Here is a 57,671-nt window from a genome sequence, read left to right on the forward strand (position 1 = left end):
AATTTCTAATGTATTCATCATTTCACCCCTATTTCGGTTTCTCTGCTGTTTATTATAAACAAAAAGAATGAACCTGCTCAGTGCAGAAGTTCATTCTTTTCACATGAGAATATTCACTTTTTTCATATGAGATGATTCATCCTCGTCCCATTTTCTTATATCGGTAACAGCATCGTTACTGAAAAACCACTTGTCCCATCTACAATAATTTTTCCGTTTACAGACGCTGTTCGCTCCTCCATCCCCATAATACCAAGACCTTTCTTAACGAGAGTCGCACCTTTTCCGTTATCCTTCACTTGCACCTTTACCATCTTATTAAGCACATGAATATCGATTGAAATGACTGTCGCATCAGCATATTTCATCGCATTTGTTAATGCCTCCGTAACATTTTCACCGATAATCTTCCACTGAATCGGCGAAATCATATCTAAATTCCCTTTATATACGAAAGGAATATTTATATCATGCTTACCGGCAAATTCCTCTATGAATAATTTCATACGATGTATACCAATTTGCTCTGTTGGTGGCTTCATATTTTTTAACGTAATGCGAATGCTTTCAATTCCTTCTTTTGAAATATGAATTGCATTTTGCAATAACTCCGCAGATTTTTCTTTATCTATGTCCATTAATCTCTTCGCTGCTTCCATTTGAATGAGTGCACCTGTCATCGAGTGACCAATTTTATCATGAATTTCTTGTGATAGCCGATTTCTTTCTTCTAACTTAAATGTGTATTCTGACTGCCTTATGTACTCTTTATTTTCATTTAGACTTTTCGTCAATCGCTGCATATCTTTTCGCATCTTATCATTTTGTGATTCAAGCTTTAATACACGTGATATATACCGTTCTGCCATAGTTAATAAGATGAAAGAAAATGCAACAATTAATCCATATGTCATTCGAATACTTTCATCTGTAAAGGTAATAGGAATCATCATAATGATAAAGAGCTGCCATTTCTTCTCTATATAACGAAATGTAATTTCATATAAGTTCAATGGTAAAAACAAAATAAAAAACGGATGAATTTTCCATGTAAATAACATAACTACACCAATTGACACAGAAGTTAATATGCTTTTGTACGTATCTTTTTTACATATAGAAATTAGCACGTTTACAGAAAGATATACAAGTAAAGTAAGTATAATCCATGGTAAGTTCGCAACATTTAAATAAATGTAACTAAACACAATATATATAAAGACAATTAATTTACTTACAATTAACCAAAATTCCATATCTTTAATCTACTTTCCCTGTTAAGTAATAAATCGCAATTTGTGTGCGATGCTCTAGTCCAGTTTTCCCTAAAATAGATGTAATATAATTTGCAATTGTTCCTTCTGATATGAAAAGTTGCTTCGAAATTTCTTTGTTCGAAAACCCTTTTGCAATTAATGCGATAATACTAAGCTCTCTTTCAGTAAAAAGACTCTTGTCTATTTTAGACTCTTCTCCTTTACTTTCCACTAAATTACACTTAATTTTATCAAGAACAACATCTTGCATAACAGTTTGGCCGTTATATACTCCTTTTATTGCATCACGAATACGCTCTGGGTCATTATTTTTTAATAAATAACCTTTCGCTCCGTTTTTTACTGCGTCCAAAATATATTCATCATCATCGAACGTCGTTAAAATAAGTGGTTTCGTTTTCGTCTCTTCACAAATGAACTTCGTTGCCTCTACCCCATTCATATTCGGCATACGAACATCTAAAAGAGCGATATCAACGTCGTTCTTTTTGCAATATTCCACCGCTTCTTTCCCATCATTTACTGTATCTACCACTTCGAACTCTTCATATGTATTTAAAATAATTTTCATGCCTTCTCTAATAAAAGAATTATCATCTGCTATTAATATTTTAATTTTCATGTTTGTTAGTATGGATCTTTCCTACTAACATTCACATCCTTTCTCCTCGTAACATTTCCTACTTGCTCATTATATACTTCTCTCTACCATTTTTTCACACCTTTTTCATATAGCCTCCCTGCCAAAAATATATTATTCTTTTTTTACAACATGTGTAGGGTGACCGGTCATTTCTTACGTCTATATAATAGAATGCGTCAAAAAGGAGGGAGAGACCCATTGAGGAAAAACAATTAATTGAAAAAGCACAGCAAGGAAGCGAACATGCTTTTCGTATCCTTGTGCAAACATATCGTCATTATATTTTCCAAGTTATCTTTTCTATTGTAAGACATGAAGAAGATGCGAAAGATGTTACACAAGAAGTATTCGTAAAAATTCACACCTCTCTCCCAAATTATCAATTTCGCGGATTAAAAACGTGGATGGCGCGTATTGCCACCAATCACGCTATTGATTATAAGAGAAAGAAAGCTAGAGAAAACGAAGAACTCTCCTTATGTAAAGAAACTGAGGGAAATATAAAATCCTCTCATAATATTGAGGATTTACTATTGACGAAAGAGCAAAAATTACTTATTGCTCAAAAGCTGAGAGAACTTCCGGAAAATTACCGTGACGTCGTTCTCGCACATTACTTAGAAGAAAAAAGCTATCAAGAAATTGCCTTACAGAAAAACATTGAAGTAAAAACAGTCGAAATGAAACTGTATCGGGCAAGAAAATGGATTAAAAAACATTGGAAGGAGGAAGAGTTTCTATGATGCATTATTCAAAAGAAGATTGGAGCAATTATACATTAGATACTATAGCAAACAATGAACGTGAATCTATGGAAGAACACCTTTATGAATGTGATCATTGTTTAGCACTTTATATGGAAAGTATTGATGAGCAACATGAAAACCTTCCAATGATAAATGATGATTCATTTACAAACGAAGTTATGACGCAAATAAATTTTGAAACGCTACAACCTAATGAAACTATAAAAACAAACTCACTAAAGCGCACGATTATTCATTACATAATTGCGACTGCGGCTACCATTATTTTCATGGCAAGCGGTTTATTCCAATATATTTTCACAGCGACATCAAATTTTGAGAAATCTTCCAAAGAAAATGAAACTTCTATTTCACAACAAATTGTAAACAAAGCAGCGCATACATCAAAACAGGACGGAGGTTCAAATCATGAATAAAAATCCCTTTTTAGCACTTGTATTAGGGCTAATTCCCGGGCTTGGACATTTATATTTAAAAAAGCTAGGACGGTTTATTTTATATAGTGGAGGAGCTTTATTACTATTTTCTTTTGCAGTTTTTTGCGTAGTAGAATTAATAGCGCGCGAACTTGCCTTCCTTTCTCTATTTTTACTAGCTGTGTTATGGGTGGTCAACTTATTAGATTTAGTTATCACAATTGTAAATCAATCGAAAAAACAAGCAACCGGAGAATTTACAGAGTCCTCTAAAGAGAGCGAACGTTTTTATATCATTCTCCTATCGATCATCCCAGGACTTGGTCATTTCCAATTAGGGCTTATGCAACGTGGACTTACATTTTTAGTAGCTTGTACAGGGATTGGAAGTATGATTATATTCGTTTCACTCTTAACATCTCAAGGGAGTTTCCTTATCTTCCTTGTTACGTTACCTGTTTTATGGATTTATAATTTCTTCGATGTTGTTCAACAACTCCAGAAAAAAGAACGTGGTGAGCAGCTAGATGATCGTACTATTTTCGAAGAGTTTGAAGAGCACCGTGAACAAGGAAAGAAAAATAAAACATTCGCTTCTATTTTAGCAATGTTTCCTGGAGCAGGACATATGTATTTAGGCTTACAACGTCGTGGTCTTCAGCTTATGGCAGCCTTTTTACTTTCAATATACTTACTTGACTTATTAAGGCTTTCTGCATTTTTATTTTTAGTACCAATCATTTGGTTTTATAGCTTTTTTGATGCGTTACAACAAACTGCAAAATACGGAAAAGAACGCGTACATGACGAACCTATTATTGATTATTTCATAAATCATCAAAGATGGATCGGTATCGGATTAATTACACTCGGTGGTTATTATTTATTAGATCAAACAGTCCTTCCTATTTTGAATGATTATGTTGCAACTATATTTAATATTCACCTTAGCGAACTATATTATCGCTATTTCCAAACCTCTATCGTTGCACTCCTCTTAATTGGTGGCGGCTTTAAATTGTTACTTGGAAATAAAGAAAACAAAGGTGGGACAAACGAATGAGAACATGGCGTGTTGGAACATTCTCAATGGGGCTTTCTATTATTGCATTAGGTTGCTTCTTACTATTTTCAGTTATAAAAGGCACTCAAGCATTAGATTCTTTAACAGCATGGTGGCCTGTTTTACTTATTATACTTGGCGTGGAAATTTTACTATACCTTCTATTTTCTAAGAAGGAACAATCATTTATTAAATATGATATTTTCAGTATTTTCTTTATCGGCGTTTTAGGAAGCGTTGGAATTGCTTTTTACTGTTTACTATCAACTGGATTGCTAGAAGAAGTTCGTTACGCCATTAATACAACTAGACAAACAAACACGATTCCAGAAAGTAAACTTAACATTCCTGAATCTATCAATAAAATTGTAGTCGATGCAGGTACAGATAACCATCCTCTAACGATAGACGGAAGAAACTCAAATGAAGTTAGCCTTCTTGGAACATACGAAATGACGACAAAAGGAAATGAAAAACCAAATTTAAAGCAAGAAGATTTTCTTTCAGTTCAAACGACTGGAGAAACAATGTATATAACATTAAAGGCGTTACCGTTTCATCAAAGAATGTTTGGTCACGAACCACGCGTAAAGCCGACGCTTGTACTACCACAAACGAAACATGTAGAAATTCGTGCTTCTAATCGAGATCTTTCTCTTTATCCAGGTCAATTACAAAACAATTGGTTTGTACAAGAAAGCTCAGGTGTATCTGTTCATTTAATGAAAGAAAGTGACGTATCTCTAACAGCAGTAACAAATCAAAAAGAAGCATACGGAAACACACCTTGGGAACAAGTAGAAGATTTAACGAAAAAAGAAAATAATTCTTCAGAAGAAAATCCAGAATTAGACAAGCAGGAACATTGGTATAAAAATTCGATTAAAACTGGAAATGGGACGTACAAGTTAAACATTGAGAAAGCTTACAATTTAAACATGAGTGTTATCGAAAAATAAAAAACCTTCCACAATTGTGGAAGGTTTTTCTTATATAATCGCTTTAATTCCCTCTAACACTAATCCAATCATAAATCCGCAAACAGCCCCGTTCACACGGATCCATTGCAAATCTTTGCCGACATTATTTTCAATCATTTCGATTAACGTTTTATCATCTAACTTATCAAGGTTTTCTTGCACAAGCTTTCCGATTTTCGAATGATTCTTTTCAACGAGTGTAACAACTTGCTTTTGTAACCACTCCTCTATTTTTTGAACAGTTTGTTCATCTTCTTTTATTTTATTCATTTGTGTTTGTAAAAATGGAATAACATACTTATCCGTAAATTCTTCATTTTTCACAAAAGTAATTGCCCTTTGTTGTACTTGCTCCAGCATCTCTTTAATTTTGTCAGTAGCATCCCAATTGGCAATCCATTTTTCTTTCCAATTTTCTAATTCCTGTAGTAAAGCTTCATTTTCTTTTACATTTATAATTTCTTGACGAATTTTTGTTAAAATAAGTTGTCTTGTGCTATTATCAGCATCTTGTAAGCTGTTAATATTGCTAATGATAAACTTCTGCAAAATGCCACCAATTTTATCTTCATCTACAATGTTCATAAATGATTTCAAAGTAAACTGCAAGAATCCATCTACTTTTATATTTTCCATCGCCTTCATTCCTAAGCTTCCAAGCTGATAACGAGCTTCATCTTGCGCTGTCCAATCTTTCACCTTTATTAATATGTAATCCAGTGTCTTCTCATCATATTCTTGCACAACTAATTGATTAACAAGCACTTGTAAGATGTTACTTGTATTAATTGTATGCAAATACGTTTTTAATTCTTTTTCAATAATAACAGCTAACTTTTCCGTATCTATTGTAACAATCGCTTTCTCCGCAATCGTTACAATCCCTTTTTTCACAGCATCAGACTGCATTTCTCTCTCAGCAATTTGCAGCACCATTTGCGCTAGCTGCATTTCTTTTACTTTATTCGTAATACTTTCTTTCGTTAGCCATTCATTTTCTAACGTATTGATGAGTCCTTTCGTTACTCGTTTACGGTTTTTAGGTAACAAAGCTGTATGCGGAATTGGAATTCCCATCGGGTGACGGAATAAGGCTGTAACTGCGAACCAATCTGCAAGTCCGCCAACTAATCCAGCCTCAAATCCTCCTTGAATAATCTCTCCAGCTATCGTTCCTTGAAAAGGGATTGAAGCTGCAAAGCCTACTCCCATAACCCCAAGTGAAATACCCGCTATATATTTAGTCTGTAATGACATCGTATACACATCCTCTTATTATGTAAAATAAAGCTTTTTGTTGTATTTATTCAATATTAGTTATCCTTTATATATACTATAAAGAACTATTATGAAAATAACAAAGATTTTTATGTACATGAAAAAATGAGGCTACAATTAGCCTCATTTTTCTTATCGGTGCTTATTCCGAACCTTTCTTATAATATCCATTCATTACATCTTTCGGAACCATACTACCGCCAGTTCCCCATACAATATGAGTACCAGTCTTCATCTTCTCTGTTAACTGTTGCTTTTGTAAATACTCATCTTCTTTACATAACTTCACTGGCCCTATCATACCCGCTAGTGCAGACGGCTCTAAATAAATATTTTCCGTATCCGCAAGTTCTTTTAACAACTTATATAACTCTTCATCACTTACTGTATAATTTCCACTCAAAAATGGTTCCATCGTTTTCCCAACAAATCCTGATGGTCTTCCTACCGCAAGTCCGTCCGCATCTGTTTCATTATCAATCCCGATATCTTGGACAGCTATTTTATCATGAAGTCCTGTCATTAATCCGAGTAGCATACATGGTGAATGTGTCGGCTCTGCAAAGAAGCAATGTACGTTGTCTTTAAACAAGAGCTTTAAACCAAATGCTACTCCGCCAGGTCCGCCCCCTACTCCGCAAGGAAGGTAAACGAATAAAGGATGTTCTTCATCTACTATAATCTTTAACTCTTCTAATTGCTTTTGTAAACGTGATGCTGCGACGGCATATCCTAAAAATAAATCATGGGAGTTTTCATCATCGACAAAATAACAGCTAGGATCAGCATCCGCTTGCCTTCTTCCTTCCTCTACTGCTTTACTATAATCAGCCTCATATTCAATAACGTTTACACCTTTACTTCTTAATAAATCTTTTTTCCATTGTTTCGCGTCTGCTGACATATGAACAGTCACATTAAAGCCTAGTTTCGCACTCATAATCCCGATGCTTAGACCTAAGTTACCTGTCGAACCTACTGCAATAGAATATGTTGCAAAAAACTCTCTACATGTATCACTATCTAAAATGGAGTAATCATCTTCTTCTGTTAATATTCCATGTTGCAATGCTAATTGCTCAGCATGTTTCAACACTTCATAAATGCCACCTCTAGCTTTTATTGAACCTGATATTGGAAGGTGACTATCACATTTTAATAATAGTTCTCCTAGTACAGGCTTCTCATATCTTTTCTCTAAAGATTGTTTCATAGTAGGTATTTTCACTAAAGGTGATTCAATAATGCCGTTTTTTTCTTTCGTTTCAGGAAAAACTTTCGCAATATATGGTGCAAAACGCTTTAATCTCTCTTCCGCATCTTTTACATTTTCTTCATTAAGTGGTGAAGCTTTTATTGCTGTTTCATACTTTTCTATATTCGGGTTTATCCAAAACACTTCTTCTGTTGCAATAAGTTTATTAACTAATGGATACTCTGCTTTTAATTCCCCTATTTCCTTCATTCCGTTTCCTCCTCATATCCTTGTAGCTCACTATACAATAAATTATAATTAAATTAATTTTAATATAGTTTAACATAAAATACAGTTTTGGTTAATTTTAATTTAATTTATTTAAATATAATTTAACAATTATAAAGGAGAATGTTTTATGGAAAATATAGATATTGGTAAAAAGATTGAAAAGCAAAGAAAAGAAAAAGGTTTAACTAGTAAAGAACTAGCAAAGATGGCTGAAATTACACCATCTATGTTAAGTCAAATTGAACGTGGTTCTGCTAATCCTTCTATTCAAACGTTAAAGGTACTCGCAAAAGCACTTGATGTTCCAACATTTAGCTTTTTACTTGAAGAAACAAATACAGATGATTTAATCGTACGCTCACATAAACGTAAGAAAATGATTATCGATAATTTATCATATGAAATGCTTTCACCTGATTTCACAGGAAATTTAGCAACGGCAATTATGACTATCCCACCGGATACTGCCTCATCAGAAAATGTTCTAGAACATAAAGGAGAAGAATTGGCCTTCGTATTGGATGGAACCATTACATTGCACCTAAATGAAGAAGAATACATATTAGAAACTGGTGATAGTGTAAAAATACCTGCTTATTTAAAGCATAAATGGGTAAATCAATTTGAAAAAAATGCGATTGTCTTATTTTCTGTTACTCCGCCAATTTTTTAATATATATAATAAAAATAGCCACGTACGGATACATTCCGTATATGGCTATTTTTTTGGTATCAACAAAATCCCTAAACTAATAACAACAAAACTCATTATTTGCTGTATGGATAGGCCAAATAAAACTGCATTTTGTTCACTAATTAGCGAAATTATAACGTGTGCAATTCCCTCAAAGATAAAAAAAGTACTTATATTCTTTCCATTTCCTAATCTTTCATTTTTTAGCCATAACCAACTAATTATACAAAGAGCGAGTATGATCTCATATATGAAAATAGGATGGTATAAAAATTTAGATTCATATATTTTCATTCCCCAAGGTAGTGTCGTTTGTGCACCTACTTCTCGGTGGAATAGAAAATAAAAGATAATACTCATACACAACCCAAAAGGCAATGCATCAAATAAAATACGAAGTGAAAATTGATCCTTTTTACTTTTCCAAACAATGTATACACTCGCTAGTATGCATCCTACCATAATATGCTGCATACTACCTACAGCTACTAACGCTTGCACCGGCGACCTAAAAGCCCATACAGGATTTAAAATGGCCGGTGCAAATTTCCATACAAATACGATGATAAGGAATGCATTTGTTACTGCATCCATAAGTTTTTCATATGACACACTTTGGTGCATCATCTTTCGTTTCATCAACATAAATCCAATTAAACTTCCAATTATAAGAGATACGGGTTGTAACCTCATGATCCACTCCATCACTACGTAATCCCCTCTTAATTCTCAATTAATTTCTTAAATTTCTCTTCTAATTGATCTGGAGGTAATACACCTCGTACATGTTCTACTATAATGCCATCTTTATTAACAAAAAATGTCGTTGGTAAAGAGAATACTTTATAATCTAATCCAGCTACTCCATCCATATCTAATAAAACAGGAAACTCAAATCCATGGCGATCCGCAAATGCGCTTGCTTCTTGTACCGGGTCACTTACAGTTGCATTTACTGCAAAGATTTCAATATCCTTTTTATATTTGTCATAAAAATGAACTAAGTCAGGCGCTTCCATTTCACACGGTCCACACCATGACGCCCAGAAATTAATCACGTATGGTTTTCCCTTTGCATCATTTAACGAATACAACTTTCCATCTAACCCTTTCAATGTTATATTCGGTGCTTTAAATCCTACTTGTGGTAATATTTCTTTCTCTTGTAATTCTGCTTGTTTCGCTTTTCTTTCTTTTTCTTCTTTCTTTGAATTATAAAAGTTGACTCCCGCCCAAACGAGCGCTCCTACTAGTATAATAGCAATTAGCTTCTTCACTTTTCTTCCTCCAATCGCACTACATAAAGTAGTGTTAATTCTTAAAAAAAGAGGCTATATGCACTCTCCCACAATAAGTACAATCGATAGACAGAATAAACATAATGTTACATATACCGAATTCGTATGTAACGGCATATTAAGCTTAACAACTTTTTCATTTAACACTTGCTCAATTCGTAAATTGATTGCTGTTTTTGCAAATGAGGCTGTAACACATTGATTTTCCACTGTCTTTATTTTCATTAATTTTAATAACGCACTACCTAACTCGAATGAAGATTTCATTTTTTGCATCGCATATTTATCTGCTGCTAACTCTTGATACGCCTCATATCGTTGTAGTAGCCCTTTTAATATCGGGATGTATATCATGCCCTCTGCTAACAACGTAAAGCAAAATAATTTTAGCGGATCTCGATTGTTTTGATGATATTCTTCATGGAATACAATCGCATCAATCTCTTCCTCTGAAAACGTTTGAAGCATCCCTTCTGACAGGACAACTTTCGGACGAAATATCCCAATTGTAAATGCTGCTACTTTCGTAGTCGGCAATATATATATTTGTTTTCCTTTTCTAATGAAAGGGAACAGTACTTTTTGCAATTTTTTACTATAGAAAAATTGCCGCCAAAGTCTTTTGCACACGATCAGTACAGTAAGTAATAACAATCCAGCTATTATAATACGAATGAGCGATAATTCTTTCATATGCTTTTCTAACTGAAACAAGCAAAATTTCGAAAGAAAGAACGCCTTATTTTGAAAAAGAAATGGATATGTAACGTAATACACTAACATGCTGAAAAAGAGAGTACTTACAATTACTGCTAACAATACGATTTTACGCGTTTGCCATTTCATTTTATCGATCCTCTTTTTTTAATTGGCTCAATTTGTCTTCTAATTTTTTGATTAAAGTCGGATCAGCCTGCTCTAACTCATCTAGCATATGATTTACAACTAAATCTCCAAATTCCCCCATTAATTCCTGTGTCATTTTCTTCGTTTGATTGGATAAGAATTCTTCTTTTGTTTGTACTGCACGATATATGCCACTTCTTTTCACAGTCTGTTTTTCTAAGTGGAACTTCTCTACTAACCTGTTCATAACTGTCATAACAGTATTAAAATTCACCGGTGATTCTTCACTTAATTTCTGCTGCACTTCTTTAATGGTAATACCTTCAGTAGACCAAACAATCTCCATAATTTTCGCTTCAAGCGGTCCAAAGAAGTGATTTAAGCCTTGCTCATTTAACTTATAGTTTTGAGTAAACATAGTGAAGCTCCTTTCACACTACGAATTGTAGTATAAATTAAATGAAAGGTCAAACTTGAATAATACAACCGAATATCCACTAATTATGAATATGGATTCCATTCCACTCATTGTAAACCTAACTTCTCTCCAAATGTATCAAAGAGATAATACTCTAATATTTGCGCACTAAACTTTTCATTGCGCCCAAGTGCAAATAATTCCTTATCTCTCGCTACGATAGTATCTAACGGAATAACCACATTATCCACTATTTTTGTAATTTCAATTATATTACTTTCTACGTTTACTTCTGTTTTAAATTCAATATTTTCTAATACTATATGTGAACGTCTTCCTGATGCAAAAAAAGTAAAGTTAGGATTTTTAAAAATGCCAATCTCACTCTCTAACGGATATAAATATCGAAAAATGATATCTCTGTGTCCATCTTTTATTATTTTTTCATCTCTTTCATCATCCAAATATTCTTTTACCTTCGCTGCAAACTCAAATCGGAAATCCACTCTTTCACGCTCCCTCACTTCATTTCATATTAAATAAATATATTTAAATAATTTTACCATATTGTAATACAAGTTCCCATAAAAAGTAAAAAACATTTTATGAAATCATTACTATTTCCTCGGATTATATATACATACTCTATATTTAATGATTTTTCGTAATATTCATCTAGATGACTTCTATATTTTGTAACGATATGTATCTCATATTATTTATCAACCTATCGTTTCTAATTCCTTACTATGTAAAAAATACTGCACCTCTTACTATTCTTATATAATTTTTCTTTCCTCCTTCCATATCATCATTCATTTATGGAAGGAATGTAACTCTCTTCTATCGAATTTTTATATAACAAAAATGATTAGGTGGTGCTTTACTATGAAATTAGCTGTCATTGGTGGCGGTGATTTACAAGATTCCAATCACTCGCTTATTAATGAACGACTTATAGAATTAACAGATAAACAGTATCCAAAAGTATTATTTATCCCTACAGCTAGTTATGATGATGAAAGCTATATAAAACTGTTTTTAGACACGTTTGAAAAACAATTACATTGTGAAGTAGAAGTTTTACGTACTATAACTGATACACCTTCGAAATATGAAATAGACGAAATGATTCATTCAGCTGATCTTATTTATCTTGGTGGTGGAAACTATATTCACATGCTTACACAATGGAAAGAACATGAACTAAATGAAAAGTTACTATCGGCTTTGAAACACGGCACACTTATTGCAGGATATAGCGCTGGGGCTATGTGTTGGTTTACATCTAGTATCCGATCGGATTATGAGGGGTCTGGCTATATCGAGAGTAACGGATGGAGTATAGTGAACAAAAGATTTTGCCCGCATTATAACCAATTAAACAGAATGAACGCCTTTCATTCCTTTTTACAAAATCATCAAGGTAGTATAGAAGGGATTGCACTAGAAGATAATTGTGCTTTATATATTACAGAGGAATCCTTTGAAATTATCGGTGAGCCGGAAAAAGCGTGGGAGTTTTATATGAGTGATAAAAAACTCATTAGACAACATTTTGATATAACTTTAAAAAGCTATTTGTAAACCCACACTTACAAAAAAAATGTCCCTAAGTGTAATAACTTAGGGACATTTGTATGATTTAACTAACTAATCGTGTAATTCGTTTCTTCTGCCATGAAAGCTTATAATATGCATACTGTAATATTAAACTGACAATAAACGCTGCCGGGTACCCAATCCATATTCCTTCTATTCCAAGGCTTGTATGGTAAGAAAGGTAATACGCTACAGGCACCTCAACAAGCCAAATTGATACAACACCGATAACGGTTGGCCATAGTACTGTACCACTTGCTCGCATTGTCGCACTAATAATTTGCGCATGCCCGAAAATCAAATAGCTCCATAATGTAATCATAACTAAGCTATGGGCAATATCAATTGTAGTTTGACTCGTCAAAAATAGCGATAAAATGTCTCTTGAGAACAAGTAAATAAGGGATATTAATACACCACCGATGACATAATTCATAATAATTCCGGCCTTTACAACTTTCTGCAATCGATCAAACTGATTCGCACCAATTGATTGCGCCGCAAAAATGGAGACAGTAATACCAAGACTAACGGCTGGCATCTGTACATAACTTGCAACTTGGTTCACAACACCATAAGCAGCTGTTGCATCCGAGCCGTAACGATTTACAAACGCAATTACCGCGATTTCAGATAATGAAACTAATATCATATTAATACTCGCTGGAATACCAAGTCGTAGCAATAGCTTTAATAACTCCCCATCCATCCGAAGGTATTTTCTAACCGTGCCATCCAATTGTAATGGGTGATTTTTCTTCTTTAAATACACTAACATGACAATAAACGTAATAACTGTAGATATAACAGAAGCATAAGCTGCTCCATACACATCTAATTTCGGAGCTCCTAACCATCCAAAAATAAGAATTGGTAATAAGATCATATTTAGCGCTGTACTTACAATTAAAAAATAAAATGGCGTTTTAGAATCTCCTGTACCTCTCATAAATGTTGTGTATGCGAAATATAAAAATAATACTGGCATCGATATAAATAATATTCGTGCATAATGTACACTTATTTCAATAATGTTTTCTGGCGTTCCCATTAGGCGCATAATATCCATCGCAAAAATACTACCTATTATCGCCAACACAACTCCAATAATAAATGTAAACGTCAGCGTCGTACCAACGATCGCTTTTAAACGATCTTCGTTTTTAGCACCAAACGCCTGACCAATTAATATAGAACTTCCTGAACCAATACCAATTACGAATGAAACGAGTAGGAAAAATAACGGAAAGAAAGCTGATATAGCTGCTAAATCATTTACACCAAGCCATCTTCCTACTACTACCATACCAAATAATTGTCCAACTGATTGTAATACATTACTTAATAGTAACGGTACTAAAAACACCGACATTGATTTCCATATCGGTTTACTCTCACTTTCTAACTTGTGTGACTCCGCACCTTCTTTATTATTCTCTGTAGGTGGTTTCAAATTTCATTTCTCCTTTTATTCAAAATCTATTTTCAAACTCTATCTCTTTGTATAGTTGTTATAATGATGTGCTACTATTCATTTTCTTTTATGCATTATTATAACTTCACCCAATATTGGCTTCCATCAGCTGTTCTATCTAAAAAACCATACTCAATTAAATATCTTCTCAAAGTTACGAAATCTGGGTATACATTTTCTATCACTGTATTTACTTCTTTTTCAGTATACTTTTTATTACTATCAAACTTCTTCACTAAATGGCGTAATATAATCAATTTACGCTTTTGCTTTTTTGGAAATTTAGAAAGCGGTCCATCTAATCCTTCTGTAAAATGCGCTTTTAATACTTCATCATTTTCTTCTTCCGTAATATTGTAGCGATCATCTACCATTGTTGCTGTTCTATGAATTGGTACAAATTTCGTTTGTACTTTTGATTTTTCTTCTGATAATTCCATTAACGCTAAAAATACTTTTGCTTGCTTCATTTTCTCTCGTAATGTAAATCGATGATTACGAATTGTTGATGTACTTCCGCCATCCATCTCTTTTACAATCTCTTTATCATTCAGTCCCATATGGAAAAACTGCACCATTTTCTTTTGCAAATCCGTTAAACCAGTAAATTTCTTATCCATATTTAATAAATAATCAAACATAGATGTATGCTCATTCTGAATATGCAATTGGGCAAACTTCTCTGCTTCATACAAAACTTGATTATCTTGATAAATAACGCCTTTTATAAACGTTTCTCCGCAAGCTAAACAAATATATTCTTCCGCCGCTGCATCAAACACATATCCTTTCTTCAATTCCTCCACCGATGCATCCCAAAATTTCTCTGAAATATCGCTCATACTAAACACTCCTTCAAAACGTTTATTTTAAAAACAAACATTTCATAATATCGTTTGTTATCACTTCATCATCTTAACATACCGAAAATAAACATTTCAATGTTTCGTTTGCCTATTTTATAAACTTTTATAAAAACGTCTATTAAATAATCTTGTAAAAGGGTTTAAAACAACGAAAAGCGAATGTATTTAATACATGAATGAAGATAGGATGTGACGCAAAACATGATTATTCTACAAGATCCTTGGTTTACTGTTAATCAAATCGCCCGAAATACTTATGCGATTAGTGAATATGGACATTGGGAGAAAGTACATTCAATTTTAACTACAAAAAAGGTGTTTCCGTATAAGAAAACACCCTTCACTTTTTATATATTCTATTTACAGTCTCTACTAAAACCTTACTTGCTTGTACAAATGTATGCTTTCGGTTTCTATCTTCAACAAATGTATTAGCACAACTACCCATAATCATAATACAACTAATTATAACTAACACTATCTTTCTATTCTTGTAAGTCATTTCATGCCACTCCACTATTACAAAACTTCTTTTGAATTTATCCCATCAAGAAATTTTACATGAATAATAAAACGCGTGAATATGCAATTCTGCATATTCACGCGTTTTATTACGATGTTATGATTTAATTTAGTTAAAGTACATGTATACCGAGGTGACCAACTTGAAATTTAAAGCGAAAAAAAATCCATTTCACGTCATTTTCATTTCATTATTTATCATGATTTTTTTCATTTCGCTATTCTTCCAAAATAAAAATTCTATTTTTTTCACTCTCATGATGCTGCTAAATGTCGTAAATCTTTCTTCCTTCTATTTTTCTCACTACAATATAACTGCATCATCTCTTATTGTAAAACACGGTTTCATATTTCATACTGAAATTCCATTTGAAGACATTCGTCACGTTAAATACGCTGGTAAAAAACTTCATTCAAAGAAATGGACTAGACAGCAATTAGAAATCCATTACAATTTATTTGACTCAGTTACCGCTTTTGTACCACTAGAAGAAGAAAAGTTCATTTCACTCTTAAAAGAAAACTGTCCACATATGAAAGTATTGAATATGCCTGCTAACAAATAATAGATTTTGAAGCTTGCAGGAGTGCAAGTGGATAAAACATAAAAGGAATATCAAAAGACGCCAAGATTCTATACTAAGAACCTTGGCGTCTTCTATTATTCTTTCGGAGCAATCATTTTTTTCGGATCAACAATTTCATCAAATTGCTCTTCTGTTAGTAATCCAGATTGCAACGCTGCTTCTTTTAAAGTTAATCCTTCTTTATGAGCGTGCTTCGCAATTTTCGCTGCATTTTCATATCCAATATGCGGGTTTAGCGCTGTTACAAGCATTAATGAACGATTCACATTTTCATTAATCACTTCTTCATCCGCTTCAATACCAACTGCACAATTGTCATTAAACGAAACAATCGCATCTGCTAATAAGTGTGCTGATTGTAAGAAGTTGTAAGCGATAACTGGTTTAAATACATTTAGCTCAAAATTACCTTGGCTCGCAGCAAACCCGATTGTTGCATCATTCCCCATAACTTGCGCTACAACCATTGTTAATGCTTCACTTTGCGTTGGATTTACTTTACCTGGCATAATAGAGCTTCCTGGTTCATTAGCAGGAATAATAATTTCCCCAAGACCACTACGTGGGCCACTTGCAAGCCAACGTACATCGTTAGCTATTTTCATTAGATCTGCAGCTAATGCTTTTAATGCACCATGAGTATATACAACTTCATCATGACTCGTTAAGGCATGGAACTTATTTGGTGCAGAAACAAATTGTTTACCTGTAAATTGGCTAATTTCCTCTGATACCATTTCACCAAATTTAGGATGCGCATTAATACCAGTTCCAACCGCAGTACCTCCGATTGCTAACTCTTTCATATATGTATTGCTCTCAGCAATCATACGCTCTGTTTTTTCAAGCATACGGTGCCATCCGCTAATTTCTTGCCCTAATGTTAAAGGTGTTGCATCTTGTAAATGTGTACGACCAATTTTAATAATGTGTTCAAATGCAGTTACCTTTTCTGCTAACGTTTCTTTTAACTTCGTAATCGCTGGTAATACGTGATTTTCTACTGCGATTACACAAGCTACATGAAGCGCTGTTGGAAATGTATCATTTGAGCTTTGAGACATGTTCACATCATCATTCGGATGAATATGTACGTCAGATCCGATACGATAAACTTAACTAAATCTATACAATTCAATCAAATTTACACAAGTTAGTGCTTCATCGTGTTCTCGCAGCCCCAAAGGGACGAGGGGTATAACACTCCACACGAGGCAGTATCGTTACCTCCTATTATCAAGCATTTATTTTACCCATCTTGATAAATTTATCGCAGCATTTACATCCCTATCGTGATGGCTATTGCATGAAATACAACACCACTCACGTATTTTTAAACTCCACTGTCCTTCTGGTTGAACTGAATGGTCGTATTTAACTCCGCAACATGAGCAAATCTTGCTTGAAGCGAACCATTTATCAGCTTTTACATACGCAATGCCGTACTTCTCGCACTTGTATGATAAACATTGAAAGAAGAAGTGTAATTTTTGAAAGGTAAATGCTTTCGATAGTTTTTTGTTTTTTAACAGGTTTGAGATAGATAAGTCTTCCACAACAATCCTCATTGGTTTGGTTTTCACCAATTTAGCTGTTGCTTGATGGATATGGTTATTTCGGATATTCATAATTTTCCTAGATAACCGCAGGTGCTCAGCTTTCGCTTTTTCATATCCGGCAGACTGAATTTTCACACCTTTTTTAAATCTCCTAGACATATCTCTTTGCGCTGACTTTTTCCTTTTCAAAAGTTTTTTAACCTTAGCATCTTTGTTTATATTTCGTTCTTTCATACCATTAGAAGCTACAAAAAGTTCTTTTAAACCAACATCCACACCAATCGACTCATTCGTTAGTTCTTGTGATTCAAAGTCTTCTTGGAATCCTACACTCATCCACCAGTGACGACCATCAAATGTAACTCTTGGATTGGATGGTTTTTTGTTTCTTGGTAGTTGTTGGCTTGTTTTCACTTCTCCAATAGACTAAATATGAACGACTTTCTTTCCTATAATCAGTCTTTCATAATTGGCATAAAATCCTTGCATTAAATCTTTTTTGGATTTATAAGAAGTGTGAGAACCATTTTTGTACTTTTTGAACGAATTTTTTCTCGCCGTATCAAAATCTTTTGAAGCCTGTTTGGGAACTTGTGCATTGATGTCATTTAACCACTCATATCTCTTTCGCTTTTTGATCTTTGTAAATCGTTTCTGTAAAGCTAACTGTGAAACAGATTTTCCAAATAGCTTATAGTATCTATCACTCATTCTTTTACAATAGTTATAAGCAAATCTCGCAGCACCGGCATGGTTTCTAAGCACTTTTTCTTGTTCAGGCGTTGGAATCAGTCTGACTTTCTTCGCCAATATCATCAGAATGTAACTCCTTTAATGAAAGATTTGTTCTTCTGAATCGTAGCGTGTTCCACCAGCATTCTCCTGAGACTACCAGGATACAAACCTGTTAATTCCGATACTTGACTAACTCGTGAAAATTTCATTATTACTCTCACCTCATTGAACAAAACAGAGAACGTACGTTCGATATTTTCAATGAAGTTTGATAGATTTAATAAAATTTATCTTGTTCAACTAAGGGCGCAACTCCTTAGCCAGTTCTCTTATGAACTTCTCCTGTTTTCACATGAGCGCAGACTATATGTTTATCTACTTAAAGATAGAGGATTTTTCCACCACCATAGGCTTGTGATGTACTCTCGTCAGTTATACGAGATAGTCGTTGAACGTTCATCTTATCCATTTTGACTTAGATGATTCGAGGCGGAAGACCCATTGTTCTAGTGTTTAGGATTTAACCTTGCACCATCTGATTGATTTTTTCTGCTTTCGCGACATTCACGCTCGCTATTTCTAGCCACGTTGTAGTTCAATCAGCTTTAGGGATTGCCCGCAGTTAACCCTCACTACTAGCCAATCACTTGACTAGCAGGGCTTACTGATATATTTAATTAACTTTCGTTATAATTGGTTAAATAAATCGTAACAGTTAATTACCCTTCTCTTTCAAAATTTGATTCCCTCGATTTGCAATTACTTCGTTCACATTCATATTTGACTGCGTACCACTACCCGTTTGCCATACGACAAGCGGAAAATGTTCATTCCATTTCCCTGCAATTACTTCGTCAGCTGCTGCCACAATTGCTTCTGCTTTTTCTTCTGATAGCTTTCCTAATTTTTGATTGCTAAGTGCTGCACTCTTCTTTAAAATGGCAAATGCTTTTACAATTTCAAGCGGCATTTGCTCCGTTCCAATCGGGAAGTTTTCTTTACTACGTTGTGTTTGTGCTGCCCATAATTTATCAGCTGGAACTTTTATTTCTCCTATTGTATCTCTTTCAATTCTGTACTCCATGTTTTCATCCCCTTGAAAATATAATACCTACATTTCTTATAATAACAGACTTTTACTCAAATGATAAGAATTCTCACTCTTATATATAAATATTTCAGACTTTTTTAACAGCCTCTTAACATAAAATGTGCCAGAAACAATGTGAAGCATGAATAAGTGCGGTATCCATCCCATTCTAAATAGGTACGCTCTGATAAAAAAATCACCTTCTACATAACGTAGAAGGTGATTTTTGATTTATGACGCTTCTTTTCCTTTTTCAGCATCATCCACATACCAAATGAATTTGCCTGTATATCCATAAATAACTGCTAAGATTAATGAAACAAAGCTTAACCACATAAATGGAACGTATGAGAACGTTGCTACACCTAAAATACCAGCCATAAAAATACCATTATCAGACCATGGAACCATACCTGAAGTTAGCGTTCCACCTACTTCTGAGTTACGCGCTAATACACGACGGTCTATTTTTAATTTATCATAGCTATCTTCCATAATTTTCGGTGTTAAAATTAGTGATACATACATCGCACAACCAAATATATTGGCTAAGAATGCTACGATTAATGTAGACAATGTTACATTACCTGCAGAATTTAATTTCTTTTCAAATTTTGATACGATTACTTTTAAAACACCTAGTTTTTCAAGTAATCCGCCAAATCCTAAACCGAAAATGATAACGGCTACTGATCCAAGCATACCGTTAATTCCACCACGATTTAATAACTTGTCCACAAACTCAACACCAGATTGAATTGAGAATCCGTTATAAGCTGTTCCAATTGCCTCTCCAAAGTTCATCCCTTGGAAAAGAGTTGCCCAAATTGCACCAATTAAAGCTCCCATTGCAATTGTTGGCATAGATGGTCTCTTCATTGCTAATAGAACAATAACAACGACCGCTGGAACAAGCATCCATATTTTAATATCAAATTGCTTTAATAAAGCTTCTTTCAAAAACTCTACTCGGTTTAAATCTACATTATCGCCGCCATACATCCAACCAGCTACAGTAAACATAATGCTTGTAATAATATAAGCCGGAACATCTAATACAAGCATAGCTCGAACGTGAGCAATAACATCTACTTTTGCCATAGAAGCCGCAAGAACTGTACTATCAGACAGTGGTGATAATTTGTCGCCGAAATAAGCTCCTGAAAGAACTGCACCAGCAACAAGTGGAAGTGGTAAACCAAGTCCTTCACCAATCGCCATCATAGCAATACCTGCTGTTCCAACTGTTCCCCATGATGTTCCTGTCGCGATAGAAGTTATCGAACAAATAATTAATGTTGCTAATAAGAATATGCTAGGGTGAATAAATTCTAATCCATAATAGATTAATGTTGGTACAACGCCACCAGCAATCCAAGTTCCAATTAAAGCACCTACTGCAACTAAAATGAGTATTGCTTCTAACCCGTTAGAAATCCCTTTCGTAATTGCATCTTGCAATTCTTGATAACGAAATCCTAATCTTAATCCAAGCGCAATTACTAAAAACCATGAAATAAATAGCGCCAATTGAATTGGGAGATCAAAAATCGTTTGGAAGGAAAAGACAACAGCAAGAAATAGTAATAAAAGAACTACGATTTCTAGCATTGATGGTAATCTTACACTTTTCATTTTTTCTCTCCTTACAAGTCGATAACATGACGTGTGTCGTCTTACATGTATGTAATATACAATTAGCGAAGACAAAACAAAATTTTCATATTATTTCGATTTATTTTTCCAGTATAATATAACACCTTTTCTATTGTAAAAGTAGATGTTACTTTTCGCAATGGAAAATATAAAAAATGTTACATTTTTATATAAAACAATCCAAGAATAACTTTTTTAATATTTGCCACAATAAGATTTTTTACTATTATCCTCAGTTTTTAAGAATCACCATTTTTATCCACAAAAAAACACACATCATTAAAATGATGCATGCTCCATTTTTATTTATACATATTTTGTATTTCTTCTTTGTTTTTAAGTAATTCCGCAACCTTATCACTACAACCTTTTGGAAATAATATTCCAAGTCCATATGAATGCTCAAATTGAAAATGAGGGTGCTTCTCTTTTACCTCATCCCAAAACTTATACACGCCGAAATCACCGCTTTTAACTTCAATATCATGAAATAATACAATACCATTTTTCGCGACTTTAGGTAGCCACGTTCTATAGTCGTGAGAAACTGCTTCATACGTATGATAACCATCAATATGTAACAAATTTATCGTTTCATCTTGAAACTGATCCAAGGCCTCATCAAATGTAGATCGAATTAAATTCCCTATATTCGGATAACTAATATTCACAACTTTTTTTACTAAAAGAAAAATCCCTTCTCCATATGGACCTGTATGCTCATCTCCAGCCCAAGTATCTATTGCAAAACATTTAGTCGATAACCCTCCATCTTTTACCCCCTGACAAAAACTAAAAAAGGAAGCTCCTAAATGTGTACCTAACTCGACTAAAGTTTCTGGCTTTTCAAATCGTACTAAATCATATGCGAAATCTAAATGTCCACTCCACGCAGAATGTGCCCGAATCATATGACTATAATTATCAAATTCAAATGATGGTTTATGAGTAATCCAGTTCATCTCATAGCTCCTTCTATACATATTTTTAACAATCCAAATTACTCTTATCTTTATTTTTTTATCATTGTAATTATGATTTTATTTCATAAAAAGATGAAGAATTAGCTCTTTTTATTGAGATACACTATCCTATACATATGCAACTAATGGCTTATTCATTTTTTCTACTTTACTTACTTTTACAAGTGGAAATAGCATTCCTTTATATGTCATTCCATCTAATTATCCTGTTATTTTCACCAATGTTTCTTTTTGGGGTTTTTCAACGTTTTGTCCCTTAACAATCATCCCCAGACTGATGCATCCACAATTCAACAAGTTATGCAAATTAAGCAAAAAGAAGAAAGATCCTCCCCCTTCAGAATCTTTCTTCTTTGAATTTTACAATATCAATTTCAACTTTTCACTTTTTTTATTTACATAGTAATATTCAATCCATTGAACTTTATTTCTTCAAGATCATATCCGAAATAATCATTGGGATATAGGAACTTTCCCCTTGGGGCGTTTTTACATTCGTATCATAATGAATAGTAAGAACTTTTATTCCCTCTACATCTACTGTAACAGGTTCCATCGGACTATTTTTGTTGATTTTCTTTTCGACAATTGGTGTTCCTACAATTTGTTTCGTTACCTTATCTACTTTATAATCATCCCCATATACACGAACAATATAATCACCTGTATGAACACTTTTTCCTTCTCCAGCTCCTATATTAAATGTTACTGTTTTGTAATCATCCGCAATTGGATATTGGTAATTTCCAAATCTAGTTGTCTCACTTCCTAAATCGAAATCGGCACCAACTGCTTTCATAGCATCATAATGCGATTTTCCACTCACATCTTTAAATCCATAAGTAGAAGGTAATTTGTTACTCCGATTTGTTTCTATCGCTAGGAATCCAGTCAATGATACTTCATCCAATTCTTTTCCTGTTGCTAAATTAAAGGCATACAGTGCACTTTCAACGGAGAAATAAATGACACCATCTTTTTTCCCTACTGTTTCTTTTAAACTAATAGTTGATTCAAATGGAATCTTTGTTCCCGCAAATAAAGAACTTGTTTCAGATTTGATCCCTACCTTTGTTGAACTTACATACCGTGTAACAGGCTGATAGAAAGAAATTTCAGGGCGGTCTTTTATATCTTTTTTCAAATCTAAAATACCTGCAATTTTTATCTCTTTATAATCTGGCGACAATTCAATTGCTTTCACTTCCACATCCATGTCTTTTCCTTCTTTTTTCATGGATAGCCCACTATAAGATGGCGTATCAATTGCTTCAATACCTGGAATATCCATTGTTCCACTTGATGGTTTTAATTGGATTGTTTTTTTATCTTTTTCCTCATAACCACCATCTGCTTTTCTTTCGAATACCACATCCATACGAACAAGATTTTTACCACTAAAGTCCTTATCCAGTTTATATAAATGAACTTCTCCTTCATCAGTAACACGTGTTTCTATTTTCATCCTGTCTACAAATATATCACTTGTACTATCTTCGGCAATAACAGTAACTGCCATATTATCCTCATCTAAATGAGCTATTTCCCCTTCATATCGTAATGCTAATAGTGTATACCCTGTTACTTTATCTTTTGTATACCCTAAATACCGAATCGCTCCACTTTCATTTTCATATAAAAGTTGTTCTTGTTTTTGAATTTCTAATGGAGCTTTTGCATATGTAACGTTTTTTTTCACTTCTTTTCCTTTTTCACTCTGCTCTTTTACTTTCTCACTTTGTTCTTTTACTCCATCTGTTTTTTTCGTTTCTTCCTGCTTCACTTCTTTCATGACTTTCTCTTTTTCTTCACTTCCACAAGCTGCCATTCCAAAAACTGCCGCAATTGTTAGAAGCGAAATCCCTATATAACGTTTCATTCGTTTCCTCCTCTATATGCCCGAATCACATAAACGAAAACGACATTCCCCGAATTCTTTCGAGTAAATAGATTCTATCAAAATGATACAAATACAATTTCTTGAAATCATACAACTCATTTATCGCCATTTCATGATATACACAAAAATCATGCATAAATATTTAAAGCGGATACCTACATATCTTTTTTCTTAGCATGAGTTATTTTTCTCGTATTCGGAACTGCAAACGGAATGAAGTATGTTACGATGACAAGTAGAGAAACGAATAAACCTACTTTTCCACCGAGATAAGAATATTTCCAAGGCGCATATAAATTATCTGTAAGAAATAACAATAACCAGAAACACACATTTGGAATTCCAGATAATAAATAAAAAACCCCTGGGTTTCTTCCTATAATTATTCTATACATACTAATTGTGGAAAAAAGAGGAGTAAGATATAGAAAAAAGAAAATTGAAATTTCTTCCCAGATAGGAATGGTAAATCCGCTCACATCCTTTGCTCCAAACGCATTATACCAAGGCATAAAAAAAGTAAAAATAAGCGTACACATGAAAATACATCTTAACAGTAATGTCAATTTGCCACCTCCTGCACATTGTAAAATCAAGTTATGGAAACAACGGAACGTTCTTATGATTGTGAACTCGAATTGACTGCAATTGCTTCTACTCTATCTGTTTTCACATTTTACACTTCTAAAGTTAAATCCCAATAATACCCATACTCACTTCATTTTTTCATCTTTTACCCCCATATACATTTTGAAAAGCCTTTTTCATCATGCCGCTTCTAGGAATTGTATTCACAAATACCTATCTGGCATGAGATCCCCTTCCTCCCACATCTTATTAATATGCGGAAATCTTACTATAAACACACTTTTATGTGTTGCCAAATGTCAAATAATTGTTGTAGATTGTTAATGTTTCAGATCATCTTTTTATGAGCTTGATGCAACTAAATAGTGGAGAAAGAGACGAAAATCGGAAGACATTGTTTGATCCTATTCCGTCTTTTACTTATACCTCATAACAAAGTGAAAAAAGAATTCACTCTAAACCTTTATAACAATTAGAAATTTCAGTTTATAATTGTTCCATTTCGTGATATATTGCGTATTATATCCAATATATTTTTTTGAAAGGAGGACATATGCTTTATGGATCCGAATCGGATAAAAGGCATTATCATGGTCATAATCGGTGCATGCTTATGGGGTTTGTCCGGAACAGCTGCGCAACAACTTTTTCAATATGAAAATATTTCCACTGAATGGTTAGTTACAATCCGTTTACTTATATCCGGCGTTATCTTACTCTTTATTTCATCATTTGGAACGAGAAAAAAAGAAATATTCGGCATATGGAAACAAAAATCTGATGCTATTAAAATGATTTTGTTTGGCCTATTCGGTATGCTTGCTGTACAATACACGTACTTTGCTTCTATTAAAGAAGGAAATGCTGCCGTTGCAACATTGTTACAATATTTAGCCCCTATATTTATCACTGTATACTTACTGTTCAAATGGAACATTCGTCCATCAAAAATTGATTTTATTTCAATCTTCCTATCATTAGTAGGAACTTTCCTCTTACTAACAAACGGGTCTGTTTATAACTTAGCTGTATCTACACCAGCTATTATTTGGGGGATTTTATCTGGACTGTCTCTTGCATTTTATAGTTTATATTCAAAGGAGTTGTTAGAAAAATGGTCTTCATCCGTTATCGTTGGATGGGGCATGATCATTGGGGGGATTAGCGTAACGATATTGCATTTTATTTCCACAAACGAATTCATTTTATTATCAACTATGAAATATGTAAAACTAAGTACCCTCCCGCTCATTTCATTTGTCGTCATTTTCGGGACACTCATCGCATTTTATTTATACTTAGACAGCATAAGATACCTTACTCCGAAAGAAACAACATTATTCGGTTGCACAGAACCGCTTGCGGCTATTATTTCTTCTGTACTTATATTGCACGTACCGTTTCAATCTTTTCAATTATTAGGTGCTTTCTGCGTCATTATAATGGTGCTCATATTAAGCCAAAAGCCGGATGAAGGAAAATCAAAATTAAAACTTGTTCATGCGAAAAAGGAAAATATACAATGAAAGGATTGAATTCACTATGCCTGTCCCTCAAAATTATAAAAAACCAGGAAGAGTTTCGGCAAAATCACTCGTTTTAAATCAACTACAAGATTGGATTATTGAAGGTGTACTACAGCCTGATGAAAAAATTAATGATGGGGAATTGGCTGAAGCACTTGGAGTAAGTAGAACGCCAGTTAGAGAGGCGTTACAAATTCTAGAGCTTTCTGGTCTAGTGGAAATGGTACCTGGGCAAAAAACGAAAATTGCTCCGATTAAATTAGAAGACGTATCTATCATTTATGAGACGATGGCTGGTCTTCACTCAATTATTGGAAAGCAAGCACTTCAAAAAATTACAGCTGCTGATATTAAACTATTATCCGAAATAAATAATTCTTTTCAACAATCTATAGAGGAAAAAAACTCAAAACGAGCTTTACAACTAGATATACAATTCCACAATACAATTACTTTTATTGCTAAAAACCGATATATTGAACCTTTTCTAGAAAATATGCAGCTTCATGTTTTGCGCCTTGAATATTTGTTTTTCCAAAACTTTGTTCCAGCAAGTCAATCTATTGAAGAACATCACTCTATCATTCAAGCATTGCAGAAGCAGGATGAAAAACAAATGGAACAAATGATGTCCCAAAACTGGCTCCGTCCAATGAAAGAAATACAAAAATTAATTTCTACGAAATAAAGTGAAACTTTAATCAGTGGGGGTTTTGTTCATCCCCCACTGATTATTAGTTGAACCAATCGGGCTTTTACGGGCAGTTGATCCCTCACCTAACTTCTTTGCTTCCGCTGAATTTTGAGGTGGGGGTCTTACTGCCCGTTAATGCGGGATAAAAGGAGAGCTGGTTACACAAAATCGTAACCAGCTCCCCTTTTACTAATCTATATAGTTATGCCTGAATATCTGCATAATCTTCCATATCTTCGTACTCTTTTTCCAATTCCTCTAAAGACAGCTCGTATAATTGTCGGTCGCGAATTTTAAACACACCTGCTCCAATTAACTCATCAATTAAATGCCTCTTACGATTTTCAACAGCAAAACGGAGTTGACTACTCATCTTTTAAAAAACTCCTTTCTACGATCATTGAAAATGATAATCTTTATCAATTACCACTTTTGATTATAAAAGATGATTCTTAATAAGTAAAGTAATCTTATGAAATATTTACCTTACAAAGTATTTGTGGCCACATTATATATATGTATGTCGTGCGAAAAATGTTATGACACTTTTTCGTATCCTTTTTCTTTCATACTTTGCAAGTTGTCTCACTATGAGCGAATTCACCATCAATTTCTACTTGAATGGTGACATGTTCTACATGAAACTTCTCCTTTAATACATCCGTAGCTTCTTTTAATACACTTTGCGTTTCATTACCTTTAATAATCAAGTGGCAAGTTAATACTTGAAAATCCGATGTGACAGACCATATGTGTAAATCATGAAATTCCTTTACAATCGCAATACTTAACAATGTCTTTTTTACTTCTTCAACATTTATGTGCTGCGGTGCACCTTCCATTAATATATGAACCGTATCACGTGTTACACGCCATCCACTAATAATGACTAAAATAGACACAAGAATACTAGCAATTGCATCTGCAGCAGTCCACCCAAAAAATTTAATAAGTAACGCAGCAATTATCGCTCCAACTGATCCTAATAGATCACCTAATACGTGTAAGAAAGCACTTCGTAAATTCAAATTACCTTTCACATCTCCGCCCCTCATTAATATCCAAGCTGATAAAATATTAATAAGTAGACCAAGTACAGCAATAATGAGCATCCCATTACTAGCAATCTCAACCGGTTCTTTAAAGCGACGAATGGCTTCAATAAAAATGTACACTGAAATGACGATAAGAACGACACCGTTACATAATGCCGCTAACATTTCGACTCGCTTATATCCATATGTCTTTGCGGCAGTTGCCGTTTTTTCTCCAAGCTTAAACGCAAGTAAACTTAAAGCTAAAGATACCGCATCGCTTAACATATGCCCCGCGTCAGATAATAGGGCCAAACTATTTGTTACAAATCCCCCAATAACTTCAGCAATCATAAAACTTGTCGTTAATACAAAAGCAATTAGTAGCGCCTTTTTATTGTTAGAATGACCGTGATCATGTGAATGTCCCATACGAATGCTCCTTTAAGTACAATATCTATACATTAGTATGGAACAAACTCCCCGTCTTTATCCCATATTAGCTGCCGTTAAACGCCCACTTCCTCTGTATACACACTTCGCTACTTTTTAAACAATCCCTTTTTCTCAAATAAAAACAAGACTACTTCTTTTTTATTTTCATATTGTTTACTAATAAAAGAATTTTTAAGGAGGTTACTAAAATGAAACGTTTATTTCTCTGTATGGAACGTGAACTTGTTGTAGTGAAAGAACAATATGGTAACTATGAAACAGCGTATCACTTACAAAATATGCAACCTACCTGTATCGCCGTTGATCCATTCCAACAAAACCGTGTATATTGCGGAACATTTGGACGAGGTCTCTGGTTAAGTGACGATAGTGGAGATTCATGGAGACCGATTGGAGATTCTTATCGTTACTTTGATTTTCCAAAAGAAGATGGTATTTTACATTCTTCGATTACTTCCATTACGATAAGCCCTAATGAACAAGTTAACGGATATGGCGTCGTTTATGTCGGCACAGAACCGAGCGCTTTATTCCGTTCAGAAAACGGTGGTGAAACGTGGACGGAACTTAAAAATATGAAATCATTATTATCTTCTTATACGTGGGCTTTTCCGCCTAGACCTTTTACCCATCACGTACGCTGGATTACAGTGGATCCACAGAATCCAAATACAATCCACGTTTCAATCGAAGCCGGTGCCGTTATTCAAAGTAACGATAAAGGACATACATGGATTGATAAAAAATTCGGTGCTCCTATCGATGCTCATCAATTACTCATGCACCCTGAAGCACCAAATCGCCTTTATGCATCATGTGGTGACGGATTTATGGGCGGACCTGATCGCGCATATCTTGAAAGCTATAACAGTGGAAATAGCTGGATTTCATGCAGTGACGGACTTGAGCATCATTATTTATACAGCATGGCTATCGACCCAGCTGATTGCGATACAATTCTCGTTTCTGCTGCACCGAGTGCTGATCTCGCTCATCACCGTATACCTTATGAATCTTATATTTATCGTAAAACGAAAGATACTCCTTTCCAGCAAGTACAGCAAGGACTACCATCAGCAATCGGTACAGTCATTTCGATGTTTGCGACAAATCAAGCAGAACCACATACGTTTTACACTTTAAATAACAACGGCGTGTTTCAATCTAATGATAGCGGCGAATCTTGGGAACAACTAAACATCCCGTGGAAAGATGAGTATAAAACACAACATCCGCATGCGTTACTCGTAACTAGTTTTTAACGAAAAAGAAACTGCCTAATGTTTTTAGGCAGTTTCTCTTTTATTTCTTTAAGTCAATTACGATATCATCTAATATAATATCTTTCTTTTTTGCTTCTTTATTCGGCACTTCAATTTTCTTCTCGACTCCATTAATAAATTCCACTCCTCCATGATTTTCAGGTGTATGAACTCTTAAATGAACACGAGGTGTAACGATAAGCTTTGTTGCATTTTCGTTCAACTTTTGGAATGTGGAACTCCAACTACTTTTATGCGGTTCTGCTACTGTACTAGTTCCGCCATTTCCTTCACCTGCATATTTATTGCCTAAATCATCTTTTATTTCTAATTCCACATCAGCGCTATCCCATATACTTCTTAATGCCTTAGATTCTTCCTGATTATAAAAAACGATAAAGGACATCGGGGTTACTTCCATTTTGTCTATATTTACTTTTATTAATTTATTTTCAGAAACCCCATTAACTTTTACTTCCTTACTATCCATTGCTTTTAAACTAAGTGCAAAATTCCAGCTCCCCTTTATTACATTCCCTTCATAATCCAACTCAATTGCCTCTATATCCCACCAAACATTTGCAACATCTAACCTTTCACTACCATGACCACTCATCGTAGTCATACCTACATATTTTCCCTCTCCAACTTTTGTCACGTCCGAACTACCTCCTCCACCATTAAAGCCCATCACTTGCGGACTTCCAAATGGGAACGGTTTCTCTCCTAAATCTTTTTCGCTCTCAATAGAATATGTGATTGTAATTGTTCTACCATCGAATACAGCATCATTAATTGTAACCTTAACCCCATTACTCTCTCTCGTCATATTCAACTCAGTCGAAAACTCTTTATAATTTTCATATAACCCTGTTCTACCATTATCTAAAAATCGGAATATGTCACCTACAATTGGCAATCCCCCGGCATATGTAGGAAACCCGATACCAAGTGTTGCAGCGGATAATCCTACTAAAATAGATGCAGCAGCGACACCTTTTTTCCAACTTTTCATCTTTTTCTTCGTACGTATCGATTGTTTTACATTACGTTTTACTTTTTCTTTTTCAATTTCAGAAGTCTCAATTTCCTCAAGCTCTTTTTCATCTATATCAATGTCATTTAATAGTTCATAAATGTCTTTCATATTGCACTACCTCCAAAATTAATATTCGTAGCATTTTGTTGTAGTTTCTTTTTCCCTCGGTACACTCGATTATCGATCGCTGCCCGGGTTAGTCCTAACTTTTCACCTATTTCCTCTGTCTTCATACCGAGAAGGTATTTCATAATGAACACCTTTTGATCTAGCGGTTCTAATTGATTAATAAGCTTCAATAATTCTTCCCTATCTTCCATAACGATTAATTCATCTTCAGCTGACTTTTCTGTACTGATATGAAACTCATCTGAAATAATTTCTACTTTTTTAGTTGCCTTCCGGTAATAATCAATTGCTTTAAACTTTGCAATTGCCGCAATCCATTTTTTAAAATCATTCGGCTCTCCATGAAATTTATTTGCGTTATTCCAAATGGAAAGAAATATATCATTTACACACTCCTCTATGAGTCCATCATTTTGAACCGGAAGAAGAACTTTATGCGTTATCCCCTTTATGAGTGGTAAGTATGTATCGACAACAAATTCTAGCGCATCTTCTTTTTGTCGCTGTAATCTTTTTATAAAATTTTTCTCATTTGATTTCATGTAGCGATTCCCCTTATTTTTTTGTAAAAACTTTTACACCCTATATAACGTCTTACAACATTTTTTCTCTCATGTTTTTAATATTTTTTGTATGTAATGGAATACTTTCCCTTAGCCATTGTCTCACATAACTATGCGTTCAAAGAAAATTTTCTCAAGTCTGTAATTTAATTCATGTAGTACACTATTTATATAATCACCATTTAACTTAGTGTACATTTTATTTCATTAATATACTTTTAAAATTAGGAGATGAGATGTGTATGTGTGGAATTACAGGTTGGGTAAATTGGAATAAGGATCTTTCCAATGAACATGTTATTTTAGAAAAGATGGCACATAGTATTCAGCATCGTGGTCCTGATGCTGAAGGATTTTGGTTTTCACCTCGCGCGGCCTTTGCACACCGCCGGTTAATCGTAATTGATCCAGAAGGCGGAACTCAACCGAAGACATTTCGTGCTGGTGATTATACGTATGCTCTTACTTATAATGGAGAAATTTATAATTTCCGTGAGCTTAAAGAACAACTTCAAAAATGTGGTCATGCATTTGAAACGCATTCGGATACAGAGGTGTTACTACATGCTTATTTAGAATGGAAAGAAGACTGCGTGCAACATTTAAATGGAATTTTCGCTTTCGCCTTATGGGATGATCAAAAGCAACAATTGTTTTTAGCGCGAGATCATTTAGGGGTAAAGCCACTCTTTTATACAGAAAGAAATGACAGCATTATTTTCGGATCCGAAATAAAAGCATTATTAGCTCATCCATCTGTTCCTGCTGAAATTGATGCGAATGGCATAAATGAAATATTTGGATTAGGCTTATTTCGAACGCCAGGATGTGGCGTCTTTAAACATATTCAAGAAGTGCGTGCTGGACATTCTATAACGTTTACACGTAATAAAAAAGCAGTTAAAAAGTATTGGAATTTAGAAAGTAAAGTTCATACAGACTCTACCAGAGACACATCATCACATATTTTATCTATTTTACAAGATACCGTAAAAAGACAATTAATCGCCGATGTTCCTCTCGTTTGTATGTTATCAGGAGGATTAGATTCTAGCGGTATTACTGCACTAGCTGGGAAAGAGTTCGCTTCTGAAAATAAAACACTTCATACGTATTCCATTGACTTTGTAAATAGCGCGAACGATTTTGAGCTTACATTCGCTCGCACTGGTTTAGATGCTCCTTGGGTAAAACGCGTTTCTGAACATGTAGGAACATCACATCATGACATTATTGTGAGTGCAGAGGAATTAGCAAATCACTTATTCGTTCCCCTCCGTGCAAAAGATTTACCGAGTGCTGGTGAAATGGAAACTTCACTATATTTACTATTTTGCGAAATGAAAAAGGATGCAACTGTAGCTTTATCTGGAGAATCTGCTGATGAAGTATTCGGTGGATATCCTTGGTTTCACCAAGAAGAATTACTATATGTCGATAAGTTTCCTTGGCTAACAAATTGGAAAAACACTTCTCCTCTTCTACTAAATAAAGTAAATAGCCAATGCAACCTAGAAAACTATATCGATACACGATTCCAAGAAGCGATACTTGAAGTACCTACTCTTGAAGGCGAAAGTAAAAAATCCGCGAAACAACGTCAAATGTTTTATTTATTTTTAACGAGATTTCTCCCGTTCTTACTTGACCGTAAAGACCGTATGAGTATGGCTGTAGGATTTGAAGTTCGTGTTCCCTTTTGCGATTATCGATTAGTTGAATATTTATGGAACGTTCCTTTCAACATAAAAAGCATTGATAATATTGAAAAAGGTATTTTACGTAGAGCACTGCAACCTGCTTTACCTGACGATGTACGCAATAGAAGAAAAAGTGCGTATCCAACTTCACAAGACCCACATTATTTACAAACAATCCGTCATTTGTCACTCGACATGTGCAGTAATAAAAACAATCCTATTTTCTCACTTATTAATCATTCCACATTACTTTCGATTGCCGATCAAAGTAATAAAGAAATTAACAATTTTGAAGCAAGAAGTGCTATGGAATACATGCTACAAGTAAATGAATGGTTGAAAACGTATCATATCCATATCGCTTAACAAAAAGGAGTTCAAGGATAAAAACCTTGAACTCCTTTTATATTAATTAGCGCATTGTTCATTTTCGGTGTCAATTGACCATCCAATAATTGTGGCACAATCTCTACCTTTCCACTGCAGTACATTTGTTAATACTGGTTCAATCTGCAAGCTATTTCCGTCGTGCAATATTTCTACTAAAGATTGATCATCATCAAACCTTCGTTTATCACACTCTAAAATACCGTCCGTTGCCATTACAATGTGATTCATTCCTTTTTCTAATCCTCTTACACCTGACGTAAAGCAAGGTGTATTTGCTGCAAAGATATTTTTCCTACCGATATATTCATAATTTTTTCGTTTATTTAATCGTCCTTTTCCATTCTTCGTTTTCTCAGAATGGAATAAATAAGCGAAACAGTCACCAACTGATAGCCAATATAAAAATTCGCCTTTTCGTAAACAAATTAAGCAGGCAAGTTCCTCATCATCTTGATCACATTTTTCAATAAATAACTCATCTGTAAATAACGCTAATAAGTACATATGTGTATGGTGAAAAGCTAAATGTATCGGGTAAGAAAATAGCTCTTTTAGCTTCTCTTTTCTTTCCGAAATTGCTTCTATTATGTAATCTATATTTTTTGTTTTGTGGTGTGTATCAAAAATCATAACAAATTCAAATTGTAATTTCGGATCCCACCAAGCAAGTACTGCATCTCCTCGTTCATATGCATCACTCTCTTGATTTCCCCCATATACGCCGACTGAAAGAGGACCACATTTTTCAACATGTATTTCATCTACATACATCTGTTCATGACTCATCCATTTGAATGTATTCACAGCTATCATCCTCTCTCTTGCTAAATGTATACCTTTACACATAGATTACCTTATATTTCAATAAAAATAAACTTTTTCAACATTTTTTATCCAAATGAAAGGATTTTCATTCTTAATTAACGAATATATCTTATTATACGACACAAAAAACTGGGGGATTTATCATTATGAAAGACATCAATCAGCATTGGGAGGGTATTTATTATCACTTACGATATGAATATGAAGACAACCTTTCTCACCAAGCCATTCGTATTTTACAAATCGTTTCTCGTGAGAAAGATATAACAATTGGAAAAGTCGCTACTGAGCTTAGTCTCTCTCATAACACAGCATCTGAACACGTAAAGCGCCTTATTCAAAAAGGGTTTATCATGAAAGAAAGAAATAAACAAGATGAAAGAGTTGTGAACCTTACTTTAACGAAAGAAGGCATTGAAGTATTAGAAAAACATACTTTACTAGATAAAGAAAAGATAAAAATATTAGAATCACAGTTATCAAAAGAAGAGCAACAATTAATTGAAAAAGCTTTTTCTTTATTAGCGAAGGAGGCAAAGTATGCATTTCCTCGTTAAAGTAATCGTTTCGGCACTTATTATCGGCGTTATTACTGAAGTCGCTAAACATTATAGTGCGATAGGCGGCTTTATTGCTGCCCTTCCTCTCGTAAGTTTACTGAGCCTATTTTGGATTTCTTTCGAAGGCGGGAACAAACAAGAATTGAGTCAATTTGCTTTAGGTGTATTATATGGATTTCCTGCATCAGCACTACTATTATTTATCGTTTATATCGGTTTAAAAAACTCATTCGCACTTAGTACATCTGTCCTATTTGGTATCGGTGTTTGGTGCATCGCTTTCGCTTGTCAAAAATTATTTCAAGCTTAGGAGGAATTATTATTTATAAATTTGTAGAGATATTAGGCCAAAATATAGAAGTATATATAAAAGGAACTAATAAACAAACTGTAGTCATTCAGACCGGAATGACTTGCTCATTTTATGATTGGCTTCCTATTATAGAAAAGCTTTCGCAGCAATTTACAGTCGTTTCATACCATCGCCCAGGTTACGGAAAAAGTGAATTAGGAAATGATTCACGTACTACAAGACAAGCGACAAAAGAACTACATATGTTACTACAAAAACTGGATATTCACGAGCCTATCATTCTAATCGGGCATTCCTATGGAGGTTTATGTGCACAACATTTTGCGATGTTACATGAAGATAAGTTGCAAGCACTTATTTTAGTTGATTCCACTTCTATGAACTTACACCGATTAGATGAACTTCATTTACCAATTTCTGATCAAACGGATTCTGATGATATGTGGCTTCAAAAATATAATACGTACTCCAAAATGGATGTAGACACACTTTATAATGAACTAAAGCCTATGCTCGGCGATCAATCAAGACAACAAATTGAATTTCTCACTTCTCCTTCATTATATAAAGCGACAGCTTCTGAACTATTGGAATGGAAAAAATGTGCTCTTTCACTAAAAGAGCTATATAAAAAATTAGAAATACCATTAATCGTTATCGGTAGAGATCCTCAATATTCTATTACTCAGTTGACTGAGAATAACATGCCAAAAGAGGAAGCCACACAACTTGAATCAATGTGGCAAGAACTGATTCATGAACAATTACACCTTTCAATCCATAGCCAATACATACTTGCCGAACATGCTGGTCACGGAATAGAAAATGATCGACCAAATATTATTATTGAAGCGGCTCATTCCCTAAGAATAAAAAAAGGAAGCAACTAAAGCTGCTTCCTTACTTATCTATTCATAATCTTCTTCATCATCGATTTCTTCATAATACGAATTCCCATTACTTACATATATAGGACCATTCGCAACATCAATACGTAGTACCCATGCCCATGGCACAGCTAAACGTTTATGTATTGCTCGCCAAAAGCTCATTGATTTTCTTTCGTACTCCTGGAACTCCTGAAGTAACTCTTTATAGGAGGAACCGTCTAACTGAACATTTGCTTCTAATAAACGAGAATGGGCATAGTATTGCAGCTCTAGTTCAGCAGCAATTTCCATTTCTTCTTCCGTTGCCATACCTATAATTGTTCCATCTACTGGTGCAATTTCATATACGTTGTGAACTTCAATAAGCCCTTCTTTCTCTTTCTCAAACATGTAAACAGCCTCCTTTAACATATATTTTTTTGTTACAAAGTCATACTTCTACAATAACTTCTCTCTTTCCTCTTTTTTTGATAAACTTTTACAAATTATTTATCTGATGACCCGTATTCTCTATCCTTTCGGCAGAAACTAAATCTTCATTATGAAAATTCAACTTAAATATATCGGGCATACGAAGTGTTTTCCAAAATCGAAAATCATATTTTGAATCAAAATAATTCATGAGTAATACCATAATATTTCCATGAGTTCCTATTACAATATTCTTATCTTCATATTTTTTTAATATATTTTGCATACATATTACAGCACGCCTTTGTGCTACATCATTCGATTCTCCGCCTTCGTATGCAAAATCCCAATCTTCCCACACCTTTTGGACCGCATCATTAAAATCTGTTACTAGCTCTTTACTTAATAATCTTTCCCGTAAATTTTCCTCTATTTGTATCGATACATTATATGTATTTGCAATTCCTTGTACAGTTTGAATCGCCCTTTTATACGGACTAGAAATCACAACATCAATATGCTCATCTTTTAATAAGCGTGTTACATTCTCTGCATCTAATTGCCCTTTTTCAGATAGCGGACGCTCCCTTTCATCTTGTGTATATGTAGAGTGGGCGTGACGAACGAAATATATTGTAGTCATGATTCAACTTCCTTTCTTATTTTCAATCTATATTCAATAATAAGATTGGAAAACCCTGTATTAAAAAAGAGCACTTTTCATAAGTGCCCTTTTGTTTACATAATAAAATTATTTTATTGTAATTTTCCTTCTAAACTCTTCATCTGTTATAGCATCTTGAATAAAATAATCGATATTATTTCTCAGTTTTTGGTATGCAACTTGATCTTCTATATCGTTAAACATAATGACAACCTCTACCTTATTCCCCTTCTTATCTGTAGTATACAAACTTTTTGTCAATACGAATGCGGTAGAGCCGCCTTTTTGACCAGCAAATTCTAACTTACTATTATCAACTGTTCCTTTAAAAATATTCTCAATTTCTTCTTGCATTGATTTTGGAAAATAATTTCTACTATTTATCTTTTCCATTATACTCATATAATCTTTAGCATTTGCACTCACTAATCGATCTGACCAAATACGTTGGAATTCCATATCTACTTTTAATGGAATATCACGCTTTTTCCATTCTTCTTCATCTTTCATCCATTCCTGTATTTGTAACACATGTTTATCATATCCATCTTTTGACATGTTACGTAACGTTTTTAATGACTGATTTTCTGGCACATGAAGTTCTTTTTCTACGTATCCTCTCATATATAGTGCAGCCGTATAAGACGTAAACTTATCATGACTAGTAAGCTCTAACTCTTTTATACTTTCATTTACTCTTTCTATTCCAAGCTTTTCTAACAAATATGTTGTATTTGCATTAGAACTATAATGAATCATTCCTTTAGCGACTTCTTCTAAAGCGATTTGTCCATTTTTCACTAACTCTCTAGTTTCGGCGTCTTCTAACCAGGCAGGATGTGCTCCACCATCAGTGTTTTTAACGTAATATTTTTCTAATTCATGCAATGAAATTTGTTCATCTCGGCTTATCTTTCCTTCTGACACTTGCTTAGCAAACTCAACTGCTATTACGATTTTTGCCGTACTCGCTAATGGCAATTTTACCTTTTCATTTATAGATGCTAATACTTCCCCATTTTTTCTAATCAGTAATGAACAGGTTTTATCACCTTTATGTTCTTTTATGTACTTTAATACGTAATTAGGATCTTCTTTTGACAAATAGTACTTCATAATTGCAAAGAAAGCTATAACGGCTACTATAACCACTCCTGCAACAATTTCAATAATCTTTACTATATTCACAATATGCCCCCTAACAAAATTTCTTCTACATACTAATTATACTGAACTGAATTACAAAATTATACAAAATAGAGTAACTCTTCCTAAAAAGAAAGCATTACTCTATTTCACACGAAGTTATTTGTCCATTTAACGTAACTACTATATTCGAGTCATTAGTCTGCTTGTCACTTTTAGAACGATTTAGTGTGGGTGGTCCAATTACAACCGACTCTTTAATTGGTGAAAAGTCCTTCAATAGTTTCTCTGCACTTACACCATATGCAGCTTGAAATACTTCTGGGGGTGTCAATCTTAGTACGTCCGATCCTTCTGCTGTTTCAAACTGATCGTTATTGAAAAACAAATGTAATTGTACTTCTTCTGTTACTGCTGTAATCCAATGCCACCAACCCATTGGAATGAAAACCGTTTGTCCAGGCTTTATATGATAATTTTGCAATTGATTCGTTTCCGGATTTAAAATGGATGTAACTGCTTCCCCTGATACAACAACGTCTAGCTCCCACGCATTCGGATGCCAATGTGGTTCTCTCATATGCCCTTTTGTCATAAATAAATCAACAAAGGCTCCTCCTATCATCGCCGGTAACTGCGTTGAAGTAACTTCATATGCAACGTTTTTCTCATCTCTTTTAAAAAAGACATTTTTTCTCGAATCAAAGAAAAGGTTTGGAGTTCCTGAGCCTTTCTTTAAATTTTTATTATCTGTAACATAGCCTGAATTACTCATTCTATCCCTCTTTTCCGCTCCGAACATTTCTGTTTTCACACTGTATCGTATGGGGGAAATTCATAAATGTGCCTATCATTCACATAACAAAAAAACATGCTTCATAACGAGAGCATGTTTTGTGAATCATTTCACATTTTTAAGTTAAAAAATGAATGTTTACTTACCATGATGTAACATTAAATCACTTAGTTCTTCTTCAATGTGATTTAATTTCGCAACGCATTCTTTCCATTTATGAATATAACGTGAAACCCCAACGAAAAATAAAACGATAATTGTAGAAAGAATAATACCATACACGATTGCTACAGTACTCATAGTTACACTTCCTTATAATTAGTAATGTTGTTATTAGTTATGTTTTTATTATAAACCTTTTTCTTTTAAAATACTTCGATTTCAACTTTTTGTAACAAAATTGATTTTTCTAATATTTCATTCGTGAAAATGGCATATTTTTCACAAATTATACAAAACTTCACCATATGTACTATTACCATATGAGTTATATTATTAAATAGAATAAAGGGGATGATTACTATGACGACTTGGTTTATTGTAATGTTAGTTGTATTTGGGGCATTTAAAATTATCGTTTCTAGCCTTCCGAACTCTGTTATTGAATCCATTATTAGCAAGTACGAAACACACCCACAACTTGAGGAAGAGAATGTAACTGTTACAATTAATGGAAATCACTTAGAAGGCGAAAAAAAATCCAAAATTATTCATGATTTTAACGAAGGTTTATTTTTAGATCGCTATTATGCGCCACCACACAATGAAGGTACTCCTTTAATAATTAACGCAAAACGCGGCAAAAAAGATTTTACATTTTATATTTATAGCCACGAAGAGCATGTTGATGTTGTCAAGCAACATAAAAAGAAAGTAGTTGCTTATAGTTTACGCTCTAAAAATCTTCAAAATAGTGATATGTTCGTATCTGCTGATTTAGCTTAATGCTTATCGTTTTCACATACCGAAAAGGAATCCATGAACATATGGATTCCTTCTATCATATACCAATCTCCTTTACATTTTAAATTACTTCTATACTTTCCATTGCAAGTGAATATACATTTTCATATCCGGCTGTACTGAGCTTTTTCTGCAATCGATCCGTATCCTCTTTCAGTGCGTGTACTAACACCGTATGTTCTGGTAATAATGTATGTAACATCTCTTTAACGTCACTAATACTTTGATGAACCTTATATGGAACTTGCTCCACCCTACATTCTCTATTCACACGTTCTTTCATCACCTTTTCTGCAAAGCTCCCTTTCGCAATATGTCCAGTAAAGATAATAGCATTTCGCTTTTCATGTCGGAGTTGTTCATAATACAACTGCGTTCGTTCCATTTGCATATTCGCATCACTCATTACAACTATTCCATAACTATTTTGCATGCACATGTCATAATCCATAACTATTATGTTTCTTTTTAAATTCTCTATCATCCATTCAAATTCTTCACTATTTTTTATCCATTCTTTATATACGAACATCTCTTCAAATCCATCCAAAATTTCTTGATCTACTATAATGGGAAGTTCTTTATATTTTTTATATAAATACAATACGATATCTTGCGCCCTACCAAGCGGGGGCAACGGTAGTAACACTATTCCTTTATGTTTCGCAACTCGTTCAACTTCTGCACATAGTTCGTCTATTCGTTCATTTTGCGAAACATCATCAGTGTGATAAGCGGCATCTACGATTGCAATTTTTATATCGTGGTGCAATTTCTCAGGTAAATTAGCTCGTAGTATATTAGACTCCGCTGAATAATCGCCAGAATAAAATGCGTATGTATTACACATATCCACTAAAAACCAAACAGCTCCTAATACATGCCCACTATACCCCCATTGAAACCGCAATGTAGGAGTAATCTGTATCCATTCATTTGGATTGCTAATCTCATCAATACATACATAGTTTAAATCATTAATATTTTGTTCGTTATATGGTAATTTCCACCCTTTCGTCAGATTGTAGCTTCTCCATTTTTCAAAATAAACTGGCAGTTGTTCCTTCGTATAACGAGTCGTCCAAATTGTTTTCTTATATCCATACTTCGCTAATAAAGGTACACCCATCGTATGATCTTCATGAATATGCGATAAAAATACCGCATCCAAAAACGGAACAGCTTCCCGCACAATTGTTGGATAACTATCCTCGTATGATCGATTAATACCACAGTCAAATAATATTTTCGTTTCTTTATTTTTAACGAAATAGCAGGAACGACCGTATTCTCCCGCTCCTCCCCATACTTCCACCCTCATCATGCTACCTCTTTTCGTTTTTGCTCCATATGCTGCAGAAGTAATAAGCACATTGTTGTAAGTCCGACAGAAACAACAGCCATCGCCATTCCTATCGACACTTCTCCTTGTTCAAATTGAGAAAAAATAAACGTTGCTGACGTTTCTACCGATGGAGGTAGTACGAGAAGCGATGCTACTAACTCTCTTATCGAAATCGTAAATGTCATCGCCCACCCAGCAAGAATGCCTGGGATAATAAGAGGTAATATTATTTTTCTAAAAATGTAAATATAATTTCCAGAAAAAATACTTCCTGCCAGTACAAGAGAATCATCAATTTGTCCGAGTGATGCTTTTACATACTGCACCGTATAAGGTAGAAAAAGAACAACATACGTTACGATAACCATGACTGGTGTGTTATAAATTGACAGAGGCATATATGGTGAATTCCAAAATAAAATAAGGCCTACAACCATCACTATTCCTGGTACCATATTCGGTAATATACCGCACATATCAAGCCATTTTTCAGAGGAATTTTTCCCCTTCCGAATCATAAGCGCCAAAAACACTCCAATAATTACAGCGACAATTGCTGTTACAAGCGAAAACAGAAAACTATTCCATAAGGCTTCTAACCCTGGAGAACCTATTGTAAACAATGCTTCATAATGGCTTGTTGTGAAATTATTAAGATGTAGGCCGCCCCCTCTTAATTTTGACAAAGAAGCAATAAGTATAGAAAAATATGGGATTCCAATTGATACGATTAATAAACCAATTACATAAATCCATGCTACAAAGCGTGTAAATATAGACAAAGTATATCTTTTGGATTTCACACCTTTTCCATTTACCATTGCATATGAATATTTTCGATTCAATACATTTTGCATATACCAAATGAGCATACATGCACTAAGTAATAAAGAAGACAATGCTGTTGCACTACTAAAATCAATTGGCCAACTCGAAATAAATTTATGAATCTCTGATGTTAATACATGAAATCCAATTCTTCGTCCGAATGTAGCCGGTGTTCCAAATTCAGCAATCGTCTTTACGAAAATGAGTAAAGCCCCCATTACATAACTTGATACTAGTAACGGCAATATTATTTTTCTTAAACGATAGAAGAAGCTTCCGCCATGAACCGCTGCTGCCTCTTCTTTACTACTCCCAATCTGAAGTAACGTGTTTTTCAACATGAAATAAAGGAATGGGAATAAATGCAGACTCATAATTAAAACCATACCTCCTAAGCTAAAAAACGAAGATGAAATCATCTTTAGCATCGGAAAAAACTGTTCGAAATAGCCGTTAGGTTGCATAAACAAAATCCAACCCATCGACCCAATATACGGCGGTGTCATAAATGGAATCATAAAAACAACATCTAACTTACTATACTTTCCAACGTCTGTTTTGCTCATAATGAACGCCAATGGAAATGCAAATATAGTAGCCCCGATTACAACGAGTACGCCTAGAAGCATCGAATTTAGAAAAATCCCAGCTAATCCACCACTCTGCATCACTTCAAAAGGCTTTAAAAAATTCCAACTACTATTTTCATACACACTAGAAAATAAAATGAGAAAAAGCGGAATGACGATTAACATCGCCACAAGTAACAACGCTACCGCCATTCCAACTTGTCTTACTAACCCAAATCGATTTACCATGTAATCACCATCTTATTGAAATACTTTCTTAAATTGTTTTCCTATTTCATCTTGTTCTTTCTCAACTGTTTTCCAATCAACATTTAATACTGGAATTTCTTCTACATTTGGTCTATTTTCAGCTTTTATATCTGTTCTACCAGGCAATAAATATGCTTTAGAAATTTGTTTTTGTACATCATCTGATAATAAATAATCAATAAACTCTTTTGCACCTTCTACATTTTTACTATCTTTCATAATGCCTGCTGCGCGTGGGCTAATAACTGTTCCGCTTTTTGGATATACGATATCAACTGGTTCACCCTTTGCTTTTGCACTGTACGTCATATAATCAACACCCGCAATGACCATATCTTTTGCACCTGTTACTACTGGGTCTAACGCTTCTTGATTCGCCCCTGCTACTGTAACTTCATTTTTCTTAAGCTGTTCAAATAAATTCCATCCATCTTGTCCATTCTTTTTCACGTACCCTGTTACGAAGTCTAAAGCTGAACCTGAAAGTGCTGGATCTGGAAGATTCACTTTCCCCTTCCATTCTCCTTTTGTTATATCGCTCCAATCTTCAGGTGCTGTCTTCACATTTTTTGTGTTGTACACAATTCCTAATGCTGAAGCACTATACCCGAAATAATGTCCTTTATCATCCGACCATTCTGTGCGAAGCTTATCAGCTTGTTTCGCCTCTTTATAAGCTAGCGTTTGACCATCTTTCTTTAAGCCCTCCATCGCCGGTAATGAGGCAAGTACGACAACGTCAACGACTGGATTTTTCTTTTCAGCTTCCATCCTCGCTAAAATCTTACCTGTTGTTCCTTGAAACATTTCCACTTTTATACCCGTTTTCTTTTCAAAATCCTTTTGAATGTTTTCTGCTAATCCTTTTGGCCCTGCACTATAAACAACAATTTTCTTTTCATTCTTATTTTTACTTTTTGCATCTGCACTACCTGTCTTCGAACTACATCCTGTTACTACTGCCGAAAATAGTAAAGTGCATACAAATAAAGATTTAAGCGAACTGAATTTCTTCATACAACTCTCCCCCTATATGATGGATACAATTTTTTGGTACATATAATGATACCGTTTTACCGATGCTTAGCTTACTATTGTGATAAGTTGTCCATACACCTAATGGTCCCATGTTTACCTTCACTTCATAACGCTCTCCTACATATGTAACGTGCTGAATTTCACCTGTATACCTTTCGCCCCCGTCATTTTTTATCCAGCTCACATGCTCAGGACGAATCATTTTTTCACCCTCTACAAGCCAATTTGCCTTGCCAACAAACTTCGCAACAAATTCATGAGATGGTTTCATATAAATGTCTTCTGGTGTTCCTTTTTGTAATACTTCTCCTTGTTTCATGATAATAATTTGATCTGACATTGACATAGCTTCTGTTTGATCGTGTGTTACATACAATGCCGTTAAACCGATGGAATGAACAATATCCATAAGCTCTAATCTCATTTCTTCGCGCAAAATTGCATCAAGTGCACTTAGCGGTTCATCGAACAAAATAAAATGAGGTGTAGTTACAATTGCCCTAGCAAATGCGACACGTTGTTGCTGTCCACCAGAGAGTTCATGTGGATATCTTTTTTCCATCCCTTGCAAGCGGACTCGCTTTATTGCATCTTCTACCTTCTCCCGTAAATGATTCGTTTGCTTTGTAGCCCTTAAACCAAATGCAACATTTTCAAAAACAGTCATATGTGGCCATAATGCAAAATCTTGAAATACCATACCGATATTACGTTCATGAGGAGATGTTTTTATTCTTTTTGCACCAGAATACATGCACTTATCTCCAAAATATATTTCACCTTTATCTGGTTCTTCCAGTCCTGCTATCATTCTGAGCAAAGTCGTTTTCCCACATCCCGAAGGTCCTAAAAGTGTGGTGAATTCCCCTTTTTTCATTACAATCTGCAACGGCTTTAGCGCTTGTGTTTTTCCAAATGTCTTTTCTAATCCATTAATTTTAATATCCATCGTTTCACCTCTTTCCCCTCATTCTTAACCTGCTTTCATTCTATCTGGAAGATTTATACTGAATGTTAATGTACTGTAAAGATTAAATTAAAAAAGTTCTAATAAACTATTTATTTCTATAGATTTTTTCTATAGTTAAAATAAAAAAGGCGGCAACTCATAATGAATCTCTTAAAATTAGAAATTGTAGTGCTTATTAAGAAATACAAAAAGCTTACGATTGTTGCAGAAAAACTTGGCGTTAAACAACCTACTATTACATTTCATATAAAAAGCTTAGAAGAGGAACTCGGTGTATCTTTATTCGAATTACGTTCTGGAAGGTATTTTCTAACAGAGGCTGGCGAGGCATTGCATCATTATGCATGTAAAATAGATGCACTTATGAAGGAAGCTAGGCGCGTCACACAAGAGTTTAAAGATTTTAATAAAGGCGCTATAACGATTGGCGCTAGTTATGTACCAGCTACTTATCTTTTGCCAGAAGTTGTTCACCAATTCCAATGCGAATTTCCTAATATAAAAATAACTCTACTGGTCAAAACAGCTCCTGAAATTCGAACAATGCTACAAAATCATGAGATTGATCTCGGGGTAATTTCTGCGGCACCGTTTGATGAACCACTTTTAAAACAAACGAAAATAATACCTGATACACTTGTTCTCGCTTTTTCTAAAAAGCATCATTTTTCAAAAAAGGAAAATGTATCATTACAAGATATCGAAAAGGAACGTATATTATTGCATCGTAATCCATCTACAACGAGAGACTTACTTACACAATGGACGTTAGCACATAACATTACATTCCAATCTGAAATTGAATTAGATTCATTAGAAACAATGAAACAAATTTTAAAATATAGTAATGGTGTTGCCTTTATTTCTAAACTTGCTATCGAACAAGAAGTACAACGAAATGAGCTATGCTATATACCAATCCCAGAATTTGAATTTCAGCGTAATATTTACACCATTCATCATGAAGACAGGTGGAATTCTAAAATAATTTCTTTTTTACTACAGAGCATCAATTCTTTTGCATCCCAAAATTAAAAGGCTGTCGTTATTCACGACAGCCTTTTAAACTATAACTCTATTTATTTTTCTTTTCCTCAATTTTGGCTTGCGCCTCTTCAGCCTTATCTAATGCTTCTGAAACTTTTTTCTCTTTTTCTTTCACATCATCTATACTATCTACAGCTTTAATAAGTTTATCGATTCCTGCTTCTTCTACCTTTTTCCTTTTTGCCACTCTTTCATTTACTTTCTTTTCCACATCTTTTGCTTTTTGAAGCATATCCTCGGCATTTGATGTCACAGCTTTTTCAAGTGCATCGTCTTTTTTCTTTTGTAACACTTCATTTGCAATGTCTTTCGCTTCTAAATACTTACCGTCTCTTAATGCTGTTGCTCCGTGATCCATGATCTCGGCAACTTCTTTATATGATTTCGCTTCATTTCCTGATTTCTCTTTTTCTGCTTTTTCAAACCACATTGTTGCATCACTATATTTTTTATTTTTCAATGATTGCATACCTGTTTCAATATACGTGTCATAATTGCTACATCCAGTCATTACGACTAACAGAAAAAGCATAACAAAACTTATTTTTTTCATGATGTTGTCTCCTTTTCTTTGCCTGCTCACTTTACTGTAACATACATGAAAAAGAGTTTCAAAAACTAAAATACTAATTTAGTCATTTTTATATTGTTAAAATTTTCTTTTAGGCTGGCACATCCACTTGTTTTTTCGCCATATGCTGTTTTATTCCAACTAATACAACTAACAATAAGCCTCCGCCTAATGTCATCATAACAATGCTAGTTGGCAACATATCTAATAATAATCCATATACAATCATGCCAAGCGGTGCGATTGCAGTAGCAATTGTTTCAAGTAGGCCAAATACACGCCCTAAATAGTTTGGATCTGTCGTCTTTTGCATATGCACTTGCATCGGGATATTTACAATCATCATTGATATACCAGTTAAAATCATAAAAGCGATATAGTAAATAAAACTTGCTACTTTCGGAATGGTAACTAACAATGGAAAGACTGTACATATACTCAAACCCGCAAATAAAAACAGCCCAATATAAACAGAGCGAAACGGATTATTCACTTCTTTACGTACTGATAAAACAATTGCACCAATTAGCATCCCGACTGCTAACATTCCCTCTACAACACCTAGTTGCTTCGAGGATAAATGCAAATTTTGAATAATAATATATGGAAGCGAAACGAAAAGTGCACTCGCAAAAAAGTTTACCCATAATGCAATTTTCATTAAACCATATATTTCATGCTGTCGTTTTATATATGAAAAACCTTCTTTTATACTCGTTAAAAAATGTTCTTTACTTTCAGCCATTTCTTTTTTATATAGATCAAATACGATAAATAATTGTATAACTCCTGCTAAAAAAAATGTAATGCTATTCAGCAGGAAAAACGACTTAATTGAAAAGAAACCAAATACAACGCCGCCAATAATTGGCGCTAAAATATTCGATAAAGATGCTGCCGTTTGGTTTAAAGCACTCGCTTTTTGAATACGCTCCTCGTCTACTAAATTAGGAATCGACGAAGTTAATGCTACAGAATAAAAACTTGCACAAATTGATAATAATGCTGCTGAAACATAAATAAACAGAAGTGACGGCCCAAAAGTAGTCGCAAGAATAAACATAATAAGCATCGTTAAACTACTTAATAAATCTGTGCCAATGACAAGCCATCTTCGATTGACGCGGTCAGCTACAGCACCTGCAATCGGTCCACAAATCATTCTTGGTATTGATCCGCAAATAAGTGTAGTTGCAAATCCCATTCCTGAACCAGTCGTTTTTAATACGTATAATCCCATTGCAAACGTATAAATACCCGCCCCTAACAAAGACGTCATTTTTCCGATCATCATTAAAATAATATTTCTCGTTGCAATCTTCATTTTTGAATCATTTTGACCTATACTTACATCCCCCATAATGACACGCTCCCCTTAAAAGTTAAATTGTGTTAAACTTATTATATATTTGACCTTCCAATTTTTACAACGTAAAGTTTAATTGTATTTAACTTTCTAACTATAAAGGAGCATATGATGGCAACTCTCGGCGAAAAAATTAAAGCATTACGGAAAGAAAAAAAACTTACACAAGCAGAACTAGCAGGTTCAGAACTGACAAAAAGTATGCTTAGTCAAATTGAAAATGGAAAAGCTACACCTTCTATGAAAACATTACAATATATCGCTGATAAACTTGAATGCGAAACGAGTTTTTTATTAGAAGATGATGATGAAGAAATTGTAGAACTCATTCAACAAACGGAGAAACTAATTAAGGCAAATAAATGCGATGAAGTATATGAGACTTTACTGCCTATCGTTCAAAAAGAGATGCCCCTTACTTTAAATACGGCCCGTTTATATAAACAATTTGTAACCGCTGCTGCTATCATGAAAGATTACAATATTGAGTCTTACGTTGAAAAAGCTACCTCTATATTTGAAAAATATACTTTATACCGGGACAGTACGGAAACAAAATTAACCTTTTCATACGCGCTATTCTCACGTAAAAAGTATGAGGAATGTTTACAGCTAATCGCTAGCATTCGAGATGATTATGAAGCGAAACATTTAGAAATGGATCTTATTATACACATTCAATTATGTTTAAAAGAGGCCATCATTTTACTCGCATGTGGCGATTATGAAAAATGTGAAAAAATCATATTAGAGGCACTCGCGTTTTCAAAAAAACATCAAGTGTATTATAAAACAGATGAATTTTACCGCATATTATCTTATCAAAAAGTCATCATGGCTGATAAAGAACAATATTTACACTACATAAAGAAATCTGAGCAATTCGCTATTTTTACTGAAAACACTTTATCGATCGCAACTATAGATATATTAAAAGCATATTACTACAACACAATTACTAATGAATATACAATCGCATTAAAACATATAGAACAATTTCGAGAAAAGCTAAAAGATGAGCCAATTTTTCTAGAAGATGGTCTGTATTATCTTGAAAAAGGAAAATCTTTGTACGGATTAAAAAAATATGAGGAAGCCCTAAAAACTTTACAACGCGCTAACATTCCTGATTATATGACGCATCCACTTGATCAATCGTGGCTTATAACAGCAGGTGCATATCGTGCCCTTTGTTATGTAAAACTTAATGATAAAAAAAGGGCTCTTGAAGAAGTAACAAAGGCAAATCAAATCATAGAGTCCTATCCAACTTCTATTTTCTCTTCATTCATTAAAGAAACATTACAAATAATACAAAAACTTTAAGAATGTCTCGAAATGGTATATTATCCCTCCTTTTTAGCAAAGATAATAATGATGGGAGGAATATAAATGAATATAGAACGTGCAAAAGAGCTTTCTGTATCAGCGGAACATGCCAATGTCAGTTTTCAAGGTATGCCTGTTATGATTCAACACGTCGACGAAAGCAGCGAAACCGCCCGCATATATGAAGTTAAAAACCCAGGACGCGAATTAACAGTTCCAGTTAATAGCTTAGAGGAAATATAAGCAATGCCACTTCAATTTTTTGAAGTGGCATTTTTCTTTTTTCTATATAAAGTGAAACTTTAATCAATGGGGGTTTTCTTCATCCCCCACTGATTATCAGCCCTCACCAATCGGACTTTTATGGGCAGCCCGACCCCCACCTAACTTCTTTGCTTTCGCTGAATTTTGAGGTGGGGGTCTTACTGCCCATTAAAGCGGGATAAATGTCATTCCTATTTTCTCTTTAGTAGTCCATACAAACCAATACAAATTACAATGAAACCTACTACTCCATAAGCTAGTTTTATAAATATTTCTCTTATTTCATAACTTCTAACTTCGACTACACTCTTTTTCAGACGTTCTATTTCCTTTTGCTCACTTTCTACTCGCTCCCCATACACTAACAAACGATATTTACTTGATGTATATGGTTCACATGTAAGCAGTGTAACTTTGTCTTTTCCTTTTATTACATTTAATTTATCCACTTGATTTGGATAAATGATTTCGCGGCCAATTACTTTATACACTTGCTGCTTTCCAAATACCGTTACATAGAATACATCTCCATCACTTAACCGATCAAGATGACGAAACATCGTTGCCCCGTGATATCCACGATGTCCTGCCAATACAGCATGTGTATCTTTCCCGCCAATCGGTAATGAAGTCCCTTCAATTTGCCCTACTCCTTTACTTAAGTTTTCTTGACTTGCTCCTAAGTAAATTGGCAACTCCTCATTTATTTTCGGAATAGAAATCGTACCAAATATTTCATCTTTGTTTATAAAATTTAACAGTTCCGTACTTATTTCATCATCCTGTACAAATGGGTCACTCATTTTGAAAGTAGTTTTCCCTAACGATTTATTATATGTTTCCATCTTTCGAAACTTCTCATTTACATCTTCTATTTTTAAATCATCAACCATTTTTTCATAACGTATCACTTCTGTCTTATACACATACTTGTTTATATAATTAGCGATCATTGGATATATAAATAGTGATAATCCTGTAAGAAACAATACTACGCTTATAACTCCCCTTCTCACACACTCACCACACAATACATACTATTTTCGTTTTTTTAAATAGATTATTAGAAGGACGATGCAAATAATACCAATAGGAAAAACGATCATCCAATCTTCTAAAATGAAAGATTTTGTAATCATTTCTTTTTCTCCAGCATCATATGGAACACGGTGTCCTCTCACTAGTAACCTGTGCGTGTTCACTCCATAAGGGGTACACGTAATTAATGTTGCATAATCTTGTCCTTGTACTACTAATAAATCTTCTGTCTCATTTGGTAACACAACTTTTATTTGATCTACCTTATAGGCAAGTACTTTATCTAATGAATGTATATAAAATATATCATTCTGTTCGACTTTATCTAAATGAGTAAACATTAGCGCTGAAGGTAAACCACGATGCCCAGTTAAAACTGTATGCGTGTTTTCTCCCCCTACTGGTAATGAAGATTCGTTCAGTTGTCCAATTCCGCGACTTAGCACTTCTTCCGTCGTCCCTTGATAAATTGGAAGATTCACATTAATTTTAGGGATTTCTACATACCCCATAACATCCCCTATATTTAACATATCTACATATGAACTTTTCCCCTCATCACTCTTTTCATGAAATGGGTCCGAAAATGTTTGTGTCGTATTTTGAACGTTCTTATTATACTCTCGCGCTTCAGTTTCTTTACGATTAATCTCTTCTTTCTCCAGCTTCTTTACCGCTTCATCATACATACTTACTTCTGAATAATGGGTTCTCGTTGCAAACCAATTACTCACAGTCGGATATAGAAATATACTTAATCCTAGTAAAAAAATACTTCCAAAGATAATATTTCGTTTCATAACATCCTCTTTCACTTCGGATAAAATATGGAAAAGAGGAAAGCAATATGCCTTTCCTCTTTTCCAAACTCAATTATTATAAAATATGAATTAAGAATTCTTCACAGGTTTCTTTCTAAAGAAAATAAACGCTGCTGTCACCATTAATAACAGACCAACTACCGTGAAGAGAATTGTTCCCATACCACCTGTTGCTGGAATAATCCATCCACTCTTATTATTCTCGACTTGCAAATCAATTACACTTTGATCTTTATCTATTTTAATTTCAATCGGATCTCTTAATTTTTGGTATTGTTCTACCGCACCGTCTTCATCTTTATACGTTGGTGCTACCGTCTCAACAATTTGATATTCACCGTATGGGATTTCATTCCATATAATAATACCATTCGCATCGGTTATATCATCCATTTTCTTGTTGTTTACTGTTACAACATTTCCCTTTTTATCTCGTAATTCGAATCTTGCACCTTCTAATTTCAAATTCTTATTCTTGCCGTCAACTTTTTCAATCTTTATAGTCCCCATTGTCGGTGTAACAATAACTTCATTAGATGGTTTTCCATCTTTTTCTGATGTAACATCATCTTTGTTTACAAAATCAAGTACTGCTTTGTTCGGAATTTCCACTCCAGATTGAACATCACTTTTAATTTTTGCAGTAATCTGTAAGTGTAATTGTTTACCTGTTACTTTCGAAAAATTTTCTACTGAAGCAATCACCTTTTGTCCAGCTACAACTACGTTAACAATACTCCTATCAACCTTTTTACCGTCAATCATTACAACTGGAGTTCCAACGATTTCTAGACGATCATCTAAAACATCGGTTACGACATAATTTTTATACGTTTGAATATCCTCAGGAAGCAATGTTTTAATATCATACGTATAATCTGTTTCACGATTTATTCCCGCATTTTTTGAACTGTCATTAATTGTTTTTTCAATTGTAGGTTCTTTAAAGTTTGTTACCTCTACAGGGACTACTATACCTGTTTCTTTAATAGAAAAAGGATACTCCTGTTTACTTGTTACATAACCTTTTGGAGCCTTCTCCTCAATAAAATAATAATCTCCATACTCTAAAGACTCCACACGAATTTTACCATTTGATCCCGATACTAGTGGCTGAGGCGTTTTTACTTGCGTCTTTGTTCCATCTTCATTTTTTTTGAATAAATGGAATTCCGCACCTGGTAATATACTGTCTCCCTCACCTTTTTTTATTAGTTCTACTGGACCACGTTTCGTTTCGTTCTTTGGATAAATGTGAACATCGTAATTTAAATCTTTACCATCAGTACTTGTCATTGGAATATCAACAATAAAAGTGCTCTTATCTAATTCAATATGCTCTGGTCCATTTATAGCTTTTACTTCATAACGTCCTAGCGGAAGATTTTGAAAAACAGCTTCTCCCTTATCATCTGTTACTTTTGTAATCGCACTATCTGTAAGTTCTTTCCCATCAGAACTTTTTTCAAATGAAGCGATTCGTTTAATTTCAAATGTTACACCTTTTAAAGGCTTTGCTCCCTCTGGAACACTTTGACCTTCTTTCCCATTCCCCTCTACACCAGGCTTCGCATCTTTACCCTGCTCATACTTATGAATCGTTAAAGTACCTGTACTTCTTGATTCAGCACTAACCGTCATATTAAATAATGTTGAAAAAGCTAAAATACAAATTAAAAAAGTGCTAAAAATCTTTTCCATTAAATTCCACTCCCCTATTGTGTCTACTTTGTTTGCAAACTACTATTCTTTCTTTTTCTAAAGAAGAAGAAAGATGTAATGAACATCAATATTCCACCAATTACGTAAAAAATAATTGTTCCTACTCCACCCGTTTCCGGGATAATCCATTCATTTTTACTATTTTCTATTGTTATCTTTTGTGTAGATACATCGCCAGTCACATTAACTTCAATTGGCTCTTTCATAAGCATGTACCCTGCTGGTGCTTGTACTTCTTTTAAGTAATATTTTCCGACCAATAATGGATTAGAAACTGCCAAACCGTTCTTATCTGTTGTTAATTCAGTTACTACATCGCCATCTTTATTTATCACTTGAAATACTGCACCTATTAATTTAAGTGTTTCGTCTGTCCCATCTACTTTCTCTATCTCTATTTTTCCGAAAGTAGGTGGTATAATTATTGCTTCATTTGATATAAAATCCTTTTGATCAAATAGTAACTTCGCTTTATTTCGTATACCGCCATTTGCAGTATACGTTTCTAAACTATCCACACCCATACTCATATCCAGATTTGATGTAATATGCATCGTATACGATTGATTCATAACATATTCGTAACTGCCATCCTGCTTCGGCAGTTCAATTTTCACCTTTTTCGACTGCTCATCAATTTCGGGGATAACTTGTATCTCTTCCCCATTTGCATTTACAAGCCTTACTTGTTCAACTTTTAAAATATCTTCTAAATCATCTTGTAATACGATTCTTTCCAAGTATTCTACATCATTCCCGAAATGATAGTTTACATGCCACGTAAACTCTTCATTCTCACTTTGTAACGTTGCCTTTACTACCTCTGTTTCATCCGCGTCAGAAACTGTCTTTGTAATCTTTGGATCTTTCGCTTCCACTTTCGTTTTTACATTGGGTTTTTCTGGTGGTAAATCTTTACCATCTGGAGTTTTACCGTCCACAACTGCTATATTTTCAATTTCTTTCGTTTTTAGTGCTTCTTTTGTAACCTTCACCTTGAAAGTTACAATTCGTTCTTCTGTATCAAACACATCACCGATATTAACTTTAACTGTATGATCCTCATACGATCCCGCATCTTCATCTATCGCATCAGTCAACGAATTCCCATTCATTTTCATACTATCCGCTATATATTCCAATCCGTTAGGAAGCTTATCGGCAATGCGAACATCTTTTATAAGTCCATTTTTAACTTTATTTTGAAGTGTAATTTTATACTCAAGCTCATCGTCTACATGTACTTTGCCATCTACTCCACCTGTTACTTCTTTCTTCGCATCTAGTTGTCCGTACAACGGGTTAACTGATATTTCGACTTCCGGCTTCTCTTGTTCTGGTACACTAATAGACTCTACTACTGCACTATTTTTGATTTTCTTATTTGCCATCTCTGGTTTTACAACTACTTCGAATGAAATTGCCCTTTCTTCATCGCCATTAAGATCACCAAGGTTAGCATATATAATTCCATCTTTTATATGTGCACTATCATCATCTTCCGCGTCTGTTTGTTCCTTTCCATCTATTCTCAATGTATTCGGAACATACTCTACACCTTCCGGTAATGGATCCGTTACGGTGACAGATTTTAATATAGAGTCGTTTACACTATTTTTAGCTTTTATCGTGTACTCAAGTTTATCTCCTATTTTAAGAGTTTCACCATTTACATTTTCAGCTAATTTTTCAGCCTCGAGTTTACCTTTTTTCACTTCAAGATTAGGCTTTACTTTCACTACTACTTTATTAGAAGCGTTATCCTCAACTTTACTTGCTGTCAGCTCATCAATTCCTCGAACAATAGCAGTATTAGGAATTTCACTTTCTGTTTTTCTTCCTCTTAATTTCACCTTAAATTCAACGATTGTTTCAGGCGTTTTATCCGTATAAATTCCGCCTTTCGAAGCATTTGCTCCTTCACCAATTCTAATTGTTAACTTTCTTGTCTTCTCATCATAATCAACTTGATCATCCATCAATTGATCTGTTTGATCCCCTGCGTTCGGACCAGAAATAATTTTCACCGATCCAGGTACAAACTTTAAACGACGGTCTAGAACATCTTCAATCTTTGTATCAATTGCACTTGAATTCGGCTCAGTATTTTTGACTTTTAATCGATATATGATTTCTTCACCGGATTCGTATTTTTCTTTCACATTAACGACGGATTTCTCAATGTCAAGTTCTGGCGCTGTTGCATTTACCGCAAAGGCTAATGTGTTTAATACGTAGTCATCACCAGAGGTCGCAGCTTTTAAACGTACTTCCTTTTGTTCTGGTTTAATATATCCTGCTGGTAACTTAATTAAATCTGCATCAATCCCCAAATTATTTTTATAATCTGGATTGAATGTACCAGGATACTTATCTCGCATATGTTCCTCATATTCAGAAACAGTGGAATTAAATATATTACCTGTCGGATTCAGCTTATCAGTAATTTCTTTCCAAGCGTTATCTGTATGAACAAAAAGTTTATCCCCCGCCCAATACCTGTCACCTTGAACAGCGAAAACAGAAACTTTTGGATCTAAATCTCCAGCTTTTGAAGCAATAAAGTTTTTCACCGTAAACTCTTTTTCACCAGATCCAGTAGCTCTTTTCAGTCCACCATCATAAACAGTAAATGCTTTTCTTGTCTTTGACTTATCTTTCGTGATAACTAGCATGTACCAACCAGCAAAAGAATAATATCCAGAATTATATGCAAGCTTTGTATTCGGATACGGAATATTTGCTACAGTATAGCTTCCTCCTTTTGAATTAGAGGACTGTAAAAGCTCAGTAACATCTGCATAATTGGAATAATACGTGCCATCAATACCGAAACCATACAATAATCCACTTCCGTAATACGTGAAACTTGGTGTTACTGGAAAACTCATTCCAGCCGGAGTAGTAAACTTAACTGGTGCTAAATACTGTTGTTGCGTTAATTCGTAACGCGTTGAACTCCAATATAATCCAGCCCATTCAATTTCAGCATCTTCTGGAACAGGAATGTATGCCTTAGATGAATTTGTAGTTGTTGGGTCATCATCCACATCAATTAGTTCGCGTGTATAACCATTCGGTGTTGTCCCAGAAATATATGTGATATCCGAATACAATGCGGTTTTCTTCTGAGCGTCAGTAGCTTTAATACCTAAATTCACATTCCCAGTAGAATACATATCTCCCTTATGAATAGATTGATAAGTCGGTGCATCAAACCCTTCTGCATCTGTAACTGCTGCTTGTGCCGTATCAATTGGACTTAAAAACTGCAATTGAGATACTAGCAAGAATAAACTCATAACAACTACAAATGCATTTAATAGGTTTTTATTTTCTTTGATTCTATTGCGCAAAGAGGTCACCTCCTTAATTACAATTTATTAGTATATTATATGAATATACTTTATACGTATTATTCTAATATAAATCTTACTATTTGTTAATGAAATATATTGTTAATTTTAAATTTTATAAATTTTTATATACAGATTTTTAGATTTGTAAAGTATTTAATTATAATTAATTTTATGTTAAAAAAATATAAATTCCATACTTTCCATCTTTTTTATGATATTCTATATAATGGCAATTATAAAATCTTTATAAATGAATGAAAAAGATTTTATAAATCAAAACCCTATTAATAAAGGAGGCTTTTCATGAACCTTTCTATATACGAAGGTTTAGGTATTATTTTTCTCTTAATAATTATTATTTACGCTCTCTCCCATAAATATTTATGGTCAAAAAAATTACTTATTATTCTATTTCTCGGTAGTAATGCTATTTATCTTATTTGGCGCACTTTTTATTCGTTACCTACTATTAATCTCATAAGTATTATAGCTGGGATTTTATTGTTAGTTACTGAGTGGGCTGGTTACTTACAGTCAATCATTTTCAGTATTGTTTCATGGAAGCCATATAAACGAAAAGAAGTACCGTTATCTACTTTCGAAAAACTACCTACAGTTGACATTTTTATTGCCACTTACAACGAACCAATCGATTTGTTAAAACGCACTGTAGCTGGTTGTACAATGATTACTTATCCGAAAGAGTTACTAAATATTTATATTTGTGACGATGGTCGCCGTGAAAGTGTAAAACAACTCGCGGCAGAATTTTCAATTCACTACCTAACTCGTACAGAAAATGAACATGCAAAAGCAGGTAATTTAAATCATGCAATGCTTCATTCGAAAGGTGATATTATCGTAACAATGGATGCTGACATGGTACCACGAGCAAACTTTTTAGAACGAACAATTGGTTACTTTTCCAAAAACAATGTTGTATTCGTCCAAGCTCCACAAGTATTTTATAATGCTGATCCATTTCAATATAATTTGTTTTTTGAAGATAACATCGCAAACGAACAAGACTTCTTTATGCGTCACC

The 57,671-nt window shown here is 34.2% G+C and carries 57 protein-coding genes and 4 pseudogenes (2 of these 61 running past the window's edge); 20 read left to right on the forward strand and 41 right to left on the reverse strand.

The features are described 5' to 3' along the window. The 3 genes from EUC40_RS17305 to EUC40_RS17315 form a co-directional block, all read right to left on the reverse strand. Positions 1 to 18, reverse strand: partial view of an ABC transporter ATP-binding protein gene (locus EUC40_RS17305; RefSeq protein ID WP_156576127.1) — the 5' portion only. Its footprint begins 921 nt before the window's first position; 18 of the gene's 939 nt are visible here — the first part of the coding sequence; it begins with the start codon at positions 16 to 18; its stop codon lies off the left edge, out of view. Positions 19 to 155: 137 nt separating this feature from the next. Further along, on the reverse strand, positions 156 to 1,256 hold the full coding sequence (locus tag EUC40_RS17310) for a sensor histidine kinase (RefSeq protein WP_156576128.1): 1,101 nt from the start codon (positions 1,254 to 1,256) through the stop codon (positions 156 to 158). Positions 1,257 to 1,260: 4 nt separating this feature from the next. Continuing rightward, entirely contained in the window at positions 1,261 to 1,899 is a 639-nt protein-coding gene (locus EUC40_RS17315) for a response regulator transcription factor (protein ID WP_071712612.1), read from the reverse strand. A 281-nt stretch (positions 1,900 to 2,180) separates the two neighbouring features. Between EUC40_RS17315 and EUC40_RS17320 the strand changes: the two genes are divergently transcribed. Genes EUC40_RS17320 through exsE form a run of 4 tightly spaced genes read left to right on the forward strand, consistent with a single transcriptional unit; the run spans position 2,181 to position 5,125 of the window. Next, a complete protein-coding gene (locus EUC40_RS17320) occupies positions 2,181 to 2,663 on the forward strand; it encodes an RNA polymerase sigma factor (protein WP_242660477.1) in 483 nt (160 codons plus the stop codon). Continuing rightward, positions 2,660 to 3,103 carry a hypothetical protein gene (locus EUC40_RS17325; protein WP_156576129.1) on the forward strand — a complete coding sequence of 148 codons (444 nt, stop codon included), beginning with the start codon at positions 2,660 to 2,662 and terminating at the stop codon, positions 3,101 to 3,103. Before EUC40_RS17320 ends, EUC40_RS17325 begins: the two co-directional genes overlap by 4 nt. Beyond that, entirely contained in the window at positions 3,096 to 4,166 is a 1,071-nt protein-coding gene (locus tag EUC40_RS17330; RefSeq protein ID WP_156576130.1) for a hypothetical protein, read from the forward strand. The genes EUC40_RS17325 and EUC40_RS17330 overlap by 8 nt, the downstream gene beginning before the upstream one ends. Further along, a complete protein-coding gene (exsE, locus tag EUC40_RS17335; RefSeq protein ID WP_156576131.1) occupies positions 4,163 to 5,125 on the forward strand; it encodes an exosporium protein ExsE in 963 nt (320 codons plus the stop codon). Before EUC40_RS17330 ends, exsE begins: the two co-directional genes overlap by 4 nt. A 30-nt stretch (positions 5,126 to 5,155) precedes the next feature. On the opposite strand, the gene EUC40_RS17340 is transcribed toward exsE, so the two are convergent. Then, on the reverse strand, positions 5,156 to 6,403 hold the full coding sequence (locus tag EUC40_RS17340) for a DUF445 domain-containing protein (RefSeq protein ID WP_156576132.1): 1,248 nt from the start codon (positions 6,401 to 6,403) through the stop codon (positions 5,156 to 5,158). A gap of 163 nt (positions 6,404 to 6,566) precedes the next feature. Further along, complete coding sequence (locus EUC40_RS17345; RefSeq protein ID WP_156576133.1) at positions 6,567 to 7,889, reverse strand: D-serine ammonia-lyase; 1,323 nt, start codon at positions 7,887 to 7,889, stop codon at positions 6,567 to 6,569. A gap of 148 nt (positions 7,890 to 8,037) precedes the next feature. Here EUC40_RS17345 and EUC40_RS17350 point away from each other — a divergent pair, with 148 nt between their 5' ends. Then, positions 8,038 to 8,583 carry a helix-turn-helix domain-containing protein gene (locus EUC40_RS17350; RefSeq protein ID WP_071712359.1) on the forward strand — a complete coding sequence of 182 codons (546 nt, stop codon included), beginning with the start codon at positions 8,038 to 8,040 and terminating at the stop codon, positions 8,581 to 8,583. A gap of 45 nt (positions 8,584 to 8,628) precedes the next feature. Here the strand turns inward: EUC40_RS17350 and EUC40_RS17355 are convergent, their stop codons facing one another. The 5 genes from EUC40_RS17355 to EUC40_RS17375 all read right to left on the reverse strand — a co-directional run bounded on the left by EUC40_RS17355 (position 8,629) and on the right by EUC40_RS17375 (position 11,672). Then, the gene (locus EUC40_RS17355; protein ID WP_156576959.1) at positions 8,629 to 9,309 is read right to left on the reverse strand and encodes a prolipoprotein diacylglyceryl transferase family protein; all 681 of its coding nucleotides are present in this window, start codon (positions 9,307 to 9,309) and stop codon (positions 8,629 to 8,631) included. 17 nt (positions 9,310 to 9,326) lie between these two features. After that, a complete protein-coding gene (locus tag EUC40_RS17360) occupies positions 9,327 to 9,881 on the reverse strand; it encodes a TlpA family protein disulfide reductase (RefSeq protein WP_151625929.1) in 555 nt (184 codons plus the stop codon). 54 nt (positions 9,882 to 9,935) lie between these two features. Beyond that, positions 9,936 to 10,748, reverse strand: a complete 813-nt coding sequence (locus tag EUC40_RS17365; RefSeq protein ID WP_156576134.1) for a M56 family metallopeptidase — start codon at positions 10,746 to 10,748, stop codon at positions 9,936 to 9,938. A gap of 1 nt (position 10,749) precedes the next feature. After that, entirely contained in the window at positions 10,750 to 11,166 is a 417-nt protein-coding gene (locus EUC40_RS17370; RefSeq protein ID WP_151625925.1) for a BlaI/MecI/CopY family transcriptional regulator, read from the reverse strand. Between the two features lie 107 nt (positions 11,167 to 11,273). Further along, a complete protein-coding gene (locus EUC40_RS17375; protein WP_156576135.1) occupies positions 11,274 to 11,672 on the reverse strand; it encodes a DUF3942 family protein in 399 nt (132 codons plus the stop codon). 382 nt (positions 11,673 to 12,054) lie between these two features. Here EUC40_RS17375 and EUC40_RS17380 point away from each other — a divergent pair, with 382 nt between their 5' ends. Next, the gene (locus tag EUC40_RS17380; RefSeq protein ID WP_156576136.1) at positions 12,055 to 12,753 is read left to right on the forward strand and encodes a peptidase E; all 699 of its coding nucleotides are present in this window, start codon (positions 12,055 to 12,057) and stop codon (positions 12,751 to 12,753) included. Between the two features lie 58 nt (positions 12,754 to 12,811). Here EUC40_RS17380 and EUC40_RS17385 read toward each other — a convergent pair whose 3' ends face one another. Beyond that, positions 12,812 to 14,221, reverse strand: coding sequence for an MATE family efflux transporter (locus EUC40_RS17385; protein WP_071712353.1), 1,410 nt, complete (start codon positions 14,219 to 14,221; stop codon positions 12,812 to 12,814). 98 nt (positions 14,222 to 14,319) lie between these two features. After that, the gene (locus EUC40_RS17390; protein WP_071712352.1) at positions 14,320 to 15,084 is read right to left on the reverse strand and encodes a DUF2087 domain-containing protein; all 765 of its coding nucleotides are present in this window, start codon (positions 15,082 to 15,084) and stop codon (positions 14,320 to 14,322) included. 225 nt (positions 15,085 to 15,309) lie between these two features. Between EUC40_RS17390 and EUC40_RS17395 the strand changes: the two genes are divergently transcribed. Next, a complete protein-coding gene (locus EUC40_RS17395; protein ID WP_156576137.1) occupies positions 15,310 to 15,543 on the forward strand; it encodes a hypothetical protein in 234 nt (77 codons plus the stop codon). A gap of 230 nt (positions 15,544 to 15,773) precedes the next feature. Beyond that, complete coding sequence (locus EUC40_RS17400) at positions 15,774 to 16,196, forward strand: PH domain-containing protein (RefSeq protein WP_156576138.1); 423 nt, start codon at positions 15,774 to 15,776, stop codon at positions 16,194 to 16,196. Between the two features lie 95 nt (positions 16,197 to 16,291). On the opposite strand, the pseudogene EUC40_RS17405 reads toward EUC40_RS17400, so the two are convergent. The 8 genes and pseudogenes from EUC40_RS17405 to EUC40_RS17435 all read right to left on the reverse strand — a co-directional run. Next, positions 16,292 to 17,317 (reverse strand): annotated as a pseudogene (locus tag EUC40_RS17405) (class II fumarate hydratase); the annotation flags it as partial. Positions 17,318 to 17,461: 144 nt separating this feature from the next. Continuing rightward, a pseudogene (locus EUC40_RS17410) lies at positions 17,462 to 18,592 on the reverse strand (RNA-guided endonuclease InsQ/TnpB family protein). Positions 18,593 to 19,232: 640 nt separating this feature from the next. Then, positions 19,233 to 19,595: pseudogene (locus EUC40_RS17415) on the reverse strand (lyase family protein); the annotation flags it as partial. Positions 19,596 to 19,832: 237 nt separating this feature from the next. After that, entirely contained in the window at positions 19,833 to 21,236 is a 1,404-nt protein-coding gene (nhaC, locus tag EUC40_RS17420) for a Na+/H+ antiporter NhaC (protein ID WP_156576139.1), read from the reverse strand. A 323-nt stretch (positions 21,237 to 21,559) separates the two neighbouring features. Further along, on the reverse strand, positions 21,560 to 22,219 hold the full coding sequence (locus EUC40_RS17425; protein WP_156576140.1) for a class I SAM-dependent methyltransferase: 660 nt from the start codon (positions 22,217 to 22,219) through the stop codon (positions 21,560 to 21,562). Positions 22,220 to 22,348: 129 nt separating this feature from the next. Beyond that, positions 22,349 to 22,530, reverse strand: a pseudogene (locus EUC40_RS27310) (TIGR03943 family putative permease subunit); the annotation flags it as partial. 134 nt (positions 22,531 to 22,664) lie between these two features. Beyond that, on the reverse strand, positions 22,665 to 24,119 hold the full coding sequence (locus tag EUC40_RS17430; RefSeq protein ID WP_156576141.1) for a hypothetical protein: 1,455 nt from the start codon (positions 24,117 to 24,119) through the stop codon (positions 22,665 to 22,667). Positions 24,120 to 24,295: 176 nt separating this feature from the next. Continuing rightward, the gene (locus tag EUC40_RS17435; protein WP_156576142.1) at positions 24,296 to 24,706 is read right to left on the reverse strand and encodes a hypothetical protein; all 411 of its coding nucleotides are present in this window, start codon (positions 24,704 to 24,706) and stop codon (positions 24,296 to 24,298) included. Positions 24,707 to 25,288: 582 nt separating this feature from the next. Here EUC40_RS17435 and EUC40_RS17440 point away from each other — a divergent pair. Beyond that, positions 25,289 to 26,254, forward strand: a complete 966-nt coding sequence (locus EUC40_RS17440) for a DMT family transporter (RefSeq protein ID WP_156576143.1) — start codon at positions 25,289 to 25,291, stop codon at positions 26,252 to 26,254. 16 nt (positions 26,255 to 26,270) lie between these two features. Further along, positions 26,271 to 26,942: a GntR family transcriptional regulator gene (locus EUC40_RS17445; protein ID WP_156576144.1), complete on the forward strand. Its 672-nt coding sequence runs from the start codon at positions 26,271 to 26,273 to the stop codon at positions 26,940 to 26,942. 208 nt (positions 26,943 to 27,150) lie between these two features. On the opposite strand, the gene fbpA is transcribed toward EUC40_RS17445, so the two are convergent. Both fbpA and EUC40_RS17455 read right to left on the reverse strand, forming a co-directional pair. Continuing rightward, on the reverse strand, positions 27,151 to 27,321 hold the full coding sequence (fbpA, locus tag EUC40_RS17450) for a Fur-regulated basic protein FbpA (protein ID WP_000098301.1): 171 nt from the start codon (positions 27,319 to 27,321) through the stop codon (positions 27,151 to 27,153). A gap of 193 nt (positions 27,322 to 27,514) precedes the next feature. Further along, positions 27,515 to 28,414 (reverse strand): cation diffusion facilitator family transporter, encoded by a 900-nt coding sequence (locus tag EUC40_RS17455; protein ID WP_156576145.1) that lies wholly within the window; start codon positions 28,412 to 28,414, stop codon positions 27,515 to 27,517. 212 nt (positions 28,415 to 28,626) lie between these two features. Between EUC40_RS17455 and EUC40_RS17460 the strand changes: the two genes are divergently transcribed. Further along, positions 28,627 to 29,700 (forward strand): WD40/YVTN/BNR-like repeat-containing protein, encoded by a 1,074-nt coding sequence (locus EUC40_RS17460; RefSeq protein ID WP_156576146.1) that lies wholly within the window; start codon positions 28,627 to 28,629, stop codon positions 29,698 to 29,700. 40 nt (positions 29,701 to 29,740) lie between these two features. Here EUC40_RS17460 and EUC40_RS17465 read toward each other — a convergent pair whose 3' ends face one another. Together EUC40_RS17465 and EUC40_RS17470 are read right to left on the reverse strand one after the other, a co-directional pair. Continuing rightward, on the reverse strand, positions 29,741 to 30,847 hold the full coding sequence (locus EUC40_RS17465; protein WP_156576147.1) for a DUF4179 domain-containing protein: 1,107 nt from the start codon (positions 30,845 to 30,847) through the stop codon (positions 29,741 to 29,743). Beyond that, entirely contained in the window at positions 30,844 to 31,410 is a 567-nt protein-coding gene (locus EUC40_RS17470; protein WP_156576148.1) for a sigma-70 family RNA polymerase sigma factor, read from the reverse strand. Before EUC40_RS17470 ends, EUC40_RS17465 begins: the two co-directional genes overlap by 4 nt. Positions 31,411 to 31,673: 263 nt before the next feature. Here EUC40_RS17470 and asnB point away from each other — a divergent pair, with 263 nt between their 5' ends. Further along, on the forward strand, positions 31,674 to 33,497 hold the full coding sequence (gene asnB / locus EUC40_RS17475; RefSeq protein ID WP_156576149.1) for an asparagine synthase (glutamine-hydrolyzing): 1,824 nt from the start codon (positions 31,674 to 31,676) through the stop codon (positions 33,495 to 33,497). Positions 33,498 to 33,539: 42 nt separating this feature from the next. On the opposite strand, the gene EUC40_RS17480 is transcribed toward asnB, so the two are convergent. Further along, entirely contained in the window at positions 33,540 to 34,367 is an 828-nt protein-coding gene (locus tag EUC40_RS17480; protein WP_156576150.1) for a PP2C family serine/threonine-protein phosphatase, read from the reverse strand. A gap of 125 nt (positions 34,368 to 34,492) precedes the next feature. Here EUC40_RS17480 and EUC40_RS17485 point away from each other — a divergent pair, with 125 nt between their 5' ends. From EUC40_RS17485 to EUC40_RS17495, 3 genes are read left to right on the forward strand one after another with little or no spacing between them, the layout of a single operon-like run. After that, on the forward strand, positions 34,493 to 34,903 hold the full coding sequence (locus EUC40_RS17485) for a MarR family winged helix-turn-helix transcriptional regulator (RefSeq protein WP_156576151.1): 411 nt from the start codon (positions 34,493 to 34,495) through the stop codon (positions 34,901 to 34,903). Next, a complete protein-coding gene (locus EUC40_RS17490) occupies positions 34,887 to 35,216 on the forward strand; it encodes a DUF3147 family protein (RefSeq protein ID WP_000545624.1) in 330 nt (109 codons plus the stop codon). Before EUC40_RS17485 ends, EUC40_RS17490 begins: the two co-directional genes overlap by 17 nt. Further along, positions 35,177 to 36,109 carry an alpha/beta fold hydrolase gene (locus tag EUC40_RS17495; RefSeq protein WP_156576152.1) on the forward strand — a complete coding sequence of 311 codons (933 nt, stop codon included), beginning with the start codon at positions 35,177 to 35,179 and terminating at the stop codon, positions 36,107 to 36,109. The genes EUC40_RS17490 and EUC40_RS17495 overlap by 40 nt, the downstream gene beginning before the upstream one ends. A gap of 18 nt (positions 36,110 to 36,127) precedes the next feature. Here EUC40_RS17495 and EUC40_RS17500 read toward each other — a convergent pair whose 3' ends face one another. From EUC40_RS17500 to EUC40_RS17525, 6 genes are all read right to left on the reverse strand, one after another. After that, positions 36,128 to 36,499 carry a hypothetical protein gene (locus tag EUC40_RS17500; protein WP_000461774.1) on the reverse strand — a complete coding sequence of 124 codons (372 nt, stop codon included), beginning with the start codon at positions 36,497 to 36,499 and terminating at the stop codon, positions 36,128 to 36,130. 88 nt (positions 36,500 to 36,587) lie between these two features. Beyond that, complete coding sequence (locus tag EUC40_RS17505; protein ID WP_156576153.1) at positions 36,588 to 37,163, reverse strand: histidine phosphatase family protein; 576 nt, start codon at positions 37,161 to 37,163, stop codon at positions 36,588 to 36,590. A gap of 108 nt (positions 37,164 to 37,271) precedes the next feature. Beyond that, positions 37,272 to 38,372, reverse strand: a complete 1,101-nt coding sequence (locus tag EUC40_RS17510; protein WP_156576154.1) for a serine hydrolase — start codon at positions 38,370 to 38,372, stop codon at positions 37,272 to 37,274. A 97-nt stretch (positions 38,373 to 38,469) separates the two neighbouring features. Next, positions 38,470 to 39,105 carry a cupin domain-containing protein gene (locus EUC40_RS17515; protein WP_071712332.1) on the reverse strand — a complete coding sequence of 212 codons (636 nt, stop codon included), beginning with the start codon at positions 39,103 to 39,105 and terminating at the stop codon, positions 38,470 to 38,472. A gap of 159 nt (positions 39,106 to 39,264) precedes the next feature. After that, a complete protein-coding gene (locus tag EUC40_RS17520) occupies positions 39,265 to 39,426 on the reverse strand; it encodes a hypothetical protein (protein WP_016088490.1) in 162 nt (53 codons plus the stop codon). A 65-nt stretch (positions 39,427 to 39,491) separates the two neighbouring features. After that, positions 39,492 to 39,608 (reverse strand): hypothetical protein, encoded by a 117-nt coding sequence (locus EUC40_RS17525; RefSeq protein WP_002011946.1) that lies wholly within the window; start codon positions 39,606 to 39,608, stop codon positions 39,492 to 39,494. Positions 39,609 to 39,648: 40 nt separating this feature from the next. Here EUC40_RS17525 and EUC40_RS17530 point away from each other — a divergent pair, with 40 nt between their 5' ends. Then, entirely contained in the window at positions 39,649 to 40,071 is a 423-nt protein-coding gene (locus EUC40_RS17530) for a YfmQ family protein (RefSeq protein ID WP_156576155.1), read from the forward strand. Positions 40,072 to 40,150: 79 nt separating this feature from the next. On the opposite strand, the gene EUC40_RS17535 is transcribed toward EUC40_RS17530, so the two are convergent. The 4 genes from EUC40_RS17535 to EUC40_RS17550 are packed head-to-tail and all read right to left on the reverse strand — an operon-like array spanning position 40,151 to position 45,088. Further along, positions 40,151 to 41,413 (reverse strand): MBL fold metallo-hydrolase, encoded by a 1,263-nt coding sequence (locus EUC40_RS17535; protein WP_156576156.1) that lies wholly within the window; start codon positions 41,411 to 41,413, stop codon positions 40,151 to 40,153. Next, positions 41,410 to 43,080 carry an ABC transporter permease gene (locus EUC40_RS17540; protein ID WP_156576157.1) on the reverse strand — a complete coding sequence of 557 codons (1,671 nt, stop codon included), beginning with the start codon at positions 43,078 to 43,080 and terminating at the stop codon, positions 41,410 to 41,412. Before EUC40_RS17540 ends, EUC40_RS17535 begins: the two co-directional genes overlap by 4 nt. A 12-nt stretch (positions 43,081 to 43,092) precedes the next feature. Next, positions 43,093 to 44,118 (reverse strand): ABC transporter substrate-binding protein, encoded by a 1,026-nt coding sequence (locus EUC40_RS17545; RefSeq protein ID WP_071712328.1) that lies wholly within the window; start codon positions 44,116 to 44,118, stop codon positions 43,093 to 43,095. Beyond that, the gene (locus tag EUC40_RS17550; RefSeq protein ID WP_156576158.1) at positions 44,096 to 45,088 is read right to left on the reverse strand and encodes an ABC transporter ATP-binding protein; all 993 of its coding nucleotides are present in this window, start codon (positions 45,086 to 45,088) and stop codon (positions 44,096 to 44,098) included. Before EUC40_RS17550 ends, EUC40_RS17545 begins: the two co-directional genes overlap by 23 nt. A gap of 162 nt (positions 45,089 to 45,250) precedes the next feature. Here EUC40_RS17550 and EUC40_RS17555 point away from each other — a divergent pair, with 162 nt between their 5' ends. Beyond that, positions 45,251 to 46,144, forward strand: a complete 894-nt coding sequence (locus tag EUC40_RS17555) for a LysR family transcriptional regulator (RefSeq protein WP_156576159.1) — start codon at positions 45,251 to 45,253, stop codon at positions 46,142 to 46,144. A gap of 40 nt (positions 46,145 to 46,184) precedes the next feature. Here the strand turns inward: EUC40_RS17555 and EUC40_RS17560 are convergent, their stop codons facing one another. Together EUC40_RS17560 and EUC40_RS17565 are read right to left on the reverse strand one after the other, a co-directional pair. Further along, on the reverse strand, positions 46,185 to 46,709 hold the full coding sequence (locus tag EUC40_RS17560; RefSeq protein WP_071712325.1) for a DUF4398 domain-containing protein: 525 nt from the start codon (positions 46,707 to 46,709) through the stop codon (positions 46,185 to 46,187). 109 nt (positions 46,710 to 46,818) lie between these two features. After that, positions 46,819 to 48,087 carry an MFS transporter gene (locus EUC40_RS17565; protein ID WP_156576160.1) on the reverse strand — a complete coding sequence of 423 codons (1,269 nt, stop codon included), beginning with the start codon at positions 48,085 to 48,087 and terminating at the stop codon, positions 46,819 to 46,821. 117 nt (positions 48,088 to 48,204) lie between these two features. Here EUC40_RS17565 and EUC40_RS17570 point away from each other — a divergent pair, with 117 nt between their 5' ends. Together EUC40_RS17570 and EUC40_RS17575 are read left to right on the forward strand one after the other, a co-directional pair. Then, positions 48,205 to 49,419 (forward strand): helix-turn-helix domain-containing protein, encoded by a 1,215-nt coding sequence (locus tag EUC40_RS17570; RefSeq protein WP_156576161.1) that lies wholly within the window; start codon positions 48,205 to 48,207, stop codon positions 49,417 to 49,419. A gap of 66 nt (positions 49,420 to 49,485) precedes the next feature. Then, positions 49,486 to 49,665: an H-type small acid-soluble spore protein gene (locus tag EUC40_RS17575; protein WP_001019753.1), complete on the forward strand. Its 180-nt coding sequence runs from the start codon at positions 49,486 to 49,488 to the stop codon at positions 49,663 to 49,665. Between the two features lie 212 nt (positions 49,666 to 49,877). Here the strand turns inward: EUC40_RS17575 and EUC40_RS17580 are convergent, their stop codons facing one another. From EUC40_RS17580 to EUC40_RS17595, 4 genes are all read right to left on the reverse strand, one after another. Next, positions 49,878 to 50,702 carry a class C sortase gene (locus tag EUC40_RS17580; protein ID WP_187130356.1) on the reverse strand — a complete coding sequence of 275 codons (825 nt, stop codon included), beginning with the start codon at positions 50,700 to 50,702 and terminating at the stop codon, positions 49,878 to 49,880. 21 nt (positions 50,703 to 50,723) lie between these two features. After that, on the reverse strand, positions 50,724 to 51,524 hold the full coding sequence (locus EUC40_RS17585) for a class C sortase (protein ID WP_156576163.1): 801 nt from the start codon (positions 51,522 to 51,524) through the stop codon (positions 50,724 to 50,726). A gap of 90 nt (positions 51,525 to 51,614) precedes the next feature. Continuing rightward, complete coding sequence (locus EUC40_RS17590; protein ID WP_156576164.1) at positions 51,615 to 53,246, reverse strand: SpaH/EbpB family LPXTG-anchored major pilin; 1,632 nt, start codon at positions 53,244 to 53,246, stop codon at positions 51,615 to 51,617. 23 nt (positions 53,247 to 53,269) lie between these two features. After that, positions 53,270 to 56,623, reverse strand: coding sequence for an isopeptide-forming domain-containing fimbrial protein (locus tag EUC40_RS17595; RefSeq protein ID WP_208814614.1), 3,354 nt, complete (start codon positions 56,621 to 56,623; stop codon positions 53,270 to 53,272). A gap of 306 nt (positions 56,624 to 56,929) precedes the next feature. On the opposite strand from EUC40_RS17595, the gene EUC40_RS17600 reads away from it, so the two are divergent. After that, positions 56,930 to 57,671 carry the start of a glycosyltransferase gene (locus tag EUC40_RS17600; protein WP_156576165.1) on the forward strand. 1,484 nt of this gene lie beyond the right edge of the window, so 742 of the gene's 2,226 nt are visible here — the first part of the coding sequence; the start codon lies at positions 56,930 to 56,932; its stop codon lies beyond the right edge, outside the window.

The sequence above is a fragment of the Bacillus luti genome (genome assembly GCF_009739945.1).
Taxonomy (GTDB): Bacteria; Bacillota; Bacilli; order Bacillales; family Bacillaceae_G; genus Bacillus_A; species Bacillus_A luti.

What these genes read in the sequence shown, in the direction of transcription:
- EUC40_RS17480 (WP_156576150.1), bottom strand. Translation starts at nt 34,367, where the DNA reads ATGTGTAAAGGTATACATTTAGCAAGAGAGAGGATGATAGCTGTGAAT.
- EUC40_RS17515 (WP_071712332.1), bottom strand. Translation starts at nt 39,105, where the DNA reads ATGAGTAATTCAGGCTATGTTACAGATAATAAAAATTTAAAGAAAGGC.
- EUC40_RS17390 (WP_071712352.1), bottom strand. Translation starts at nt 15,084, where the DNA reads ATGAGCGATATTTCAGAGAAATTTTGGGATGCATCGGTGGAGGAATTG.
- EUC40_RS17425 (WP_156576140.1), bottom strand. Translation starts at nt 22,219, where the DNA reads ATGAACTGGATTACTCATAAACCATCATTTGAATTTGATAATTATAGT.
- EUC40_RS17470 (WP_156576148.1), bottom strand. Translation starts at nt 31,410, where the DNA reads ATGAAATCAAATGAGAAAAATTTTATAAAAAGATTACAGCGACAAAAA.
- EUC40_RS17565 (WP_156576160.1), bottom strand. Translation starts at nt 48,087, where the DNA reads ATGGGGGATGTAAGTATAGGTCAAAATGATTCAAAAATGAAGATTGCA.
- nhaC (WP_156576139.1), bottom strand. Translation starts at nt 21,236, where the DNA reads ATGAAAAGTGTAAGATTACCATCAATGCTAGAAATCGTAGTTCTTTTA.
- EUC40_RS17370 (WP_151625925.1), bottom strand. Translation starts at nt 11,166, where the DNA reads ATGTTTACTCAAAACTATAAGTTAAATGAGCAAGGCTTAAATCACTTC.
- EUC40_RS17525 (WP_002011946.1), bottom strand. Translation starts at nt 39,608, where the DNA reads ATGGTAATAGTACATATGGTGAAGTTTTGTATAATTTGTGAAAAATAT.
- EUC40_RS17310 (WP_156576128.1), bottom strand. Translation starts at nt 1,256, where the DNA reads ATGGAATTTTGGTTAATTGTAAGTAAATTAATTGTCTTTATATATATT.
- EUC40_RS17430 (WP_156576141.1), bottom strand. Translation starts at nt 24,119, where the DNA reads ATGAAACGTTATATAGGGATTTCGCTTCTAACAATTGCGGCAGTTTTT.
- EUC40_RS17575 (WP_001019753.1), top strand. Translation starts at nt 49,486, where the DNA reads ATGAATATAGAACGTGCAAAAGAGCTTTCTGTATCAGCGGAACATGCC.
- EUC40_RS17315 (WP_071712612.1), bottom strand. Translation starts at nt 1,899, where the DNA reads ATGAAAATTAAAATATTAATAGCAGATGATAATTCTTTTATTAGAGAA.
- EUC40_RS17535 (WP_156576156.1), bottom strand. Translation starts at nt 41,413, where the DNA reads ATGATGAGGGTGGAAGTATGGGGAGGAGCGGGAGAATACGGTCGTTCC.
- EUC40_RS17355 (WP_156576959.1), bottom strand. Translation starts at nt 9,309, where the DNA reads ATGGAGTGGATCATGAGGTTACAACCCGTATCTCTTATAATTGGAAGT.
- EUC40_RS17585 (WP_156576163.1), bottom strand. Translation starts at nt 51,524, where the DNA reads ATGAAACGAAATATTATCTTTGGAAGTATTTTTTTACTAGGATTAAGT.
- EUC40_RS17540 (WP_156576157.1), bottom strand. Translation starts at nt 43,080, where the DNA reads ATGGTAAATCGATTTGGGTTAGTAAGACAAGTTGGAATGGCGGTAGCG.
- EUC40_RS17505 (WP_156576153.1), bottom strand. Translation starts at nt 37,163, where the DNA reads ATGACTACAATATATTTCGTTCGTCACGCCCACTCTACATATACACAA.
- EUC40_RS17455 (WP_156576145.1), bottom strand. Translation starts at nt 28,414, where the DNA reads ATGGGACATTCACATGATCACGGTCATTCTAACAATAAAAAGGCGCTA.
- EUC40_RS17325 (WP_156576129.1), top strand. Translation starts at nt 2,660, where the DNA reads ATGATGCATTATTCAAAAGAAGATTGGAGCAATTATACATTAGATACT.
- EUC40_RS17555 (WP_156576159.1), top strand. Translation starts at nt 45,251, where the DNA reads ATGAATCTCTTAAAATTAGAAATTGTAGTGCTTATTAAGAAATACAAA.
- EUC40_RS17365 (WP_156576134.1), bottom strand. Translation starts at nt 10,748, where the DNA reads ATGAAATGGCAAACGCGTAAAATCGTATTGTTAGCAGTAATTGTAAGT.
- fbpA (WP_000098301.1), bottom strand. Translation starts at nt 27,321, where the DNA reads ATGAGTAGTCAACTCCGTTTTGCTGTTGAAAATCGTAAGAGGCATTTA.
- EUC40_RS17395 (WP_156576137.1), top strand. Translation starts at nt 15,310, where the DNA reads ATGATTATTCTACAAGATCCTTGGTTTACTGTTAATCAAATCGCCCGA.
- EUC40_RS17445 (WP_156576144.1), top strand. Translation starts at nt 26,271, where the DNA reads ATGCCTGTCCCTCAAAATTATAAAAAACCAGGAAGAGTTTCGGCAAAA.
- EUC40_RS17545 (WP_071712328.1), bottom strand. Translation starts at nt 44,118, where the DNA reads ATGAAGAAATTCAGTTCGCTTAAATCTTTATTTGTATGCACTTTACTA.
- EUC40_RS17330 (WP_156576130.1), top strand. Translation starts at nt 3,096, where the DNA reads ATGAATAAAAATCCCTTTTTAGCACTTGTATTAGGGCTAATTCCCGGG.
- EUC40_RS17485 (WP_156576151.1), top strand. Translation starts at nt 34,493, where the DNA reads ATGAAAGACATCAATCAGCATTGGGAGGGTATTTATTATCACTTACGA.
- asnB (WP_156576149.1), top strand. Translation starts at nt 31,674, where the DNA reads ATGTGTGGAATTACAGGTTGGGTAAATTGGAATAAGGATCTTTCCAAT.
- EUC40_RS17350 (WP_071712359.1), top strand. Translation starts at nt 8,038, where the DNA reads ATGGAAAATATAGATATTGGTAAAAAGATTGAAAAGCAAAGAAAAGAA.
- EUC40_RS17550 (WP_156576158.1), bottom strand. Translation starts at nt 45,088, where the DNA reads ATGGATATTAAAATTAATGGATTAGAAAAGACATTTGGAAAAACACAA.
- EUC40_RS17380 (WP_156576136.1), top strand. Translation starts at nt 12,055, where the DNA reads ATGAAATTAGCTGTCATTGGTGGCGGTGATTTACAAGATTCCAATCAC.
- EUC40_RS17460 (WP_156576146.1), top strand. Translation starts at nt 28,627, where the DNA reads ATGAAACGTTTATTTCTCTGTATGGAACGTGAACTTGTTGTAGTGAAA.
- EUC40_RS17560 (WP_071712325.1), bottom strand. Translation starts at nt 46,709, where the DNA reads ATGAAAAAAATAAGTTTTGTTATGCTTTTTCTGTTAGTCGTAATGACT.
- EUC40_RS17590 (WP_156576164.1), bottom strand. Translation starts at nt 53,246, where the DNA reads ATGGAAAAGATTTTTAGCACTTTTTTAATTTGTATTTTAGCTTTTTCA.
- EUC40_RS17440 (WP_156576143.1), top strand. Translation starts at nt 25,289, where the DNA reads ATGGATCCGAATCGGATAAAAGGCATTATCATGGTCATAATCGGTGCA.
- EUC40_RS17345 (WP_156576133.1), bottom strand. Translation starts at nt 7,889, where the DNA reads ATGAAGGAAATAGGGGAATTAAAAGCAGAGTATCCATTAGTTAATAAA.
- EUC40_RS17520 (WP_016088490.1), bottom strand. Translation starts at nt 39,426, where the DNA reads ATGAGTACTGTAGCAATCGTGTATGGTATTATTCTTTCTACAATTATC.
- EUC40_RS17530 (WP_156576155.1), top strand. Translation starts at nt 39,649, where the DNA reads ATGACGACTTGGTTTATTGTAATGTTAGTTGTATTTGGGGCATTTAAA.
- EUC40_RS17500 (WP_000461774.1), bottom strand. Translation starts at nt 36,499, where the DNA reads ATGTTTGAGAAAGAGAAAGAAGGGCTTATTGAAGTTCACAACGTATAT.
- EUC40_RS17570 (WP_156576161.1), top strand. Translation starts at nt 48,205, where the DNA reads ATGGCAACTCTCGGCGAAAAAATTAAAGCATTACGGAAAGAAAAAAAA.
- EUC40_RS17490 (WP_000545624.1), top strand. Translation starts at nt 34,887, where the DNA reads ATGCATTTCCTCGTTAAAGTAATCGTTTCGGCACTTATTATCGGCGTT.
- EUC40_RS17340 (WP_156576132.1), bottom strand. Translation starts at nt 6,403, where the DNA reads ATGTCATTACAGACTAAATATATAGCGGGTATTTCACTTGGGGTTATG.
- exsE (WP_156576131.1), top strand. Translation starts at nt 4,163, where the DNA reads ATGAGAACATGGCGTGTTGGAACATTCTCAATGGGGCTTTCTATTATT.
- EUC40_RS17465 (WP_156576147.1), bottom strand. Translation starts at nt 30,847, where the DNA reads ATGAAAGACATTTATGAACTATTAAATGACATTGATATAGATGAAAAA.